This window comes from Marivita sp. (assembly GCF_020055675.1).
Lineage (GTDB): Bacteria > Pseudomonadota > Alphaproteobacteria > Rhodobacterales > Rhodobacteraceae > Marivita.
Map to the genome: position 1 here is coordinate 57672 of NZ_JAIPUS010000004.1, position 55470 is coordinate 113141.

At 61.8% G+C, this 55470-nt stretch carries 59 protein-coding genes (2 of these 59 running past the window's edge); 28 read left to right on the plus strand and 31 right to left on the minus strand.

Annotated features, from left to right (window positions below):
• From LCF59_RS04545 to LCF59_RS04555, 3 genes are all read left to right on the plus strand, one after another.
• Positions 1-48, plus strand: the final stretch of a protein-coding gene (locus LCF59_RS04545; protein WP_292286037.1) for an HdeD family acid-resistance protein. The gene continues 501 nt to the left of window position 1, outside the view; 48 of the gene's 549 nt are visible here — the last part of the coding sequence; its start codon lies off the left edge, out of view; its stop codon occupies positions 46-48.
• A 12-nt stretch (positions 49-60) separates the two neighbouring features.
• Positions 61-441: an STAS/SEC14 domain-containing protein gene (locus tag LCF59_RS04550; protein WP_292286039.1), complete on the plus strand. Its 381-nt coding sequence runs from the start codon at positions 61-63 to the stop codon at positions 439-441.
• Positions 442-566: 125 nt separating this feature from the next.
• Positions 567-1055, plus strand: a complete 489-nt coding sequence (locus LCF59_RS04555) for a hypothetical protein (protein WP_292286040.1) — start codon at positions 567-569, stop codon at positions 1053-1055.
• A 15-nt stretch (positions 1056-1070) separates the two neighbouring features.
• Here the strand turns inward: LCF59_RS04555 and LCF59_RS04560 are convergent, their stop codons facing one another.
• The 10 genes from LCF59_RS04560 to atpD are packed head-to-tail and all read right to left on the minus strand — an operon-like array spanning position 1071 to position 8857.
• On the minus strand, positions 1071-1955 hold the full coding sequence (locus LCF59_RS04560; RefSeq protein WP_292286042.1) for a F0F1 ATP synthase subunit gamma: 885 nt from the start codon (positions 1953-1955) through the stop codon (positions 1071-1073).
• The gene (locus tag LCF59_RS04565; RefSeq protein WP_292286044.1) at positions 1942-3474 is read right to left on the minus strand and encodes an alternate F1F0 ATPase, F1 subunit alpha; all 1533 of its coding nucleotides are present in this window, start codon (positions 3472-3474) and stop codon (positions 1942-1944) included. The genes LCF59_RS04560 and LCF59_RS04565 overlap by 14 nt, the downstream gene beginning before the upstream one ends.
• 18 nt (positions 3475-3492) lie before the next feature.
• Entirely contained in the window at positions 3493-4281 is a 789-nt protein-coding gene (locus LCF59_RS04570; protein WP_292286046.1) for a F0F1 ATP synthase subunit delta, read from the minus strand.
• Positions 4282-4284: 3 nt separating this feature from the next.
• Positions 4285-4563 (minus strand): F0F1 ATP synthase subunit C, encoded by a 279-nt coding sequence (locus LCF59_RS04575; RefSeq protein ID WP_292286048.1) that lies wholly within the window; start codon positions 4561-4563, stop codon positions 4285-4287.
• A gap of 2 nt (positions 4564-4565) precedes the next feature.
• On the minus strand, positions 4566-5288 hold the full coding sequence (locus LCF59_RS04580) for a F0F1 ATP synthase subunit A (RefSeq protein ID WP_292286050.1): 723 nt from the start codon (positions 5286-5288) through the stop codon (positions 4566-4568).
• Positions 5279-5563: an ATP synthase subunit I gene (locus tag LCF59_RS04585; RefSeq protein WP_292286052.1), complete on the minus strand. Its 285-nt coding sequence runs from the start codon at positions 5561-5563 to the stop codon at positions 5279-5281. The genes LCF59_RS04580 and LCF59_RS04585 overlap by 10 nt, the downstream gene beginning before the upstream one ends.
• A complete protein-coding gene (locus LCF59_RS04590) occupies positions 5560-6783 on the minus strand; it encodes a cation:proton antiporter (protein WP_292286054.1) in 1224 nt (407 codons plus the stop codon). The genes LCF59_RS04585 and LCF59_RS04590 overlap by 4 nt, the downstream gene beginning before the upstream one ends.
• Positions 6776-7063 carry an AtpZ/AtpI family protein gene (locus tag LCF59_RS04595; RefSeq protein WP_292286056.1) on the minus strand — a complete coding sequence of 96 codons (288 nt, stop codon included), beginning with the start codon at positions 7061-7063 and terminating at the stop codon, positions 6776-6778. Before LCF59_RS04595 ends, LCF59_RS04590 begins: the two co-directional genes overlap by 8 nt.
• The gene (locus tag LCF59_RS04600; protein ID WP_292286058.1) at positions 7060-7452 is read right to left on the minus strand and encodes a F0F1 ATP synthase subunit epsilon; all 393 of its coding nucleotides are present in this window, start codon (positions 7450-7452) and stop codon (positions 7060-7062) included. Before LCF59_RS04600 ends, LCF59_RS04595 begins: the two co-directional genes overlap by 4 nt.
• Positions 7442-8857 carry a F0F1 ATP synthase subunit beta gene (gene atpD / locus LCF59_RS04605; protein ID WP_292286060.1) on the minus strand — a complete coding sequence of 472 codons (1416 nt, stop codon included), beginning with the start codon at positions 8855-8857 and terminating at the stop codon, positions 7442-7444. The genes LCF59_RS04600 and atpD overlap by 11 nt, the downstream gene beginning before the upstream one ends.
• 764 nt (positions 8858-9621) lie before the next feature.
• On the opposite strand from atpD, the gene LCF59_RS04610 reads away from it, so the two are divergent.
• The 20 genes from LCF59_RS04610 (at position 9622) to LCF59_RS04705 (ending at position 29233) form a co-directional block, all read left to right on the plus strand.
• The gene (locus tag LCF59_RS04610; RefSeq protein WP_292286062.1) at positions 9622-11625 is read left to right on the plus strand and encodes a protein-L-isoaspartate(D-aspartate) O-methyltransferase; all 2004 of its coding nucleotides are present in this window, start codon (positions 9622-9624) and stop codon (positions 11623-11625) included.
• Between the two features lie 252 nt (positions 11626-11877).
• The gene (locus tag LCF59_RS04615) at positions 11878-12111 is read left to right on the plus strand and encodes a hypothetical protein (protein WP_292286064.1); all 234 of its coding nucleotides are present in this window, start codon (positions 11878-11880) and stop codon (positions 12109-12111) included.
• A gap of 149 nt (positions 12112-12260) precedes the next feature.
• Positions 12261-14258, plus strand: a complete 1998-nt coding sequence (gene ligA, locus LCF59_RS04620) for an NAD-dependent DNA ligase LigA (protein ID WP_292286066.1) — start codon at positions 12261-12263, stop codon at positions 14256-14258.
• An 11-nt stretch (positions 14259-14269) separates the two neighbouring features.
• On the plus strand, positions 14270-15991 hold the full coding sequence (gene polX / locus LCF59_RS04625) for a DNA polymerase/3'-5' exonuclease PolX (RefSeq protein ID WP_292286068.1): 1722 nt from the start codon (positions 14270-14272) through the stop codon (positions 15989-15991).
• A gap of 328 nt (positions 15992-16319) precedes the next feature.
• A complete protein-coding gene (gene phnF / locus LCF59_RS04630; protein ID WP_292286070.1) occupies positions 16320-17042 on the plus strand; it encodes a phosphonate metabolism transcriptional regulator PhnF in 723 nt (240 codons plus the stop codon).
• A complete protein-coding gene (locus LCF59_RS04635; RefSeq protein WP_292286072.1) occupies positions 17039-17482 on the plus strand; it encodes a phosphonate C-P lyase system protein PhnG in 444 nt (147 codons plus the stop codon). The genes phnF (LCF59_RS04630) and LCF59_RS04635 overlap by 4 nt, the downstream gene beginning before the upstream one ends.
• Positions 17482-18018: a phosphonate C-P lyase system protein PhnH gene (gene phnH / locus LCF59_RS04640; RefSeq protein WP_292286074.1), complete on the plus strand. Its 537-nt coding sequence runs from the start codon at positions 17482-17484 to the stop codon at positions 18016-18018. Before LCF59_RS04635 ends, phnH (LCF59_RS04640) begins: the two co-directional genes overlap by 1 nt.
• A complete protein-coding gene (locus LCF59_RS04645; RefSeq protein ID WP_292286076.1) occupies positions 18018-19109 on the plus strand; it encodes a carbon-phosphorus lyase complex subunit PhnI in 1092 nt (363 codons plus the stop codon). The genes phnH (LCF59_RS04640) and LCF59_RS04645 overlap by 1 nt, the downstream gene beginning before the upstream one ends.
• Complete coding sequence (locus tag LCF59_RS04650; RefSeq protein WP_292286078.1) at positions 19106-20020, plus strand: alpha-D-ribose 1-methylphosphonate 5-phosphate C-P-lyase PhnJ; 915 nt, start codon at positions 19106-19108, stop codon at positions 20018-20020. The genes LCF59_RS04645 and LCF59_RS04650 overlap by 4 nt, the downstream gene beginning before the upstream one ends.
• Entirely contained in the window at positions 20017-20814 is a 798-nt protein-coding gene (locus LCF59_RS04655) for an ATP-binding cassette domain-containing protein (RefSeq protein ID WP_292286080.1), read from the plus strand. Before LCF59_RS04650 ends, LCF59_RS04655 begins: the two co-directional genes overlap by 4 nt.
• A 73-nt stretch (positions 20815-20887) precedes the next feature.
• Positions 20888-21628 (plus strand): phosphonate C-P lyase system protein PhnL, encoded by a 741-nt coding sequence (locus tag LCF59_RS04660; RefSeq protein WP_292286082.1) that lies wholly within the window; start codon positions 20888-20890, stop codon positions 21626-21628.
• Positions 21615-22808, plus strand: a complete 1194-nt coding sequence (locus LCF59_RS04665) for an alpha-D-ribose 1-methylphosphonate 5-triphosphate diphosphatase (RefSeq protein WP_292286084.1) — start codon at positions 21615-21617, stop codon at positions 22806-22808. The genes LCF59_RS04660 and LCF59_RS04665 overlap by 14 nt, the downstream gene beginning before the upstream one ends.
• Before the next feature lie 77 nt (positions 22809-22885).
• Positions 22886-23701 (plus strand): phosphonate ABC transporter ATP-binding protein, encoded by an 816-nt coding sequence (gene phnC, locus LCF59_RS04670; RefSeq protein WP_292286086.1) that lies wholly within the window; start codon positions 22886-22888, stop codon positions 23699-23701.
• 68 nt (positions 23702-23769) lie between these two features.
• Positions 23770-24675, plus strand: a complete 906-nt coding sequence (phnD, locus tag LCF59_RS04675) for a phosphonate ABC transporter substrate-binding protein (RefSeq protein ID WP_292286087.1) — start codon at positions 23770-23772, stop codon at positions 24673-24675.
• Positions 24676-24741: 66 nt separating this feature from the next.
• Complete coding sequence (gene phnE, locus LCF59_RS04680) at positions 24742-25689, plus strand: phosphonate ABC transporter, permease protein PhnE (protein ID WP_292286089.1); 948 nt, start codon at positions 24742-24744, stop codon at positions 25687-25689.
• On the plus strand, positions 25686-26549 hold the full coding sequence (phnE, locus tag LCF59_RS04685; RefSeq protein WP_292286091.1) for a phosphonate ABC transporter, permease protein PhnE: 864 nt from the start codon (positions 25686-25688) through the stop codon (positions 26547-26549). Before phnE (LCF59_RS04680) ends, phnE (LCF59_RS04685) begins: the two co-directional genes overlap by 4 nt.
• Positions 26546-27382, plus strand: a complete 837-nt coding sequence (locus LCF59_RS04690; RefSeq protein ID WP_292286093.1) for a transglutaminase-like domain-containing protein — start codon at positions 26546-26548, stop codon at positions 27380-27382. The genes phnE (LCF59_RS04685) and LCF59_RS04690 overlap by 4 nt, the downstream gene beginning before the upstream one ends.
• Positions 27383-27589: 207 nt before the next feature.
• Positions 27590-28219, plus strand: a complete 630-nt coding sequence (locus LCF59_RS04695; protein WP_292286095.1) for a DapH/DapD/GlmU-related protein — start codon at positions 27590-27592, stop codon at positions 28217-28219.
• On the plus strand, positions 28191-28754 hold the full coding sequence (locus LCF59_RS04700) for a hypothetical protein (RefSeq protein WP_292286097.1): 564 nt from the start codon (positions 28191-28193) through the stop codon (positions 28752-28754). Before LCF59_RS04695 ends, LCF59_RS04700 begins: the two co-directional genes overlap by 29 nt.
• The gene (locus LCF59_RS04705; RefSeq protein ID WP_292286099.1) at positions 28751-29233 is read left to right on the plus strand and encodes a hypothetical protein; all 483 of its coding nucleotides are present in this window, start codon (positions 28751-28753) and stop codon (positions 29231-29233) included. The genes LCF59_RS04700 and LCF59_RS04705 overlap by 4 nt, the downstream gene beginning before the upstream one ends.
• Before the next feature lie 330 nt (positions 29234-29563).
• Here LCF59_RS04705 and LCF59_RS04710 read toward each other — a convergent pair whose 3' ends face one another.
• Positions 29564-30706: an alpha-D-ribose 1-methylphosphonate 5-triphosphate diphosphatase gene (locus tag LCF59_RS04710; protein WP_292286100.1), complete on the minus strand. Its 1143-nt coding sequence runs from the start codon at positions 30704-30706 to the stop codon at positions 29564-29566.
• Between the two features lie 49 nt (positions 30707-30755).
• On the opposite strand from LCF59_RS04710, the gene LCF59_RS04715 reads away from it, so the two are divergent.
• The gene (locus tag LCF59_RS04715) at positions 30756-31427 is read left to right on the plus strand and encodes a DUF1045 domain-containing protein (RefSeq protein ID WP_292286102.1); all 672 of its coding nucleotides are present in this window, start codon (positions 30756-30758) and stop codon (positions 31425-31427) included.
• Here LCF59_RS04715 and phnN read toward each other — a convergent pair.
• Together phnN and LCF59_RS04725 are read right to left on the minus strand one after the other, a co-directional pair.
• Positions 31409-31954, minus strand: a complete 546-nt coding sequence (gene phnN / locus LCF59_RS04720) for a phosphonate metabolism protein/1,5-bisphosphokinase (PRPP-forming) PhnN (protein ID WP_292286104.1) — start codon at positions 31952-31954, stop codon at positions 31409-31411. The genes LCF59_RS04715 and phnN overlap by 19 nt on opposite strands.
• Positions 31951-32541 (minus strand): alpha-D-ribose 1-methylphosphonate 5-phosphate C-P-lyase PhnJ, encoded by a 591-nt coding sequence (locus tag LCF59_RS04725; RefSeq protein WP_292286106.1) that lies wholly within the window; start codon positions 32539-32541, stop codon positions 31951-31953. The genes phnN and LCF59_RS04725 overlap by 4 nt, the downstream gene beginning before the upstream one ends.
• A 65-nt stretch (positions 32542-32606) precedes the next feature.
• Here LCF59_RS04725 and LCF59_RS04730 point away from each other — a divergent pair, with 65 nt between their 5' ends.
• Positions 32607-32810 carry a hypothetical protein gene (locus tag LCF59_RS04730; RefSeq protein ID WP_292286108.1) on the plus strand — a complete coding sequence of 68 codons (204 nt, stop codon included), beginning with the start codon at positions 32607-32609 and terminating at the stop codon, positions 32808-32810.
• 167 nt (positions 32811-32977) lie between these two features.
• Here the strand turns inward: LCF59_RS04730 and phnH (LCF59_RS04735) are convergent, their stop codons facing one another.
• Positions 32978-34327 carry a phosphonate C-P lyase system protein PhnH gene (gene phnH / locus LCF59_RS04735; RefSeq protein ID WP_292286110.1) on the minus strand — a complete coding sequence of 450 codons (1350 nt, stop codon included), beginning with the start codon at positions 34325-34327 and terminating at the stop codon, positions 32978-32980.
• Positions 34327-34782, minus strand: coding sequence for a phosphonate C-P lyase system protein PhnG (phnG, locus tag LCF59_RS04740; RefSeq protein ID WP_292286112.1), 456 nt, complete (start codon positions 34780-34782; stop codon positions 34327-34329). Before phnG ends, phnH (LCF59_RS04735) begins: the two co-directional genes overlap by 1 nt.
• 81 nt (positions 34783-34863) lie before the next feature.
• Here phnG and phnF (LCF59_RS04745) point away from each other — a divergent pair, with 81 nt between their 5' ends.
• Complete coding sequence (gene phnF, locus LCF59_RS04745) at positions 34864-35583, plus strand: phosphonate metabolism transcriptional regulator PhnF (protein ID WP_292286114.1); 720 nt, start codon at positions 34864-34866, stop codon at positions 35581-35583.
• Positions 35584-35682: 99 nt separating this feature from the next.
• Here phnF (LCF59_RS04745) and LCF59_RS04750 read toward each other — a convergent pair whose 3' ends face one another.
• The 3 genes from LCF59_RS04750 to LCF59_RS04760 all read right to left on the minus strand — a co-directional run bounded on the left by LCF59_RS04750 (position 35683) and on the right by LCF59_RS04760 (position 37853).
• Positions 35683-36465 (minus strand): EAL domain-containing protein, encoded by a 783-nt coding sequence (locus LCF59_RS04750; protein ID WP_292286116.1) that lies wholly within the window; start codon positions 36463-36465, stop codon positions 35683-35685.
• An 80-nt stretch (positions 36466-36545) separates the two neighbouring features.
• Entirely contained in the window at positions 36546-37523 is a 978-nt protein-coding gene (locus tag LCF59_RS04755) for a sensor domain-containing diguanylate cyclase (RefSeq protein WP_292286119.1), read from the minus strand.
• A 57-nt stretch (positions 37524-37580) separates the two neighbouring features.
• A complete protein-coding gene (locus tag LCF59_RS04760; RefSeq protein ID WP_292286121.1) occupies positions 37581-37853 on the minus strand; it encodes a hypothetical protein in 273 nt (90 codons plus the stop codon).
• A gap of 53 nt (positions 37854-37906) precedes the next feature.
• On the opposite strand from LCF59_RS04760, the gene LCF59_RS04765 reads away from it, so the two are divergent.
• The gene (locus LCF59_RS04765; RefSeq protein WP_292286123.1) at positions 37907-38287 is read left to right on the plus strand and encodes an Hpt domain-containing protein; all 381 of its coding nucleotides are present in this window, start codon (positions 37907-37909) and stop codon (positions 38285-38287) included.
• A 90-nt stretch (positions 38288-38377) separates the two neighbouring features.
• Here LCF59_RS04765 and LCF59_RS04770 read toward each other — a convergent pair whose 3' ends face one another.
• The 8 genes from LCF59_RS04770 to LCF59_RS04805 all read right to left on the minus strand — a co-directional run bounded on the left by LCF59_RS04770 (position 38378) and on the right by LCF59_RS04805 (position 48238).
• Entirely contained in the window at positions 38378-39355 is a 978-nt protein-coding gene (locus LCF59_RS04770; RefSeq protein ID WP_292286125.1) for a type II secretion system F family protein, read from the minus strand.
• Between the two features lie 12 nt (positions 39356-39367).
• Entirely contained in the window at positions 39368-40366 is a 999-nt protein-coding gene (locus LCF59_RS04775; protein WP_292286126.1) for a type II secretion system F family protein, read from the minus strand.
• 16 nt (positions 40367-40382) lie between these two features.
• The gene (locus LCF59_RS04780; protein ID WP_292286128.1) at positions 40383-41852 is read right to left on the minus strand and encodes a CpaF family protein; all 1470 of its coding nucleotides are present in this window, start codon (positions 41850-41852) and stop codon (positions 40383-40385) included.
• 44 nt (positions 41853-41896) lie between these two features.
• The gene (locus LCF59_RS04785) at positions 41897-43147 is read right to left on the minus strand and encodes an AAA family ATPase (protein ID WP_292286130.1); all 1251 of its coding nucleotides are present in this window, start codon (positions 43145-43147) and stop codon (positions 41897-41899) included.
• Positions 43148-43200: 53 nt separating this feature from the next.
• The gene (gene cpaB, locus LCF59_RS04790; protein WP_292286132.1) at positions 43201-43971 is read right to left on the minus strand and encodes a Flp pilus assembly protein CpaB; all 771 of its coding nucleotides are present in this window, start codon (positions 43969-43971) and stop codon (positions 43201-43203) included.
• A gap of 33 nt (positions 43972-44004) precedes the next feature.
• Positions 44005-44508, minus strand: a complete 504-nt coding sequence (locus LCF59_RS04795; RefSeq protein WP_292286134.1) for a prepilin peptidase — start codon at positions 44506-44508, stop codon at positions 44005-44007.
• Between the two features lie 90 nt (positions 44509-44598).
• A complete protein-coding gene (locus LCF59_RS04800) occupies positions 44599-44772 on the minus strand; it encodes a Flp family type IVb pilin (protein ID WP_292286136.1) in 174 nt (57 codons plus the stop codon).
• A 178-nt stretch (positions 44773-44950) separates the two neighbouring features.
• Positions 44951-48238 (minus strand): PAS domain S-box protein, encoded by a 3288-nt coding sequence (locus LCF59_RS04805; RefSeq protein ID WP_292286138.1) that lies wholly within the window; start codon positions 48236-48238, stop codon positions 44951-44953.
• Between the two features lie 610 nt (positions 48239-48848).
• Between LCF59_RS04805 and LCF59_RS04810 the strand changes: the two genes are divergently transcribed.
• Positions 48849-49526: a response regulator transcription factor gene (locus LCF59_RS04810; protein ID WP_292286140.1), complete on the plus strand. Its 678-nt coding sequence runs from the start codon at positions 48849-48851 to the stop codon at positions 49524-49526.
• A 22-nt stretch (positions 49527-49548) separates the two neighbouring features.
• Here LCF59_RS04810 and LCF59_RS04815 read toward each other — a convergent pair whose 3' ends face one another.
• The 5 genes from LCF59_RS04815 to LCF59_RS04835 form a co-directional block, all read right to left on the minus strand.
• A complete protein-coding gene (locus LCF59_RS04815; protein ID WP_292286142.1) occupies positions 49549-49890 on the minus strand; it encodes a response regulator in 342 nt (113 codons plus the stop codon).
• A gap of 202 nt (positions 49891-50092) precedes the next feature.
• Positions 50093-50512, minus strand: a complete 420-nt coding sequence (locus LCF59_RS04820) for a TadE/TadG family type IV pilus assembly protein (RefSeq protein ID WP_292286144.1) — start codon at positions 50510-50512, stop codon at positions 50093-50095.
• Between the two features lie 14 nt (positions 50513-50526).
• Complete coding sequence (locus tag LCF59_RS04825) at positions 50527-51087, minus strand: TadE/TadG family type IV pilus assembly protein (RefSeq protein WP_292286146.1); 561 nt, start codon at positions 51085-51087, stop codon at positions 50527-50529.
• Positions 51084-53048, minus strand: coding sequence for a Tad domain-containing protein (locus LCF59_RS04830; protein ID WP_292286148.1), 1965 nt, complete (start codon positions 53046-53048; stop codon positions 51084-51086). The genes LCF59_RS04825 and LCF59_RS04830 overlap by 4 nt, the downstream gene beginning before the upstream one ends.
• A gap of 257 nt (positions 53049-53305) precedes the next feature.
• Positions 53306-55470 carry the 3' portion of a DUF4214 domain-containing protein gene (locus LCF59_RS04835; protein WP_292286150.1) on the minus strand. Its footprint extends 1318 nt past the window's final position, so the window shows 2165 of its 3483 coding nt (coding positions 1319-3483); the start codon falls outside the window, past its right edge; it ends in the stop codon at positions 53306-53308.

Genomic DNA, 55470 nt, shown 5'->3' on the forward strand with positions numbered 1-55470 from the left:
CTCGGTGTTGCCGAGATCGCCATGGCCTCTGCCATCCAGCGAGATTGAGGAACAAAGCTGATGATCGAGATCGAGCATAGCCGGCAAGACGACAGCATCGTGATCCGCGTGACAGGAACGGTCAGCCGCCGGGACGTTGATTTGGCCGTTCCGGAAATCGAGCAGGCCCTGGAACTGGCCGACGACCCGCTGAAGGTAATGATCCGGCTCGAGGATTGCGAAGGTTGGGAAATTGGCGGTCTTTGGGAAGAAATGACTTTCAGCATGCAGCGGCAGGACGCGTTTGGCCGCATTGCCGTGATCGGCGAGAGCACGCTGGAAAAATGGGGCGCCATGCTGGCTGTCCCCTTCACCGGGGCCGAAATGCGGTTCTTTTTGCACGAGAACGAGGACGCGGCGAGGGAATGGCTCGGTATGGCGCCTGAAAAAGGACCCCTGTGACGGCATGACCTTGGAAGACCTGCAAGGCATCGCCGCGACCGCGTACAAGTAAAGGCCCGAGACAGTCGCGGGCGATGATCGCTCCGACCAAATTGACACCAGAGCCGAATAGGACCGCCGATCCCATGACAACGCTTGTCGCCAGTTATTCGCTTACCGGACACACGGCCACTGTCGCGACCTCTATCGCCGACCGCTTGGGGACCAAGGCTGAACCCATCGTGGAACAAGGCGCTCGCGGCGGTCTGCTTGGCACTGCCGCAGGCGCGGTGAGCGCGCTTTTGGGCAGCAAGAGCGCCATCGCCGCACCGCTGCATGACCCGTCGACGGTTGACCTGGTCATCCTTGGCACACCGGTCTGGGCCGGAGCCCCGGCACCTGCTGTGAATGCGTATATCGACAGGCATCGCGACGCCCTCGATCGCGTGGCGTTTTTTTGCACCCAGGGCAAGGTTGGAGCGGCCGGCGCCCTGTCACGGATGGAGCGCCGGCTGGGACATCCGCCGCTGGCCACGCTTGTGGTCAATGAAGACGAGATCGGAGACAGCGGCGCACTGGATGACAGGATCGAGGCGTTCCTGTCCAAGCTTCGGGATGCCGGGGATCACACCTGATCGCTCGGCACGGTCTTATTCCTCGACCGTGCTCACGGCTTCGAATCCCGAGACGACATCCATCAATTCGCGGGTGATCGTCTCTTGCCGCTTGACGCGGTAATCCTGCATCAGGTCCTCGCGTCGTTCCTCGATATTGCGCTCCGCCCCCTGCATCGCCGCCAGACGTGTTGCGTGTTCGCTGGCCAGTGCCTCGGCCAGGGCGCGGTAGAGCACGACAAAGAGCCGTTGTTGCACCAGCCATGACAAAAGCGCGGGCGGGGACATTCGGAAGAAGGGCAGCCCCGGTCCCGGCCACGGCGCATTTAGCAGCGATTCCAGATAAGCATCCGGCAGCGGCAACAACTGCCGATCGACCGGTTTTGACAGGATGCGCCCCTCGCGCCGGTTGTGCACGACCCGAATGCGGCCAATACCCTCCTCGCGCTGCCACTTGTCGCTCTGAACGATCACGGACTGCACCAGATCGGACAGGCCCGCCGCCGTGCCGGGGAGGGTAAAGAGAATGTCGACGTGATGGCCAGCCGATTCCAGCTGGGCAGCGGCGCGCAGGCCGATCACGGCCAGCAGGGTGTCGCGACCGTTGATCTGTTTCAGAGCATGGTTCGCGACGGTTTCGTTATAGCGCCCGCACAGACCCCGCTCGGAGCCGATGACGATAAGTGCCGTGCGAGAAGACCCCTCTGCGCCAGTGCGTGGCAAGGGCAGGCCGCGCGCGTGGCGATCCTGCAGCAGCGCCGTCAGGCCCAGATCAACCGTGCGCGCGTAATCGCCCAAGGCCTCCTCGGCCTGCTCGAATTGCCGGATACTGGCGGCTGACAGCGCCTTCATGGTGCGCACGATCGAGTGTATGTCCCCGGCCGTGTCCAGAGCATCGGAGAGGGATTCAAGCGTCTGCATCAGCGCCATCCTCTTCGGTGTCCTCCAATGCCGCGCGCATCGTTTCCAGCAGGGCTGCGCGGTAATCGTCGGTCAGCTTTTCACCCGCTTCGATCGCCTCGCAGATGTCGGGGCATTGGTCGCGCACGGCGTGTTGAACACGCTCTTCGGCGGCGGACACATTCTCTGGATCAATCTCGTCAAACAACCCCTCGGTCGCGGCCAGCAGTGCGGCGATCTGTTCGGGCACGGCAAGGTGATGCTGTTCGCGCTGTTTGAGCACTTCTCGCACCCGCAGACCGCGCGTCAGTTTGCGCCGCGTTTCGTCATCCATTTGCGTGCCGAAGCGCGCAAAGGTCTCCAGTTCTTCGAATTGCGAATACATCAGCCGCAGATTGCCTGCGACCGCCCGGAACGCCGGAAGCTGTACTTTGCCGCCAACGCGACTGACCGAAGACCCGACATCCACAGCTGGCAACTGGCCCTTCTCGAACAGATCCGGCGACAGGTAAATCTGGCCATCGGTGATCGAGATAAGGTTCGTCGGGATATAGGCCGAAATATTCTGTGCCTGCGTTTCGATCACCGGCAGCGCGGTCAGTGAGCCGCCGCCTTGTTCCTTGCGCAGGTGGGTGGCACGTTCCAGCAGCCGCGAATGGATATAGAAAATGTCGCCGGGATAGGCTTCGCGCCCCGGCGGACGGCGCAGCAGCAGCGACAGTTGCCGATAGGCCCGCGCGTGGCGCGTAAGATCGTCATATACGATCAGCACATCGCGCCCCTGTGCCATGAATTGCTCGGCCATGGTGGTGGCCGCATAGGGGGCCACGAATTGCAGCCCCGGCGCGTCCTGACTGCTGGCAACGACGACGATGGTGCGGTCCATTGCGCCGTGATCACGCAGGCTGCGCAGGACGCGCGCCACCGCCGAAGCGCGTTGCCCGATGGCGCAGTAGATCGAGATCACGTCGGTGTCCGTCTGGTTGAGAATGGCATCTACGGCGATGGCGGTCTTGCCGGTCTGGCGGTCCCCCAGGATCAGTTCACGCTGGCCGCGTCCGATGGGAATGGCGGCATCCACGGCCTTGATCCCTGTCTGCAACGGCACGTTCACGGGATCGCGGTGCATGATCGGCGGGGCGTTCCGCTCGACCGGCATCCGCACATCACTTTCGACGGACCCGGCATCGTCCAGTGAACGCCCCAGCGGGTCGAGCACCCGGCCCAGCAGCGCCTCACCCACCGGCACATCCACCACCCGTTCCGTGCGACGCAGCCGGTCGCCAGGGCGCAGATCACCTGTATCGCCCAGAACGATCACGCCGACACGGTCCTCGCGCAGGTTTGATGCGATGCCCATCAGCCCGCCCTCGAACTCTACCAGTTCGTTGGCATGAAGATCGGTAAAACCTGCCACCTGCGCCACGCCGTTCCCGACCGAAACGACATGCGCAACCTCGGTCACCTCCAGACGCGGCTTGATGTTTTCAAGCGCCGTGTCCAGTGGATTGAACAGATTTTCCCCCAGAGTTTTGAGCATTTTCACGCTACCTTACAGCTAATCTGTCGCCTCTTTGCGTTTGGCCGGGCCGGCAGACTCCAGAAGCGTGTCAAGTTCACGGTTCAGGCGCTTGAGGTGCCGGGCGGCGGACCATTCCACGGTCTGTTCGCCAATGCTCAGGCGCACCCCGAGCAGCATCTCTTCGTCTTCCCAATACTCCACCTCGATGTCGGTCTCGAACTCTTCGTGCAGCGTGCGGGTGATCTTCTGGCGGGCCGCGGTATCCAGCTTGGTCGCGCTTTCCACCAGTGCGGGGCTGTCGGCGTTGTTGGCGGCACGAGTCATCTTCTTGCACGTCTCTGGGTCCAGATCCGTTAGCTTTGCAACAAACCCGTCTGCAACTTGGTCATCAATCGCGCCAGAGGTGAATTCGGCCATCAGCCGACCCGCGATGTCCAGCACCTTGTGCCCGGCCTTGCGCTGCATGTTCTGCATGAAATCGGCGCGCTGATCCTCCAGCGTCTCTTGCCAGTTCTTGCGCTTTTGCTCGACCTCGTCGCGCACGTCCTGCTCTAGCTGCTGCTTGAGCTCATTGGCCTCTGTGCGGGCCTCCTCAAGCATGTCCTGTTCCGCCTCCTCAAGCTCCTCGCGTTTCTTGCGCAGCTTCTCGGCCTCCTCCTCGGCGTCTTTGCGCTGGGATTTGGCATCCGAAAGCCGCTCTTCGATGCGCGTCTCGCGCTGGGCCATGGCGTTGGTTATGGGACGGTAGAGAAACCGTTGCAGCAGCCAGATAAGAACAAGAAAGTTGACGATCTGGGCGGCAACGGTCAGCCAGTCAATCTGCATGGATCAGCCTCCACCGCCCAAGGCGGTCGCATCGACGAACGGGTTCGCAAAGAGCAGGATCATCGACACGACAAAGCAGTAGATCGCCGTGGATTCGATCATCGCAAGGCTGACGAACAGCGTGCGCGTGATGGTGTCCGAGGCGTCGGGTTGTTGCGCCACGGCCTGCAAAGCGCGCGAGGCCGCGCGCCCTTCGGCCAGCGCCGGCCCGATCGAGCCGATGGCGATGGTCAGACCGGCCGTGACGATCGAGATTGCGGCGATTATTGTTGCGGGGTCCATGGTCAATCTCCTTCTCGCGATGTGCGGGGGGTTTCGGTATCTGCCGCCGGATCGGTCTTGCGTTGGGCCCGGCTTGCCGAGGCGATATAGACCATCGCCAGAACGGCAAAGATATAGGCCTGGATCAGGCCGGTCAGCAGGCCAAGCAACTGCATCAGGATCGGGAAAAAGAACGGGGCCACGCTGATCAGGATGCCGACAATCACCGTGCCGCTCATGACGTTGCCATACAGCCTGACCGCCAGCGCAATGGTGCGCGACAGTTCGCTGATCAGATTGAACGGAAGCATGAACGGGCTGGGTTGAAGATAGGATTTCAGGTAGCCGCCCAAACCGCGCCGGGTGATCGAAAACAGCGGCACCGCGATCAACACGCAGATCGCCAGCGCCGCCGTGGTCGAGAGCGACCCGGTCGGCGGCTGGTATCCTGGCAGGATGGTCAGCAGGTTGGCGGTGGCGATGAACAGGAATAACGTGCCGATGAAGGGCAGGTAGCGTGCCGGGTCCGCCGCGCCGACCTCGTCAATCTGGTCACGGATTGTGGTGACGACGACCTCCAGCATGACCTGCCAACGCGACACGGTTTCGCCCTCGCTCAGCCGCGCGGTGATGATCCATGACACGAGCACCAGAAGCGCCATGACGCCCCACGTGAACACGATGGTCGCATTGAGCCTCAGCCCCTGCCATTCGTAGAGAACCCAGGCGTCGGGACTTATTTCCATGAGGCGCCCCCCGCCTGTGCAGGTTTGACAAACCGTGTGGCGAATAGCCGAACTGCGATGAAGCCCAGCGTACCAAAGGCAATATCAACCGCTGTTGCGCCGCTCCATATGGCCAGCCAAAGCGCGCTCACAAGCAGACCCGCCCGGAGAAGGCCCAGGGCTGCAAAGAGCCACACGCTCTGTCCCGATGTCAGAATGCGCACGGCGGCCCACAAAACCCCCATGTAAAGCAGGCCAAAGGCACCACCGATGCATATTGCGAAGCTTTCTGTCATGTTGCTTTCCCAGCTTTCGGGTGAAGCATCATCCCGACAATGACCGGGCCGATGATGCAGGTTGCGATGCTGGTCAGCACAGCGGCATTGTAGAGCGCCTGTGGCACGGCCCAAGCCCCGAGCGTCAACCCGAAGAGCATGACCAGCAGAAAAATCTCGGCGCGCGGCACCATGCTGAACCCGATCAGGGCGCCCGGCCGCCATCCAAGCATGACCGCGGCAGGAACGCCCGCGCCCAATAGCTTGCCAACCACGGCCATAAGGGCGAGTGCGGCAGAAAGCCCGATAGCGCCGTCCAGAGCGGTCATGTCGACCGAAAGACCTATGGCCACAAAAAAGAACGGTCCGAACACAGCCAGCAGAAAGCCAAATGCCTCATCGATATTCCGTTCTGCGGGATCGCGGCTGAAAGCCAGCCCCGCGAAAAGCGCGCCAATGGCCATTGAAAGCCCCATGAATTCGGCCGTGGACGCGATGATAAAGGCCGCGCCGGTCGCAAAGACAATCGGTCCGTATGTGGACGACAGCTTGGCGAAACCGTCCGAGAGCGGTTTTTCCAGCCAGCGCGAAAACAGGTAGCAGGCAATGCTGAACAGAGCCGTCAGCAAAAGCTGTATCGCCCCGGCTTTCAGCGCCGGCGCAAGGATCGCCGTCCCTTCGGGCTGTTTCAGCAGCGGCCCCACCGCGAACAACACGCTAAGCAATACCACGGCAGAGATATCGTCAAGTTCCGCGGTATCCAGCAGCAGGGCGCCCGTGTCGCTGTCAAGCGCGCCTGCATCCTCCCAGATCCCGGTAGAGACGCCGATGCTTGTTGCACTTGCGGCAACGCCCGTAAAAAGCGCCGGGATGAGCCCAAGCCCCGGCCAGAAGATCACCAGCACAAAGGCAGCGGCCGCGCCGAGCACCATGTTTGGCAGCCAGATCAGCGCTGCGGGTCCGAGCTGACGGCGCAACGTGTCCAGATCGCTTTCGAGCCCGATCCGAAACAACAGCACAACAATGCCGATCTTGGCGAGGAAAGGCACCTGTTCGTCGAGCGTGTCGCCCGCGAACCCGGTCATGGTGGATCCGATCGACAGGGTCACACCAAGCAGGATGAAGCCGATCATGCTGGGCATGGAAACGCGGGAAAACAACGCGCGCATTGGCACCGCCAGCAGGCTTACCAGACCCATGAGAAAGAGCATCGCGGCATATTGCTCGTCGGACTCAATCATCGCGCCCCTCCCGTTGCACCCAGAACCACGCGTTGAGTGCACCCAGAAAGGCGCCCGCCAAAAGCAGGGCCAGCGTCCAGGAGGTCTCTCCCGGCCAGCGTGCATCGATCCAGCGGCCCAGTGCGGTGCCAGCGATGATCGGCACGGCCACGGCCCAGCCGACAAGGCCGAACATGCCCAGCCCGCGCCAAGCGCTTTGCTTGCGGTGCTTTCGCGCCTCCTGCATGCGGGCGGCTTTGCGGGCAATGGTCTGAGAGTCGTCTTCGGAATCTCGGGTCACTGGTTCACTCCCTGCAATTCGCGGAACCGGCGGATCATATGCGCTTCGAGCCGCGCCAGTGCCGAGCGCGCCTCGCGCTCCTCGTCTGTGTGGCGGCGGAATTCGGCCTCGACCCGCTCTCGCAAATGTCCGAGGTCGTCACTTGCGATCACATCACGCACGGCGACCATCACCGTTGGCCCGGCTTTCACCAATGTTCCGGCATTCACCCCTACGAACTGTTCCTCGCCAGCCTCTGTCTCGAAGACCAGAACCCCGGCGGCCAGTTGCGTGACATGGTCCATGTGGCGCGGCAGAATGCCAAAGACACCGTTCGCGGCCTCTGCCACGATCCGGCAGACGTGATCATGCCGCGTGACCTGTTCCGGCGTGATGATCCTAAGCTCCATTCGACCCCCCTTTGTCCTCAAGGTCGTCGACTGTGCCGATCATGTAGAAATCGCCCTCGTCGCGGTCCCCGAATTCCCCATCGAGAATGCGCGCACAGCTTTTGACCGTGTCTTCCAGTGCGACAAGGGTGCCTTTCGTGCCGGTCATCGCCTCCGTGGTGAAGAAAGGCTGGGTCAGAAACCGCTCGAGCTGACGCGCTTGCCGCACGGTGGCGCGGTCCTTTTCCGACAGCTCCTCCAACCCGAGCATGGCAATGATGTCCTTCAGCTCTTCGTATTCCGCCAGCGTGTTGCGCACCTCGCGCGCCACCCGGTAATGTTCTGTGCTGACGGTGCTGGGGGTCAGCATCCGCGAAAAGGATTGCAGCGGGTCGATGGCGGGATAAAGCCCTTCGGATGCTTTCTTGCGCGACAGCACGATCGAGGCGGACAGATGCGAGAACGTATGCGTGGCGGCCGGATCGGTGAAATCGTCGGCGGGCACATAAACCGCCTGAATGGATGTCATGGCGGCACGATCGGTCGAGCAGATTCGCTCTTCAAGTTCGGCCAGTTCGGTGCCAAGTGTTGGCTGATATCCCACCCGGCTGGGCATCCGCCCCAAAAGCCCCGACACCTCGGATCCCGCCTGCACAAAGCGAAAGATGTTGTCGATCAGCACAAGAACATCGCGGCGCTGCTCGTCGCGGAAATGCTCGGCCATGGTCAGCGCGGCATGGCCAACGCGAAACCGGACGCCGGGGCTTTCGTTCATCTGACCGAACACCATAACCGTATTGTCCAGAACACCAGCTTCCCCCATCTCGCGGTAAAGCTCCTCGGCCTCGCGGGAGCGTTCGCCGATGCCACAAAACAGGCAGACGCCTTCATATGCTGCGACCATGTTGTGAATCATCTCGGTGATTAGAACGGTCTTGCCGACGCCCGCCCCGCCGAAAAGCCCCGCCTTGCCGCCGCGCTCAAGCGGGCTGAGCAGGTCAATCGCCTTGATCCCGGTCTCGAAGACATCGCCTTCGACCCGGCGCTGCGACAAGGGCACCGGGTCGCGCAGGATTGGCCAGCGGTCGACATCGTCCAACGGGTCGCCATCGTCGATGGTGTCGCCAAACAGATTGAACATCCGCCCCAGCACCGCCTCGCCGACCGGCACTTCGATGGGTTGGCCAGTGTTCTTCACTTCCAGCCCCAAGCGCAGATCGCCGCTCGGATTCATCACCAGGCCGCGAGCGATGTCATGCGCGGGCAGACTGGCTACCTCGATGGTGATTTCCGGATCGCTCAGCGTGACAAGCCGCGACGCAATCATCGGCAGGCCATGCGCAAAGCGGACATCCGCGATGCCCCCTTCGATGGCGATGATGTGGCCCACGTCCTTGTCCTGCGCTGGCTTGTCCTGCACTTGCATGTGCCGCCTCCGCTGCTTGCGCGTCGACGGTACTGCAAGGGGGCCGGCGTTGGCCTTGATCGAAGTTAAATCAACGCATGAATGAGCGACAGCCGAGGTATCCCGGTGTTGGCCGCGCCCCTGAGACACGGCACGCCCGAAATGCGGCGTGGTGAGGCTGTTCGAGACATCTGAACCGTCGGGATGGATCGACTTGTACTGCAACAGCGGCATGAGGCAGCGCGTCAGGTGGGGTGCCGGTCCCCCCGAACGGGCTCGCTCACCTTGTTGCGCGGCGGGACGTCCCCGCTGTGTGGCAGCCTTGATCGGAGTGTCGCTCTCGGATGACCTCGCAAGGATCGCAGGGCGAAGCGTTTAACCGTGATCAATGCGTGAGACCCTGCATTTGCTTCAGGGTTCCTGCGAATCTGACAAGGGAAAGCACTTTTCATGGCGATAAAATCCGAATCTCCTCGGCAAAACGGCGAAACACTTGGCTTTGAGGGGGAGCCCCCCGAGCCTGCGACGCCGGAACCTGCGCCACCGGAAGAGCCGGTCGCGCCCCCAAAAGAGAGGCCACCAAACCCGCCGGATGAATATCCCGAGCCGCCGGGGGAAATCCCGCCCGAAATGCCGCCAGACGTGCCACAGCCCCCCGGAGAAGTGCCGCCCGGTCCGCCACCGGAGGTTCCGACCCAGAGTCGAACCGGACAGACCGCAGCCCGAGGGTAGCCCCGGTCGGCTGCCATTCTGCACTCAAGGGTGACCCAGAAAGGAGATGTGACATGACGGATTATGAGGATCTTCGCACGGAGATGGTCGAACGCCAGATCCGCGCGCGCGGGGTAAGTGATCCGCTGGTTCTGGATGCGATGGGACGCGTGCCGCGCGAGCGTTTCGTGCCGGACCGCTTGAAAGGCGAGGCTTATTCCGACCGCCCTTTGCCCATCGACGCGGACCAGACCATCTCGCAACCCTACATCGTGGCCTACATGGTCGAGGGGCTGGGTCTCAAGGGCGGTGAAAAGGTGCTCGAGATCGGCGCCGGGTCGGGCTATGCCGCCGCCATTCTGGCCGAGATCGCTGGCGAGGTTTTTGCCATCGAACGGCACGGAACACTGGCCTCCAAAGCCTCGGCGGCGCTTCACGACGCCGGTTACACCAATGTCCATATCTTTCACGGGGACGGCACACGGGGCTGGCAGGACGAAGCGCCGTTCGATGCGATCCTCGTGTCAGCCGGGGCGCCGCGCCTGCCCGAAGCCCTCAAGTCCCAACTCGCCACCGGGGGGCGCATGGTCGTGCCGGTGGGCGCCGATCAGCGCGCGCAGGAACTGGTGCGCGTGACACGGGGCGACAAGGGGCAATTCGAACGCGAAGATCTGGCCGATGTGCGGTTCGTGCCCCTGATCGGGGACCAGGGCTGGGAAGGCGAGCTGGCGGATATGCAGACGGCCCCGCCCCGCCTGATCCAGCATCGTCCGCGCCAGGCAGAAGGTCTGCCGGGCATGATCCGTGAACATGCCGAGCCCTTCGAAGACGTGAAGAGCGCGCCGCTCGACATGATGATGGATCGCATTGGCGATGCCCGGGTCGTGCTGATCGGCGAGGCGAGCCACGGCACGTCAGAGTTCTACCGGATGCGTTCGCTCATCACGAAACGGTTGATCGAGGAAAAGGGCTTTACCATTGTTGCCGCCGAGGCCGATTGGCCCGACGCCGCCCGCATCGACCACTACGTGCGCCACCGCGAAACGCCACCGTCGGAGTGGGAGGCGTTTGCCCGTTTCCCCACCTGGACGTGGCGCAACAAAGAGGTCCGGGCCTTTGCCGATTGGCTGCATGACTGGAACGCGTCGCGCGCCCCGCAGACGCGGGCTGGGTTTTACGGCCTCGACCTTTATAGCCTCTTCAACTCGGCGCAGGCGACCATCGACTATCTGGAGGATGTGGACCCCGAACTCGCCCGGATCGCGCGTCACCGCTATGGCTGTCTCAGCCCTTGGGAAGCCGATCCGGCGGCGTATGGCCACGCGGCCCTGAGCGATAGTTTTCGCAACTGTGAGGAAGATGTGACCGCGATGCTGGTCGATCTGATGCAGAATCGCCAGGAATACGCGCTGAGCGACGGTGAGCGCTTTCTGGATGCGGCGCAAAACGCTGCGCTCGTGGCCAATGCGGAGAAGTATTACCGGATCATGTACTACGGCTCCCGCGCGTCGTGGAACCTCCGCGACGATCACATGTTCCAGACCCTCCAGAACGTGATGAATTTCCAAGGAGACGGTGCGCGCGCGGTGGTCTGGGCGCATAATTCGCATATCGGCGATGCCCGCGCGACAGAAATGTCACGCCGGGGGGAGCGCAACCTTGGCGAACTTTGCGCGCGCGGGTTCGGCAACGAAAGCTACCGCATCGGGATGGGCACCGATCATGGCACGGTCGCCGCGGCCAGTGACTGGAACGGGCCCATGGAGGTCAAGAAGGTCAGTCCCGCCCACGCGCAAAGCTATGAGCGGCAATTCCACCTCTCCGGTCTGCCGGGGCTCATCCTGCCGCTGCGAGCGGGACGCGAACTGGATGTCGCGACGGAATTGTCGAAGCCGAGGTTGGAGCGGGCAATCGGGGTGATCTACCGCCCCGAGACCGAGCTTGCCAGCCACTACTTCGAGGCCGAACTGCCGCGTCAGTTCAATGAATATATCTGGGTGGATGAAACAACGGCGGTTTCGCCGCTCGGAGCCGGTCGGGCAAAGGGGCTGCCCGAGACCTATCCCTTCGGGACCTGAGACAGAGCCGCGCACAGCCGGGCTGCCAGATACCCCGCCCCGAGAAAGCAAAGGAGATGTTCATGCCGATACCGACAAGTCCGGATTTCAATCCCGGCGAGACCAGCCCCGTCCGCTTCACCTGTGACGCCACAATGTCTCGCCGGCTTTTCGCTGCAAGACGCACTTCCAGCGCCGAAGGCAGGCGCAGGGACGGGACATCAGGCGTGCAGGTTTTCGCAACTCTAAACAATGAAATGACCGAGGTCTGACATGATCGATATTTTCTGGTTCTGGTTCTTTGTCTTCCTGCTGCTTGTCACCGTATTTGCTTGGCCCACCTGGCCCTATACGAGGGAGCGATGGGTCTATCGCCGGGGCGGTGGATGGCGCTACGCGCCCAGCGGCGTTGCAGCGGCGCTTGCCATTCTTCTTCTGGTGTTCTTCTGGCTGGGACTGCTGGCCATCGCCTGGCCGTGGTATGCGGTGCCGCCCGTGGCCGGTTGACGCCATTGTCGCGGCCAGGGGCGGACGGATCGTGCCATTACGGCGTCCGCCCCTGGTCGGGCAAAAGCGGGGTGTGTTGATGTGCATTCATGCGTCCCGCTCTCCAACCCTTTGATGCGCGACGGGCGCGCGCCAGGAATTGATTGCCTATGCCGGATATGTCTGATGCCGCCAAGCGGGCCCAGGAACTCCGCGAGCGGATCAATCGCCATGATCGGTTGTATTACGTCGAGAATGAGCCCGAGATTTCGGACCGGGAATACGACAGGCTCTTCGCCGAGCTGGAAGACCTTGAGGAAGATCATCCCGAAATCGTGACGCCGGACTCTCCGACGCAGCGTGTCGGCGCAGAGCCGGAATCCGAACTTGGCAAGGTCGAGCACGTGACCGCGATGCTCAGTTTGGATGCCGGGCGCGACAAGGATCAGATCGCAGATTTCATCGACCGGGTGTGCGAGACTGTGGGAGACAACGACGTCACTCTGCTGGCAGAGCCAAAGTTCGATGGCCTCTCCATCGAGGTGGTTTACGAGGAAGGGCGGTTCTGCCGTGCCTCGACCCGTGGTGACGGGCAGACGGGCGAGGATATTTCGCACACGCTTCGCACGGTGCATGCGCTTCCGCTGAGGCTGAAAGAGGCGGACGAGGTTCGTGCAGACCTGGCTGTGCGGGGCGAGGTGATCCTGCCCAAATCCAGCTTTCAGAAGGTCAACAAGGCCCGCGTGGAGCGCGGAGACGCGCCATTCGCCAATCCGCGCAATGCCGCTGCCGGTATCCTACGGCGGCTCGACCCGTCCGAGGCCGAAAGCATCCGGTTCGCTGTCACCTTCTACGATGCCACCGGGATCGATACGGAAAACGCCCCCGGCCAGCGGGAGCTGCTCGAGGCGCTGCGCGATCTCGGCTTTCCGGTTCTCGGAGACAGGGCGCGCTGTGAGACTCTCGAGGATGCAGAAGCGTTTCATGACGACATGCAGGATCGGCGCGAGGAACTCGATTACGAGATCGACGGAATCGTGCTGAAGCTTGACGCGCGCAAGGCACGTGAAAAACTGGGGCAGCGCAGCCGCAGCCCCAGATGGGCGATCGCCTGGAAATTCCCGCCCAGAACAGTGGAGACACGGATTGCGGATATCGTGGTCGGGGTCGGCCGCACCGGTGCCCTGACGCCGGTTGCGCTGCTTGACCCGGTGGATGTGGGCGGCGTGACGGTGGCGCGGGCGACCCTTCACAACATCAAGGAAGTCCACCGCAATGACCTGCGTGTCGGCGATACCGTCCGGATCGAACGCGCGGGCGACGTGATCCCCGAAGTGGCGGAACGTGTGCCGAAACCGGGCGTGGAGCGGTCCGACCCGTTCGAGATGCCAGACCGCTGCCCCTCTTGTGGCGCCAGGGTCGAGCGGCGTGGGCCACTGACGTATTGCCCTGCGGGCGTGGCCTGCCCCGCGCAGCTTGCCGCGAAACTGGTCCATTACGGTGCGCGGGGGGCCATGGATATCGAGGGCCTCGGGGAACAGACCGCCGAGCAGCTTGTCGAGCGGGATATGGTTAAGGATATCGCGGACCTCTACGAGCTTTCCGTGGAGGAGCTGACCGCGGTCGATGGTTTCGCGGAGGCCTCCGCCGAGGCGCTTCAAGACGCCATTCATGCGCGCGGCGAGGTGCCGCTGGACCGGTTCCTCCGCGCGCTCGGCATTCCTCATGTGGGCGCAGACGCAGCGCGTCGGCTGGCCATGGCCTTCGGAACCCTGGAGGCCGTGAAGGAGGCGAGCGCGTCTGACATCGAGGAGATCGGCGGCATCGGCGCGGAAACCGCGCAGAGCGTGGCCGCGTTTTTCGCTGAAGAACGCAACTGTGACGTGGTCGCGCGACTGCTGGACGCCGGTGTCGCGCCGCAGCCCGTCGAGCGGGCGGGTCGGTCGCTGGAAGGCCAGACATTCGTGCTGACCGGCACGCTGGAGGAATGGACGCGCGAGGAGGCGACCGAGGAGATCGAGCGCCGCGGTGGGCGTGTGACGTCAAGTGTGAGTGGCAATACCGACTACGTTGTCGTCGGCACCGACCCCGGCTCGAAACGCGAGGATGCGCGCGAAGAAGGTGTCGAGATGCTGGATGAGGACGCATTTGCAAAGATGCTGGGCTGAGGAGGTGGGGTATGCCGGTACATAACAGCGAGATCGCCACGATTTTCGACCATGTGGCGGATCTTCTGGAAATCGAGGACGCCAACAGGTTTCGTGTGCGGGCCTATCGCAACGCGGCCGACACCATCCGCGACCTTGGCCGGTCGTTGGAGGACATGCTGGAGGAAGGCGCAGACCTGTCGGACCTGCCCGATATAGGTGAAGACCTTGCCGACAAGATCGCCAAGATCGTGCGGACAGGGCAACTGCCGCTTCTGGAAGAGATTTCTGACGATGTGCCGGAAGCCATCGTCAAGGCCACGCGCATCCCCGGTATCGGGCCGAAACGCGCGCGGGCGCTGTTCAAGGCGCTGGACCTGTCATCGGTCGACGATCTGAGGGACGCGGCCGAGGAGGGTGACATCGCCGAAATCGAAGGGTTTGGCGAGAAGACCCAGACCCGTATCCGCAAGGAGTTGAAAGAGGGCGTGATCGAGGACGAGCGGCTGCGGCTGGACGTGGCCGAGGATTTCGCCGCGCCGCTTATGGAGTGGATCCGCAATATCGAGGGCGTTTCGAAAGCCGAGATCGCCGGTAGCTACCGCCGCCGCAAGGAGACGGTCGGCGATCTGGACATTCTCGTGCAAGGCGAGGATGGCAGCGCGATCATCGACTGCTTCACCGAGTATGACGAGGTCGAGGATATCGCGTCAAAGGGCAAGACCCGCTCGACTGTCACGCTGCGATCGGGCCTTCAGGTGGACCTGCGTGTCATCCCGGAACCAAGCTGGGGTGCCGCGCTCTATTACTTCACCGGCTCGAAGTCGCATAACATCGCCGGGCGCCGGCGCGCGCAGGACCGCGAACTGAAGCTCAATGAATACGGCCTCTTCGATGGCGAGACGCGAATTGCCGGTGCGACCGAGAAAGAGGTTTATGACGGGATCGACCTGCCTTGGATTCATCCGGTTCTGCGCGAGAGCCGTGGCGAGATCGAAGCCGCCGAAAACGGGGAGTTGCCGGAACTTGTCGAATCAGAGGACATCAAGGGCGATCTGCACGCCCACACAACCGCGTCTGACGGCAAGAACAGTCTGAAAGAAATGGCGCAGGTGGCGCAAGACAAGGGCTATGAATATCTCGCGATCACCGATCACTCGAAAAGCCAGACGCAGGCCGGGGGTCTGAGCGAGGACGCTTTCCATCGGCAGGTGGATGAAATCGCGGAACTGAATGACGAGTTTCACGGCTTCCGCCTTCTGGCATCCTGCGAAGTCGATATTCTGGAGGACGGACGCCTCGATTTTCCAGACAAGCTCCTGGAACGGCTCGACCTTGTTGTTGCGTCGGTCCATTCAAAACTCGACCTGTCCGAAGACAAGCAGACCGAGCGTCTAATCCGCACCATGGACAACCCGCTGGTGTCGATCATCGGACATCCAACCGGGCGGCAGATCGGGGAACGCAAGGCATTTGCCCTCGACATGGAACAGGTTCTGGCGGCCGCGAAGGACCGGGGTTGCGTGCTCGAACTCAATGCCAACCCGATCCGTCTTGATCTGAAGGATGTTCATTGCCGGCTGGCAGCAGAGACGGGGGTGGATATCGCGATTTCCACCGATGCGCATAGCACCGGTGGGCTGGACAACATGCGCTACGGCATCGACCAGGCCCGGCGCGGCTGGCTTGCGGCAGAGAATATCGTGAACACCCGCAGTTGGGGTAACCTGTCCAAGATGCTGCGGCGGACCTGAGGGCGAAGATGGCATGGGTTCGGTCAGCCGCGCGATGTCCGACAGCCCGTGATTTCGGGCCGCCGCGGCCTCCCTGCATCGCGCCTGGAAATGGACAGAACGTCCTCAAGGGCAAGCCGAAAATTTCCGGCCTCTTGACATGGACGGCCCCGACGACCTGACGAATGCAGTGTCCAGATTGGGTCGGGCGACTGTCAGTGACCGTGGCGCAATCGACGGGCGGGCCGATCGCCATTCTCATAATCGAGAATCAATGAAACTGTTTTGCAATTGACACATAGATGTAACATCCAAGGCCTATTGAAAATTCATTCGGATGAATAGAGCTATGATAAGAGACCGTTGGCGCAACATTCGCGCAGCCATTAAACAGGATATCGAGAGCGGCGTGCTGGAACCAGGTACTAAATTACCCACAGAGCCAGAGCTGGCGCAAGCCTATGGCGCGGGAAGACACTCGATACGGCGCGCTGTGATCGAGCTGGGCAAAGAGGGCCTGCTGAGCGTCGAACAGGGGCGCGGTACTTTCGTGCAGAGTCGGCCACGCCTGACGTACACCATCGGCCCACGCACCCGGATGCGGCGCAACATGACCGCACAAGGCGTGGATGTGACCGGCGAAAGACTCTGGGCCGAGACCTGCGCGGCGTCACCTCGGATCGCGAAAGCGCTGGCTTTGGACGAAGGCACGGAGGTGATCGCCACCCGCAGGCGTTCCTTTGCGAACGACGTCCCGGTGTCTTTCGGGACTATTTACCACGAGGCGGCCCGATTCGCGGAATTCTCGGACCGGCGCGAGATCATGGGATCGGTCAGTGCGGTCTATGCGTCTTACGGCATCGAGGACTACAAACGTGCCAGTACGCAGATCCATGCGCGGCCGGCCCGCGCCGATGAGGCGCAAATGCTGAACCAACACCCGGATATGCCGGTGATCGTCGTGCAGGCCATCGATGCGGATCTGGGCGGTGCGCCGATCGCCTATAGCGAGGTGATCTGGTCCGCAGCGCGGGTCACTTTTGACATTTCCAACATGGAGACCGACCCGTGACCACTTTGCCCGACACGCTGCCTGGATGGGGCCATGCTGCGCTTCTGACAACGCTGGCGCGCGCCGATGACGCCCGACTGAAAGCCTTCGCCGAAAACCTGATCCCAGCCTTGCCCGAGGTCGAAGTGTTGGACAACCGCACCGGCCTTGTGATGCTGCCCATGCGTGACACCGCGCAGGGTACCCATTTTCACCTTGGTGAAATCCTGATGAGTGAGGCGCGCATCACGGCGGGCGGCCAGGACGGCTACGGGATGCGCCGGGGCCGTGATCTCGAGGCTGCGATGGCCATGGCGCTGATCGATCTGGCGGTCGCGTTGGGTCTGGCCAAACCGGCCTGCGCCGCCTTTCTTGAAGCGGAATCCGCGGCGCAGGCCGAAACGGATCGCGAAACGCTGTGCCGGGTCGAGGCGACACGCGTGGATATGGAGACCTTCTGATGACAGCCCACCCCGCTCCGTCCGAGTTCGAGGCGCGCACCAACGCCACCTTCGAGGCGCTCATGTGGGCCCTGTCGCGCCCCGGTTTGACCCGTGATCTGCCCGCACCAGGGCAGGCGGGGATCGTCGAGGCGCTGCTGGACCGCGAATGTAATGTCCACTGCGCCGACCCTGATCTTGCCCGGATTGCGGCCGCCACCGGTGCCGCTTTGGTGACACAAGAGCAAGCCGATCACCTGTTTCTTGACATGCTGCCGGGCGCGGACGCTTTGAGGCAGATCGCCCTGGGATCCGATCTTTATCCGGAAACGGGCGCGACGCTGGTGTGCAACGCACGACTTGGACAGGGGGCGGCCCTGCGGATAAGCGGTCCGGGCTGCAACGGCGCGGTTGACGTGAAAGTGGCCGGGCTGCCGGATGGCTTCTGGCAAATGCGGGCGCGGTTGATGCGCTACCCGATGGGGTTCGAACTCTTCCTTGTGGCGGGTGCGCAGGTTCTGGGCGTACCGCGCTCGAGTCAAGTGGAGGTGATCTGATGGCCTATGTGGCAACCCGGGGCGGAGAGCGGGCGATAGAACAATCCGAGCGCCTGTTCCGGGCCGAGATGGGAGAGATCACGGCCGACCGGGTGGCCGAAATGCGCAAGGCGCTGCCCTACCTGGTGGACCGGGTGATGGGGGAGGCCTCGCTCTATGACGAGGACCTGGCGGCTTTGGCCCTGGCCCAAACAGGGGGTGAGCTCTATGAGGCTGTGTTGCTCTTGCGGGCATGGCGCACGACGCAACCCCGCCTGACCGTGGCCGAGCCGGTCACACAGGAAAACCTGTTCACCCATCGCCGCATCTCGGCGGCGTTCAAGGATATTCCAGGCGGGCAGGTGCTCGGACCGACGTTGGACTATGCGCACCGTATTCTGGCGACCGAGGTGTTGTCGGGTGAGAATTTCCTGCCGACCCCGGTCGAGCCGGCATCCCGACCTTCCCCTGCGCAGCAGCCGTCTGTCGCCGCATGGCAGGCCGAGAACGACTTGCTGACGGCGCCTGAGCCAGACACGGCCAGCGGCAACACCATCCCTGACATCACGCGAGAGCCGCTTCTCTTTCCGGCCAAGCGCGCCCATACGCTGCAAAGCCTTGCACGGGCCGAAACCGGCGGCGTTCTCGCCTTGGGATACGCCGCGCAGCGGGGCTACGGGCAGAACCATCCGACGGTCAATGAACTCCGTTTGGCCGAAGCCGATATCCGCGTCCGTCATCCGCGCGGCACCGAATTCAGCGCTGGCCGCGTCAAGGTGAGTCAGGCCGAAGTTGTCTCGAAAAGCGGTTCGGACCTTGGCTTGGGCTATGCCGCGACCCTTGGCTGGAACGAGGTCAAGGTGATCGCGGCTGCGACGCTGGATTTGAACGCCAAGGGTGCGCCAAAAGGGTCTGCCACCGAGGAGGAATTCTTCCTCTATCACACCGAAGGCGTCGAAAGCTCGGGCTTCTGCATCCACTTCAAGCTGCCGCACTACGTCACCTTCCAGTCCAGCCTCGATGCCATGCACGACGCCAGAGCCAAGAAGGCGGCACAGGCCAAACGCGCCCCCAAGACCGACATTTCCCCACAGGTGGAGTCCGCAGAATGAGCCTTGAAACGCTGACAAAGTCTTGGGAGCCGATGTCCTACGGATTCCTCGATGCCTCCGCCAAACGCGAGATCCGGCGCAAGACGCTCAAGGCCATCGCGGTGCCCGGATGCCAGATCCCCTATGCCAGCCGCGAGGTGCCCATGGCGCGCGGCTGGGGCACCGGCGGATTGCAGGTCTCCTGTACGCTCATCAACCCGGACATGCGCGTGAAGGTGATCGACCAGGGCGCCGATGACAGCGTCAACGCCGCCTCGATCCGCAAGTTTCTGGCGCGGGTGTCGGGCGCACCTGTCACCATGGACACGCTGGAGGCCGATCTCATCCAGTCGCGCCACCGCATCCCCGAGGAAAAGCTGCGCGAGGATCAGGTGCTTGTCCTGCAGGTGCCCAACCCCGAACCCCTGCGCCCGGTGCAGCCAAACATGTCCATCGCCCGGCAAATGCACGCGGATGCGGATTACGGGCGCATGTGGTTGCAGCTCTACGAACAGATCGTGCGCTCGGGCCGGGTGATGCAGGGGGCCAGCTATCCAAGCCTTGTCAACGGTCGCTTCGTCATGACGCCCTCTCCGATTCCGCGCTGGGACGTGCCCAAGATGGATATGGCGGCGCATCTCACGATCCTGTCAGCCGGCCGCGAAAAACGACTGCACGCGGTGCCGCCCTATACACGTGTGGAACCACTGGTCTTTGACGATGTGCCTTTCCGGGTGGAGGACCACGGCAGGCTGGTCTGCACCCGTTCGGGCGCGCGGGGGTTCTTCATGAATGAAATCCCGCAGGAGGATGGCACGTCGAGCTTTGAGGTCTCGGACAGCGAATTGGGTGTCAAGACGATCCACCGCCGCGACGGCGACGCGGCCCGGATCGGCGAGACCTGGTACACTGACGGGGAGATGGCCCAATGACGCTGACGCTAGATGCCCCCCGATTTGTCGAGACCAAACCTCTTCTCACGGCGCGCAACCTGTCGAAATCCTATGGCGATGTGCAGGCGCTGCGTGATGTCTCGGCCACGGTTTATCCCGGCGAAGTTCTGGGAATCGTGGGCGAAAGCGGGTCGGGAAAGTCCACCTTCCTGCGCTGCCTTAACCTTGAGGAAACCCCGGACGCAGGCAGTTATTCGCTGGACTTGCCGGATGTGCAGGGCAACCTGTTCGATCTGGACCGTTACGGGCGCCGGATGCTGTGCGCGACGCGGATCGGCATCGTCTATCAGAACCCGCATCTTGGCCTTTTGATGGGTCATTCCTCATCCGGCAATGTGGCGGAACGTCTTCTGGTTGCGGGCGAACGCCGTTTCGAGGTCTTGCGGGACAAGGCGCGCAATGCGCTCGACGCGTCCGAGTTTCCGCTCGACCGCATGGATGCCCCGCCCATCGAGCTGTCGGGCGGCATGCAGCAGCGGGTGCAGCTGGCCAAGGCCATCGCGCTCGAGCCCGCGCTTTTGCTGTTGGATGAACCCACCACGGGGCTGGACGTCAGCGTGCAGGCGCTGGTGCTGGACACGCTCAAACGGCTGCAACAGGAACGCCGGATTACCATGGTCATCGTCAGCCACGATCTTGGCGTGATCCGCACCCTGTCGGATCGCGTGATGGTCATGCGGCGCGGGGCGGTGGTTGAAGAAGGCCTGGCCGATCAGGTCTTCCAGGATCCGCAACACAGCTACACACAACAATTGGTGCACGCAAAGCTATGACACCTGAGCATTTTCAATCGAAGTGGGAACCGGTTCGATGGCTCGAACATGCGACCACTCAAGGAGCAGGCGAATGACCCCTCAATTCAATCGCGATGCGCCTGTTCTGGAGGTTCGCAGCCTATCCAAAGGCTTTACCATGCACCACCTGGGTGCGCAGATGGCCGCCTTTGACGATATTTCCTTCCAGCTTCGCGCGGGAGAGTTTCTGCTGCTCAAGGGACGCAACGGCGCAGGCAAGTCCACGCTCTTGCGCGCGCTTTACAGGTCGTACCTGCCCGGCGGAGGCGAGATCCTGTTTCATTCTTCCCACGGTGTCATTGATCTGGCCCGCGCGGCGGATGTGGATGTCAGCCTGCTGCGCAAGACGGAAATGGGCTTTGTCACCCAGTTCCTGACCGCGCGGCCCCGCGTCAGCGCCGAAGCGCTGGTGGCCGAACCCTTGCGCCTGTCGGGCGTGGCGCAGGAAGACGCGCTAGAGCAGGCGCGACACTGGCTTGATGCATTCGGCGTCAAACGGACGCTTTGGGCGGCCTATCCCACCACTTTCTCGGGAGGGGAACAGCAAAAAGTGAACCTCGCCCGCGCTCTGATCCTGCCACAACGGCTCTTGCTTCTGGATGAACCGACTGCTTCGCTGGATGCGTCCGCCCGCGCGGCGTTGATCGACCGGCTCTCAGAGTTGAAATCCAGGGGCACAGCGATGGTCGGCGTCTTCCACCATCCCGGCGACGTTGCGCAACTGATCGACAGCGAAATCGATCTGACCCCGGACGTGAAATCTTTGGAGGAACGCGAAAATGTGGTTGTCTGATGTTCGAATTGTCCTGCCGGACCGTGTCATCGAAAACGGGGCGCTTGGTATCAAGGATGGGCTCATCGCGGATATTGCAGAAGCTCCGGTAAAGGATGGCATCAGGGCACCTGGCCACACGCTGTATCCCGGGTTCATCGACATGCACGGGGACATGATCGAGCTGGAACTGGAGCCGCGTCCACGGGTCGATTTCCCGATGGATGTGGCGGTGGCGCATCTCGATGCACGGCTGGCCGCCTCGGGTGTGACAACCGCTTATGCTGGCGTCTCTTTCTCGCGCAGTGCCAAGGATGGCGACCGCCGGTCGTTCGAGCATACCAGCAATATCATCCGCGCCCTGAAGGACAGCCTGAACGGCTTGCGCGTGGATCATCGCATTCACGCACGGTTCGACATGACCTATACAGATGCCATTGACGCGCTGGAGGGCTTGCTGGACGCGGGTGCGGTCGATCTCGTCTCGGTGATGGATCATACACCTGGGCAGGGCCAGTACCGCAACCTCGAAAAGCTGGTGGCCTACCGCGCCCATGGACAAGGCGTTTCCGAAGCGCAGGCGCGCGCCGACATTCAGGCGCGCATGGACGCGGCGATCCCCCCCGAGCAGCTATTGGAGACCCTCAATGCCGTGTCCAGGCTGTGCCGCGCGCGCGGCATTGCCATGGCCAGCCACGACGATGACACGGTGGAAAAGACCAACCTGATGGCAGATATCGGCGCGGTCATCAGCGAGTTTCCAGTGACACTGGAAGCGGCCCGGACCGCCGTGGCACGCGGATTGATGATTGCGATGGGGGCGCCCAACGCCATGCGGGGGCAAAGCTATTCCGGCAACCTGTCCGCGCGCGCGGCACATGCCGCAGGGCTGCTGCACATACTGGCCGCCGATTACCACCCTGCCGCGATCCTGCCGGCGATCACGGCGCTGGCACAGCAGGACCCGGACGGGTTGCCGGGAGCGGTCCGTCTTGCATCGGCCAATCCTGCGAAAACGCTTGGCTTGGCCGATCGCGGCGAGATCTCGATCGGCAAGCTGGCGGACCTGGTCCTTGTCGATCCCAGGGGCTGCGTCGCCACGACTCTGCGCGCTGGGCGGACGATCTATTCAAATGGCATGATCGACCTCGCGACCGCCGTTGCCAGCGGGGCTTTTACCAAATTGTCACGGGCAGGTTAAGCACCTGTAACACACTGCCGCCAAGTTGCCCCCCATATTCATCCGGATGATTAAGACATCCGCGTTTGGGGGCACAAATGACCGACAACTTGATCTTATCCGGCGTGACCCGCCAATTCGGAGACACCACAGCAGTCGACAACGTCTCGCTCTCTGTCGAGCCGGGGCAATTCGTTGGCGTCATCGGGCGCTCTGGTGCCGGAAAGTCCACGTTGCTGCGATTGATCAACCGTCTTGTCGAGCCCAGTTCAGGGTCGGTTTCGTTTCAGGGTTCCGAGATTACCGCGCTGAAGGGCAAGGCCCTGCGGGACTGGCGCCGGGGCTGTGCGATGATCTTCCAGCAATTCAACTTGGTGGATCGGCTGGATGTGCTAACCAATGTGCTGATCGGACGGTTGGCAGAGCATGGATTCCTGTCGTCCATGGCCGCGCAATTCACCGACGAAGAGCGCGCATTGGCCATTCGGGCGCTTGACCGTCTCGATCTCGTGCCCCAGGCATTGCAACGCGCAGGAACGCTCTCGGGCGGCCAGCAGCAACGGGTGGCCATCGCCAAGGCCTTGGTACAGCAACCGAAAATCATGCTGGCGGATGAGCCGATCGCCTCGCTTGATCCGGCCAATGCGACGCTGGTCATGGATGGACTCAAGCAAATCAACGCCGAAGACGGGCTGACCGTCATGGTCAACCTTCACACGCTGGATACGGCGCGCGCCTACTGTGATCGCATCATCGCCATGCGTGCGGGACGCGTCTTTTTCGACGGGACCGCGCGGCAGCTGACCGACGATGTGGTGCGCGACATCTATGGGCTGCAAGGGCTGGCCGAGTTCAACGAATCCGTCACGTCGACCGCCGCCCGCCCGACCGGCCAGTTTGCTCAGCCTGCCTGAGCCCTCGTCGTATCATAACAACAGACACCGAAAAGGTGCTCCCCTGCTAACGCAAAGAGGACAATCACATGCGTTTCATCACTGCTACCGCTCTCGCGGCCCTTATTGCGGCCCCGGCGCTCGCCGACGGCTGGAAAGAAGATTACCAGGTTCTGAAGTTTGGCATCCTGTCGGGCGAGAACGAAAAAGACCGGATCGCGCGCTACACGCCGTTCGAGGAATATCTCAAGCGGGAACTCGGCGTCGAGGTCGAGATTTTCACAGCCGGCAACTATGATGGCGTGATCCAGGCGCTGGCCGCCGACCAGATCGAGTTCGCGTTTCTCGGCTCTGCCGCCTATGCTGCGGCTTACACCGCGACCGATGCCGGCGTGGAACCGCTGGTGTCCCGCGTCCAGAACGACGGATCGACCGGCTATTATTCCGTCATTGTCACCCGCTGCGACAGCGGTCTGGAGGACATCGCCGCGCTCGAAGGCAAGGTTCTGGCCTTTGCCGATCCCGACAGCACCTCCGGCTACGCGGTTCCATATTTCAACCTGTCCAAGGAAGTGGATCCGAAGACCTATTTCTCCGCGATCCCCTTCTCCGGCAGCCACGAGGCCGGCGTGCAGGGGGTGGTAAACGGAACCTTCGACGCGGCCGCCACCTACGAGACGAACGAAACAAACGGAATCGTTCAGCGCATGGTCACGAAGGGCATGATTGGCGATGGCGAAGCCTGCAATATCTGGGCGTCCCCCGAGATCACCTCCGGTCCGCTGACGGCGCGTGCGAACCTGCCGCAGGACCTCAAGGACGCGATGCAGACGGCCGTGATGGAAAGCCCCGAGAAGGACAAAACGGCGTTCATCGAGATGTCCGGCGGTGTGGACTCCACCCAGAAGGGATGGATCCGCGTTGACCACGACCGCTACCAGTGGATCGTCGACATGCGCGACTGGATCAAGAAAGAGCGCCGCTCCGGCTCGTGATCTGACGTCGCACGACAAAGTGGTGGGCGGTCAAGGCCCACCACGCGTTTCTCCGGGGAAAATAGTATGACTGCAACCGCAGACATTGCGAGTGGCTCACGGCCGCAGGGCACAGGCGCCATTGCCGATTTCGAAATCGCCTTCGCCGCCAGGCGCCGCCGCATGCGCACAAGCTGGGCGATTGGAGCGATCCTGTTCCTGATTGTCTTTGCGTTCACCAGCTGGATCGGGGATTTCTTCAAGGTCACGCAAGTCAGCATGCCCGATGGATCGCGCGAATGGCGCTGGATCATCCCGGCTGGGATTCCGCGCTTGGGCGAATTTATCGAGAAGACCATTCCGGCCCTGCGGTGGGACACCCTGGGTGTGGATATCGCTGAGTGGTTCTGGCGCTGGCAGATCTGGATGGGCTTGCTGTTCGAAACAATCCTGATCGCGTTCATGGCCACGGTTCTGGGCGTGATCGGCGGCTTTGTCCTTTCCTTTCCGGCTGCACGCAACCTGGCCCCCAACAGGTGGGTGCTCTTGATCACCCGCCGCTATCTCGAAATCGCGCGAACCGTGCCCGAGTTGGTCTGGGCGTTGATATTTGTCTTCTGCTTTTCAGTCGGCCCGATGGCCGGGGTGCTGGCCATCGGGCTGCACGCCACCGGGGCCCTGGGCAAGCTCTATTCCGAAGTGAACGAAAATATCGACATGCGCCCGCTCGAAGGCGTCAAGGCCGCAGGCGGGACATGGTTTGACCAGGTCCGCTATGGCGCGGTGCCGCAGGTACTTCCCAATATCATAAGCTACACGCTCTTGCGGTTCGAGATCAACGTCCGTGCCTCGTCGATCATTGGCTATGTCGGCGCCGGTGGGCTGGGGCAGGAATTCCGCGTCGCCATTAGCTTTCAGGAATACACCGACCTGTCAGCCCTTTTCGTCATCATTTTCGTGACCGTCATGGTCATCGACTACGGATCCGAAAAACTGCGCCATCGCGTTATCGGACTGGGGGAACGCACGTCATGAGCCTGACTCAATCAAAAATCGCCGCCGCGCGCCGCCGTGTGCCCCTGGCCTTCCAGGCGCCGCTGTCCGTCCGTATCCGCCGCTACGCGCTCTGGGCCTTTTTCATCGGTCTGTTTGGCTGGTGTCTTTACGATTTCAACTTTTCGCCTGCGCGTATCTGGGAAGGGCTGGGGCGCCTCGGGACCGTCATGTCCTTCATGTTCCCGCCCCATGTCTGGGACAATTGGTCTGATTTCTCGGAGGTCCTGAATGGTCTGGGCGAAACGCTGGCGATTGCCTTTCTCGGCACCCTGCTGGGTGCGATCTTTGCCTTGCCGTTGTCACTTCTTGGGGCCAAGAACATCATCAGGCAAAGCATCCTGCGCCTGACTGTGCGGCGGGGCTATGACATCATACGTGCCTTCGAAACCCTGGTCCTTGCGTTGATCTTCATCCGCGCGTTCGGTCTTGGGCCGCTGGCCGGCATCCTCGCGATTGCGGTCAGTGAGATCGGCACCTTTGCCAAGCTGTTTTCGGAAGCAATCGAGAACACCTCTGAGAAACCGGTGGAAGGGGTCAAGGCCTCGGGCGGGTCACGCCTGCAGCAGATCCGCTTTGGCATCACGCCCCAGGTGAACCCGGTGATCCTGTCCATCCTCCTCTACAATTTCGAGTCCAACGTGCGCTCGGGCACGATCCTCGGGATTGTCGGCGCGGGCGGGATCGGATTCCTGTTGTCGGACCGCATCGCCGCCTACAGGTGGGACGAGGCCTGGTCGATCATCTTCCTGATCATCGGCATGGTCTACCTGATCGATTGGTTGTCGGGGCTGATCCGGACGCGGTTGATCGGTGGACAGGAAGGGAGAGCATTGAAATGACAAGTCACGAGGTCATCTACACGGTCGACGTTCCGGACGGAACGGACGCGGTTCTGGTGCCCGGCGGCATCGCCACCCCGCATGGCACTATTGTCGAGATCGGCTGCGATGAGGCTTCGCTGGACCTTGTGGCGGAAGCCACAACTGGCCAATCCGTCGGGATCGTCCGGTCTCCGGCCGGGTCCGTTACCTTGCGGCTGCGCTGCGATGCGGGGCAGGTGGCACCCTATCCCGACAAGATGTTCGATCCGGCACCGTCCCGGTACACCTGCGCGGCGGACGATCTTGTCATCGAGGCGAAAGACGCGGCCCGTGACCTCAAGGGCCTTGCCCGGGCCCAAGCCATCGCGCGTCACACCGCAGACCGCTTTTCCTACGGCCACCCCGAAGCGCGGTTCAACGACGGCCATGATGTCGTGCCAGCGCTGGGGTGCGGCGTGACCGAAGGGTCCTGCGTCGACATCAACACCTATTTCCTCGCGGCCCTGCGTGCCTCGGGGATAGAGGCGGGTTATGTCACGGGGTTCTTCTTTCCACAGGAAAAGACGGATCATTGCACCGATGGCCATTGCTGGGTCGTGACCCGGATCGACGGCGTGACCCATGAATGGGACATTGCCCACCACCTCAAGCTGGGCACCCGCGACATCGCACCGGCGCTCAATCCAAAGCCGGGTCACCGCGTGGCGTGTTTCCATTCGATGGGGCTCGATATTCCCGAACGCGGGGGCTTGGCGCTGAAGGCCCTGATCGAGCCCATGGCTGTCCGCGATGGCCAGGTCCTTCGATTCAAGGAGCCTGCCATTCGTCTTGCCGTTCCCGCCCTGACGTGACGGGGTGCGACGAAGACCCGAAGATCAGGGCTCGGGTGCGCGTGCCCACAGATCGCGTGCCGCGTCTGCATCACTTACGTCCGCCCGGGGCCGCAATCCAGCCGCGATCAGCGTGCGCATGAGATCGGGGTCGCAGGGGATGTCATCATCATGCAGGCCGGGGTGTTGACGGCCCCGCACAACAGTTTTGCAAAACAGGAGAAACCCATGAGCGGCGCAGGCGCAAAGAACCACCTGAACGAAGAGCCGAATATCCACCCCGAGGCCAGCGTGGTCGACTGTGAGCTGGGCGCATGGACCGAAGTCGGCAAGGGCACGTCGATGCGGGCGTCCTCCATGGGGGACTGGTCCTATATCACCCAGCACTGTCACGTGGTCTGGACCAGTATCGGCAAGATGTGTTCCATCGCGAACGGCGCGCGGATCAATCCCGGCAACCATCCGACATGGCGGGCCGTGCAGCATCACAGCGTCTACCGGGCCGAAGCCTACGGACTGGGCGAGGACGATCACGACTTCTTCGAATGGCGCAAGGCCGACTGGGTCACCATCGGCCATGACGTCTGGATCGGGCACGGCGTGACCATCACCGCAGGCGTGACCATCGGCACCGGTGCCGTGATCGGTGCCGGTGCGGTTGTGACCCGGGATGTGCCCCCCTATACCGTTGTCGGTGGTGTGCCCGCACGGGTTCTCAAGCGCCGCTTTTCGGACCAGCAGGCAGAGGCGCTGATGGAGATCGCGGTCTGGGACTGGTCGCATGATGCCTACAAGCGCGCACTGCCCGACATAAGGAGGCTCGACATCGATGCTTTCATTGAGAAATATCGGGGCTGATCCACCGCCCTTGCGCAAACCCCGAAAGGTGGTGGATGGCAGTTTTCTGGTTCTGTTGGTCTTTACTTTGGCCGGGGGAGTGGCCGTTGCCTGGACCTCGGGGCTGGACCGAACCGGCGTGATCGTGGCTGAAGCATTCCGCTTTATCGCGGTGCTGGCGCCAAAGATCGCGGCGGGGATATTCATCGCCGCGACGCTGCCGATGCTTCTGCCCCGCGACAAGGTGGGACGGTTGATCGGACGGGAAAGCGGGCTGCGTGGACTGGTCGTGGCCGCTGCCTGTGGTGCCGCTTTGCCGGGTGGGCCGATGATGACCTTTCCGTTGGCGGCGGGGCTGACGGCGGCGGGGGCCGACCTTGGGGCCACCATCGCCTTCGTTTCCGGCTGGAGCCTTCTGGGGCTGAACCGGACGCTGATCTGGGAATTCTCGTTCCTGCCCTCCGATCTTGTCTGGACGCGCTACATGCTCAGTCTGCCGGCGCCGGTTCTTCTGGGACTGGCCGCGCGGGCGGTGATGCAAAGACGCGTCGCATGAACATCCTGATCGGAACGGTGCTGATCGGGGGCGCAGCGCTCTGGTTGTGGTCATATCTGCCCAATTCCGACTGGCGGCGCGCCTCCTACGAGGCGTCGCTGGACACCTTCCTGTTCACCGCGCCGCGGGTCCTCGTGGCCCTGCTCGGGGCCGGGTTCTTTGCCGAATTGCTGCCGGAGGACCAGGTGCGCGGCCTGTTGGGATCTGAGGCCGGACTGACCGCCGTGGTCCTGGCGATTGCCCTGGGGCCGCTGACGCCGGGCGGGGCCTTTGTCAGTTTCGCCATCGGTGCGGCGGCGCTCAAGGCCGGAGCCGCTCCGGTGGCCGCGATTGCCTATGTCACCTCCTGGTCGCTGTTTTCGACGACGAAAATCTTCGCCTACGAATTGTCCTTCATGGGGCGACAGGCAACGCTGATGCGTATTCTTGTCAGCCTGCCGGTTCCCTTTGCAATCGCAGGGCTTGCTCATTTCCTCTGAGGCCTTGTGAAATGACACAGGCCCCCGTCGAACCAGATCATGCGAGCCTGGTCTTGCCACGCGGAGCATCTGGCAACCTGTGTGGCCTGTTCACCAGGGATCGGAGCTTGGTCCTCGGCGCGCCCTGTGTTCCCCCGGTCAAGGTTTTGAAAAGCTCTGCGCGATGTCGGGGCGTTGCATCCGGACGGCACGCAGCCCATGACATGTCTTGGACGGTCCGGGATGGTGCGCCCGAGGGTCCTTGTCCGGATGACTGAAGACGATGCGCATCCCGACCGGTAGGGTTTCTTGACACCGTTGCAACAGATGAAATGACGAAACTTTGGACGATCAACTGACCTTGTTGCCCCGGCTCCAGACGCCGCGAAGAAGGGGCGTCTGCCCGGCGATGTGCACGCGCAGGACATCGCCCCGCAATCCCGGCAGCAGCGCGCCGCGGTCGGCCAGCCGCGCGGCGCGCGCGGGGGTGCGGGTGACCGTCGCGATTGCGCGTGGCAGGTCATCCCAGAGGCGGGCGAGGTGGAAGGCTGATAAAAGCAGCGCCGACGGAACGTAATCCGACGAAACGATGTCCAGCAGACCGGCCTTCGCCAGGTCTTCGGCGGCAACATTTCCAGAATGCGAGCGGCCCCGGATCAGATTGGGTGCGCCCATCATCACCGCAATGCCCCGAGTGCGGCAGGCTCGGGCTGCTTCAATCGTTGTCGGGAATTCGGCGAAGCCGACACCACTTTCACAGGAATTCGCGACATGCTCGGCCGTGGTGTCGTCGTGGCTTGCGAGCACAGCGCCAAGGCGGCCCGCTTCGGCGACGGCGCCGACCTCGTGGCTTGCGCCAAAGCGCTCTTGCAAAGCCAACAGCGTCTCGACATGGGTTGCGAATTCCGCATCATTCATGCCGCGCTTTTTGGACACATAGGTCTTCAGCGCGGTCAGATCGCGGAATTGGCGTTGGCCCGGGGTGTGGTCCATCAGGCTGACGATGCCGATCCGATCCTCCGGACCGAAGGCGGCAAGGTCGTCCAGCAGCGTCTCGGAACAGATTTCGGCCCGTAGATGCAGGAAGTGGCTGATTTTGAACAGCCCATCGGCGCGCGCAGCCAGCAGTTCGTCGGCCAGTTTGCGCGCGTGACCGATATAGCGCGCCTTGCCGGTATGCACGAACCCCACGCGCAACGCATCGAACACGGTGGTGATTCCCGTCGAGGCAAGCTCTGCATCATGGGCGATCAAGGCGGGAAGATGGGGCCAGTCCACCTCGGGGCGCGGCTCGATGTGGCGCTCGACATTGTCGGTGTGAAGCTCAACCAACCCGGGCAGAACCAGATCGCCCGCACAATCCACCGCACCTGTCGGCACGTTTTCTCCCTCCGCGATGTCCGAGATCATGCCCCTCTCGATCGTGACCGAGCCGCGTACCACCCGATCCGGCAGCACCACTTGCGCATTGGCAAGGCAGACGTCACCTGACATGTCGCTGTCATATGCCTTCGTCAAAGAGGAGGCCGGGAAAGGAGAATTCATGTCATATACTCGATTTGCTATTTTCTATGTGCCGCCCGAAGGGCCATTGGCGGAATTTGGTGCGTCCTGGTTGGGCTGGGATATCGTAAACGGTGCCGAGGCGCGTCAACCCGAGCTGCCCGGTTTGCATGATATCACCATGACGCCGCGCAAATACGGGTTTCATGGGACGCTGAAACCCCCGTTTCGGCTGAAGCAGGGGCATGACGTGCAAGACCTGGCAACGGCCATTTCGGAGATGGCTGAAACGCTTGCGCCAGCCTGTTGCGACGGGCTGGACCTGACGCCGCTGGGGCGCTTCTTGGCGTTGACACCCCGCGGAGACATGGCCCCCTTGCGGCGGGTGGCGCAGGCCTGCGTCCGTGATCTTGATGGGTTTCGCAGCCCGGCATCGGAGGAGGAGCTCGCACGCCGCAGACAGGCGGGGCTCAGCCCCCGGCAAGAGGCGCTGTTGATGAAATGGGGCTATCCGTATGTCATGGAAGAGTTTCGATTTCACCTGACCCTGTCGGGACGACTGCCGCGCGAAGCCATTCCGAAATGGAGGGATATCTTGTACGACAGGCTGCCGGATTTGCCTGCACCCTTCGTGATGGACAGCATCGCACTCTGCGGCGAACGGGGCGACGGGCGTTTCGAGCTGATCCATCGCTACAACCTCGTGGGCTGAAGCAAGGCCACGGCGCGGGCGACAGTTTGAGCCAGCGGTCCGTCATTCGAGACATGGATCACGTCGAGGCCGGCGGGCAGGGGCGTTTCGGCCCGCGCAAGGCGGGCTGATATTTCGTCTTCAGTCTCGCGCCCGCGCCCGGAAAGACGCTGTGCCAGTGTCTCGGATTGCGCCGTGATGTTCAGGACCACGAAGCGCGGAAAGACCACGGCCGCTTCCCCGAGGGTCTTTCGAGAGAAGTTCACAAGGCAATCGGTGCCCTTGTTCAGCTGGTATTTCACCGTGACAGGGATGCCATAACAAAGCCCGTGGGCACCCCAATGCACCGCAAAGGCGCCATCCCGGTGCAAAGCGGCGAACTGCTCGTCAGAGACCGCGTCATACTCTTCGCCACCCAGGTCCGGTGCCCGCGTAATCACCCGCCGCACCAAGTGAAGGCGCGGCATTGCCTCGTGAATACCGGCCATCACGCTGTCCTTGCCAACACCCGATGGTCCAACAACCGCTATGAGGCGTCCTTGTGTCATGCGGCAACTCCGGGGGTATAACGGCTGACATCGATCTCGCGGTCACATACACGGGCGCGTGCGGCCTCGTCATGGAAGATGCCGATGATCGCGGCGCCCCGTGTCTTGGCGCTTTCGATCAAGGCAAGAACCACCTCGCGGTTTTCCGCGTCGAGGCTGGCGGTCGGTTCATCCAGAAGCATTGCCGGATAGGCGTGGGCAAAGCCACGTGCGATATTCACGCGCTGTTCCCGGCCTGCGCCGAAGAGCTGGATCGCGGGGCAATCGCCCAGCTTGGGGTTGTCGAATTTCGGGATCGGCGACGCGTCCATCACGTAGCGCCCTTCGACCTTTACCGGATACGCGTAAGATGTCGCGATGTTTCCGTGGCGGCTGATGTCCTCGTAAAGTTTCACATGCATCAGGCCGTATTCCTCAAGGCTGTCCATCTTGCGGGTCTCGCTTTCGCGCGGTTCGAGAAACCGAAGCGGTTCCGGGATCGGCACCTGGTAGCCAGGGATCGCCAGACCCTTGAGGATGGTCCGGCGGATCATGCGTTTCGTCTGCTCGTCCAGATAGACGAAATTGTATTCGGAAGAGGGTGTCACAAGACTGTCTCACTGCTGTGGTTAATGCAACGCATCGAGTGGCTGTCCGCTACCCCGGGGGTTTTATGATTGCGTTGATGATTACTTTTCTGTGGTGGGCGGCGATCGCCCTTCTGGTGTGGCTGGCCATGGAACCCGTGCTGTTCCGTCTGCTGCCGCGGCTTGAAAGGCTGGTGCCCAGCGACCTGATCGGGCCGGATGGCTGGTTGGCGGACACCTCCAACAAGAGCGGCATCTTTGATCTGCCCCTGAAGCGCCGACGCGGCTAAGGTCACGGCACCGCCCTTTCCGTCAGGGCGGTTTCCAGCGCTTCGCGCGCGGACCCTGATGCGGGCGGCACAGGCATGCGCCGCCAATGCCGGTCCAGCGCGGCCTTGCCGTGCACGATGCGGCTGCCAGTCGATCAGCGCCCTGCGGATGTCGATGTGCTTATAGGTCATTCCGCCGCGTCCCTTCGTTGCTGTGGCGCCTCGATGTCGCGGCGCAGTTTGCGCACAAGCTCCAGCTCGGACTGGAAATCCACGTAATGTGGCAGCTTGATATGTTCGAGAAAGCCCGTCGCCTGAATATTGTCCGCGTGATACACTACGAATTCCGTGTCCTGCGCGGGCGCACCCTCATAATCCTCGCCCAGCTCTTCCCAGCGCAGCGCGCGATCGACCAGCGCCATTGATATGGCCCCGCGCTCGGTCTGACCAAAGACCAGCCCATACCCGCGGGTGAATTGCGGCGATTCGGTCTTGGAGCCTTTGAACTGGTTGACGGTTTCGCATTCGGTCAGGGTCACGTGGCCAATCTCGATGGCGAAACCCAATTCCGGGATGTCCATTTCGACCGGAACGGTGCCGATTCGCAGCTCACGCACAAAGGCATGGTTGCGCCCGTAGCCACGCCGTGTCGAATAGGCGAGGCCAAGGCTGAACCCTTCGTCGGCGCGAGCAGCGGGCATTTCCAACGGTTCGTGCGTGAGATCCGGCGGCGGGGTGTCGTCCTGTGGCGCGTCTTCGATCAAGCCTTCGCGATCAAGAAACTCGGTCACATGCGGCACCGGGCCTTGATCAGCCTCTCGCGTGGGAGCGTCGGACACTTCGCCCTCGGCTGCGAGTTTGAAATCCAGCAGCCGGTGCGTGTAATCAAATGTCGGTCCCAGAACCTGCCCGCCCGGCAGATCCTTGAACATGGCCGAAATACGCCGATCACAAGCCATGTCGCCCGTGTTCAACGGGACAGACGCGCCGAAGCGGGGCAGCCCCGCGATGCGGTCGCCGCTGGTGAAGACAAAATCCAATCCCAGCGGGACAAGGGCCGCGTTATCATGAAACGCCTGTATTTCCGGCAGAGACAGGCTGGCACTATCGCGGATGCCGGGGCCGGTCAGGGATGCGCCGTCGGCAGCAAGGGCTGCGCATTCGACGATCAGTGTCGCCGACCGATCCGGGTATTCGGACGTCCTGATAGGATAGGCTGTCTGGGGCGCCAGAGCATCCCAAGTGCCCAAGGCAAACATGCATTGCGACGGGCCAGTGATCGGTGCGCCTGTGTGAAACGCCACCCACGCGCGCGCAGATTCGCAGTCAGCCTCGCCCGCCAGATAGAGCGGTGTTTCCGTATCGCAGAGTGTCAGTAGCGCGACGCCCGCAGCGGCGGACAAAGGCGCGGGAGGCGTGGCGCCAGCCAATATCTGGATCGTGCCGGGACGGGCCATCGCCTCCATCACGCCGCGAAAGGCGTGGGCGGCATCGGTGGCCGGGTGCGCAAAGCCGCCTTCAAGTGTCTGGGCTTGCATCAGTCTTCCCCTCGCACCATCGTGAAAAAATCGACTTTGGTGGCTGCGGCTTTTTCGGCGCGGGTGGTACGACGTGCCACCTGTTCCTGCTCCAGCGGCCCAAGAACCTTCGTGCGCATGACAGTGGCTGCACCGGTCTGCATGAGCGCATCCACCAAGGCGGCCGCTTCTGCATCCGCTTTGTTGCGCCCCTGAATATAGGCGTGTCCAACCTCACCGCCGGTCAGCTTGAGCGCACAGCGGGTGATCGTCATTTCGCCAAGGTTGAACGGCGCACCTGTGCCGCCTGCGCGGCCGCGCACGATGACGCTGCCGATTTCCGGTGCACGCAGCCATGTATGGGCCGGTTGGGGCAGAGCGGCCTCAAGCAGAACCGTAACGCGCCCCTGTGGCGCATTGGCCATCAGGCCCATCCACGCCTTGCGATCCGGTGTCTGGTCGATCGTGTCTTTCATCTCGACAACTTTGCTGATCTATATACAACTAGACATATCCTACCAGATCCCCTGATCCAAGACAGTGGAGTTTTGTGAAATTTGCGTAACACCCGGTCTTCTACCCCCGTCTGGCAGGCCATCGCGGCGGCGCTGCGGGCGGATATTTCCGAACGGCGCTACCAGCCCGGAGACAAGCTGCCGACCGAGGCGCAGCTTGCTGCGCGGTTCGGGGTGAACCGGCATACGGTGCGCCATGCGCTGTCGCGGCTGGTGGACGAAGGACTGGTGCGCACCCGGCGCGGAGCCGGAGCCTTTGTCGCGTCCACGCCGACCGATTACCCGATTGGCGAACGCGTGCGGTTCCACGAAAATCTGCTGGTCGCCGGGCGCAGGCCGGACAAGCGTGTGCTTGACGTTGGGTGTCGCGCGGCCACGTCGGGCGAGGCCCGCGCGCTGGAGATCAACGAAGGCGCGCCGGTTTGTGCCTGTCACGGGCTTTCGCTGGCAGACACTGCGCCGATTGCGCTGTTCGAGAGCATGTTTCCGCTGGAGCGGCTGGCCGGGATCGACCGTCACCTGACCGAGACCAGCAGCGTGACCGAGGCCCTGGCCCGCGCAGGCGTGGGTGACTACACCCGTGCCAGTACCCGGCTGACAGCGGTTCTGGCCGATGTCACGCAGGCGTTGCACCTGCATCTGCGCGAGGGTGATCCGCTGTTGCGTTTGACCGGTGTCAATGTCAACGCGGCGGGTCAGCCGGTGGAATACGGGCGCACGTGGTTTGCCGGGGATCGGGTTACTCTGACGTTGGAGCTTTAGTCCCCGAACCCGGCCTCGCTCAAGTCCGACAGGAGGTGCCGAACACGACAGGCCCGAGGCGATCGCAAATCATGACGAGTCCGCCTGTACGGGTCGTGGTCAGGCGCCACGCTGATGATGTCGTCTGGCAGCCGGGCGTCCATAGAGAAACCCCTGGATTATTTGACATCCGTTTGTCCGCAACCACGACGCCTGTGAGGCCCGTTCGACACCCTCTGCCACAACCCGCAAGCCCAGTTCAGAGGCGAGCTTGATGGTGGCGCTCACGATTGCGGCGTCCCTGGCCTGATGGGGAAGATCCGTGATGAAGCTGCGGTCCAACTTGACCTCTTGAACGGGCAGGCACTTCAGATGAAACAGCGAGGAATAGCCAGTGCCGAAGTCATCGAGTGTCAGGGAAACACCCATTTCGCGAAGATCGAGAATGTTTCTCATCGTCAGGTCGCCTTTCGCAAGCACAGCTCTCTCCGTTATCTCCAATGTGAGGCATCCCGGATCGACCCCGGTCTTTTCCAGGATGTCAGCGACGGATTGTGCGAATTGCGCTTCGCCGAAGTGTTGCGCGCTGACATTGGCGGACATGTTGAGGCGGCCGGAGGCACCTTTCGTCCTTGCGTGGGCCATTTCCTTGCAGACCGTCTCGATGACCCAGATGTCGAGCGCCGTCACTATCCCGCTTGCTTCGGCAACCGGAATGAACCGATCCGGCGAGATGAAATTGCCATCGCTGAGCGGCCAGCGGGCAAGCGCTTCATAGCCGACGATCTTTGGCCAGCGGTGCGAAACATCCACCTGCGGCTGGTAATGCAGCATCAGGTCGCCTTTTTCGAACGCTCTGGTCAGTTCCACGGCCTCGACGGGCCTCGCGGTCGTCCCGCTCATCGCGTGTGTTCCTCCATCGCGAGTCGGAGACGTCGCGTTCCATGGGTCAATTCCGGGAAAAGGGCGGGTTCCGTCCATGGTCAAGCCGCGACCACGCGGTTCCGGCCTTGCCGCTTGGCGCTGAAGAGCGCGTCATCTGCGAGTTTCTCGATCGCGTCGGACCCTCTTTGCGCCCCGTCAAGTGCTGCCAAGCCAACGCTCACTGTCACGCTGACCTCGTTGGTGTCGTCAAACCGGGTCTCTTCGACCTGCCGGCGCATCCGATTGGCCCAGACCTGTGCGGCCTCGATATCCGTATCGGGCAGCAAAACGGCGAATTCTTCGCCGCCGAGGCGCGCTACAAAATCGCTTCCACGGCAGTTTTGCAGGACGACGGCAGCGAATTGTCGCAAGACATTGTCCCCGGTCGGGTGACCAAACGTGTCGTTCACCCGTTTGAAATGATCCAGGTCGAGAAACGCAATGGTCGCAATTCCCTTGGTTCGGCGCTGCCGCATCAGCTCTTTTCTCAGGGCAGCTTCAAAGCTGCGCCGGTTGTGAACGCCTGTCAGAGAATCCTGGTTGGCTTGGCTGCGAAGCTCCAGCTTGGTCACGACCAATTTTGCGAATCCGCTGACAATCTCGGCCTCCTGCGCAGTGAACCGCCTTGGAGTGGTGTCGAATGCGCAGATCGTCCCAAGGTTATACCCCTCGGCCGTCGTCAAAGGTGCGCCGATGTAGCTGCGCAGGAAGGGCTCCCTTGTGACAAAGGGATTATCGCGGACACGTGGGTCCTCAAGCGTGTCCTCGATGATCAATGGCTCGTATTTGCGAATGGCAATGTTGCAGAAGGCAGCATCGCGCGCGCTTTCCTTGAGATCGAGCCCTTGGCGTGCCTTCAGAAATTGCTTGTCCTCAGTGATAAGACTGACTGTGACCATCCGCATCCCGAGGATGAGTTGAAGCAAGGTTGTTATTTGATCGAAGCTGGCCTCGGACAGGTAGGTTTGTGCATCGAGGCGACCAAGTGCCTTGATCCGGCCCGCTTCGTCGTGGAGATTGTCAAGTTCAAAGGCCATGTTTCGCACTAGGCTTCTGTAGATGAAAGAAAACTGCACCAGGGACAGGTGATCGGGTCACCAGTCGTTGGCCTTCAGGTAGTCGAGATTCAACTCTGGCAGGACGTCTGCCATTTCCGAAATTTCCGTCATGTCCAGAAGGTCGATCTGCACCAGCTTGGACTTGTTCAGCAGGATTGTCCTGTCGCGAAGTTTGAACGGAATGAAGGATCGCTCGTCGCAGAGAACGTCCAGAATCCGCTGGTTCTGGCTGACATGGACTCCCCCAAAATACTGGCTGCCGTTATCGAGGATTGCTTTGACCGGAACGCAGAATTTTGGATATTTCATGACGCTTCCTTTCATTTTGTGAAGCAGGCATCGGGTACAATCGGAGAGTGGCGATGGCGGGACGGGGTCCGACGAATGAGGTGTCGAAGGGCGTGCAGGACAGGGAGGCTTTCAAAGAGGCCTGTGATCTGTTCGGACACGAGGGCGCGTTGATGCGATTGCGCACGTTCTGTGCCGAACTCGGTGAATGCGTGCAGCGGATCGAGCAGTCACGCCCTGACCACGACACGTTGCGCGAAATGGCGCACAAAACCGTGTTCCGGGCCGGGATACTCGGGTTTTCCGACCTCGCCGAGGCCTCCATGGATCTTGAAGACGCAATTCGCCGAAAATCCGGAGAGGCAAACGCAATTGAGCAGTGGACCCGACACGCGCGCCTTGCCGCCGCGGTCTCGCAAGACGGCATCGACCCCCCGGCCCCCGATGCGACGTGACCCAAACGCCCGTCGCGCTGTTGTGCTGGATGTTGACGGGCCGGGCGCGCAAGAGGCGGTCATCATGAGACTGGTGCAAACATGCCATGCTCAGGTCGCTCCGATTGCCTGAAGGACCGCCGGCGTCGCGATCACAGCGAACAGGACCGGCAGAAAGAACACGATCATCGGAACGGTCAGTTTGGGCGGGAGAGCGGCGGCCTTCTTTTCGGCGGCCGCCATGCGGAGATCGCGGCTTTCCTTGGCCAGAACCCGGAGCATCTGGCCCAGCGACGTGCCGTATTTTTCGGATTGAATCAGGCCGATGACGGTTGCCTTGATACTGTCCAGCCCGGTGCGTGTGCCAAGGTTCTCGTAGGCTTGTCGACGATCCGACAGGTAGGCGAGTTCGGCAGTGGTGAGCGACATTTCCTCGGCCAGTTCCTTGGATTGTGAGCCGATTTCTTCGGCCACCTTGCGAAAGGCGGCTTCGCTGCTCATCCCGGATTCGACACAGATCAGCAGCAGGTCAAGGGCATCGGGCCAACTGCGCCGCAAGCTGGTGTGCCGCTTTGCGATCAGGTTGTGGACATAGAGCCTGGGCAGCCAGAATCCGACAATCGCCCCAGCAGAGGCCATGGCGGCTACGGCTGGCAATGGCAGGTCCGGTCTCACCACGAAGGCAATATATACGAATGCGATCATCGGCAGCACCACGGCTGCGATCAACCGTGACGCCAGAAATGCGACCAGGGGCGCGCGCCCCCGCAGCCCGGCCATCCGCAAAAGCAGGACTGTGCCGCTTTCGTTTGTCAACCGCGCCAGGCTCAACCGCTCCACGATCCCGGCGAAGACCCGGTTCGGCTGCTTGGCAAAAAGCTGTGAGCGCCCGTCGACATTTGCCGCCTTTCGCGGCTGGCCACGGCGACGTAGAACACTTCGCTCATTTTTTACAAATCGAACGCGTTCTGCCAACTGGTCGCGGGCAATCCACGGCCAGGCAACCGTCAGGACGAGCCCCATGACGCACAGCGCTGAAAGCACCATGATCATTTGCTCAAACTGTGATGTCGTCAGTTCGATGGGCATGACCTGTCTCCTTCACATGTCAAAATTGATCATCTGGCGCATGATGAACACACCGATGGACATCCAGAGCGCACAGGCGACGACCACCGTGATGCCCGCAGTCGTCTGGTAGAGAACGGCGAGATATTCGGGACTCGTCACCTGAACGAGAAGCGCGACGACCACGGGAAGCGAGCCGATGATCCCGGCCGAGGTCTTGGCCTCCGCGCTCATCGCCTTCACCTTGGCATGGAGTTGCCGGCGACCCCGCAATACTGTGGACAGATTGCCCAGGGCCTCGGTCAGGTTGCCGCCTGCGCGGTTCTGGATCGCGACAACGATCGCGAGAAACCCGACCTCTTGCAGCGGGACGCGCTGTGCCAGCTTGTCGACCGCCTCGTGGATGGGCAGTCCGACGGATTGGTCCTCGACGACTTGCCTGAATTCGCTGCGGATCGGCTCTGCGCTGTCGGCCGCGACAACTGCCAGACAATCCGCCAGCGGACGCCCGGCACGGACGCCACGGACGATCAGGTCGATCACGTCCGGAAACCCATTCGCAAAGACGGTCAGCCGCCGATGGCGAAGAAACTTGACGTAAAGATGCGGAACGGCAAGCCCGGTGAACAGCGCGATGCCGCTTGCGTAAAGCAACCCAAGTGATGACGTGGCTGCGAAGGCACCAATGGCGATCGCCGCGCAGAAAAGCCAGTAGCCGGACGGTTTCCAACCCAGGCCCGCCTCCCGGAGGCGCTGCTCGAGCCCCGGCTTGCGCCGCTGGTTGCGTTGCTCCGATTGGCGGTCTTCGATCTCTTTAAGGGTTTTTTCAATTGCCTTTCGATGGGTCGAGGCCTTGCTGTCGGAAGGGGTCGCAGCGCTGACATTGCCACTGCCGCCAAGGGCCAAGGCCATCCGCCGCTTCCAAAGCGCCTGCGCATCGAGATATGGCATGGCAAACAACAGCACGAGACCCACTGCGGCCAGCGCGGCAAGCGGCACAATCAAGAGAGTGAAGTCGAATTGCTGCATCATTGTACCAGCTCTGGTTTCAGGTGGGGGCGGTCGACGCTTCGAGCGCGCGCGACAGCCGGTTTTCTTCGCCGAAATAGCGGGCGCGATCCCAGAACGCCGGGCGGCCGATGCCCGTCGACTGGTGCTGGCCGATGATCCGACCGCTTTCGTCCTCGCCCTGCATCTTGTAGACAAAGATGTCCTGCAGGATGGGCACGTCACCTTCCATGCCCAGCACCTCGGTGATGTGGGTGATGCGGCGCGAGCCATCCCGCAGGCGCGCTGCCTGAACGATGACGTCGATGGAGGACACGGCCATCTCCTGGATCGTCTGTGACGGCAGGTCGAAGCCGCCCATCGTGATCATCGCGCCCAGGCGCGACAGAGCCTCGCGCGGGGTATTGGCGTGCAGCGTTCCCATCGACCCGTCGTGACCGGTATTCATCGCCTGCAGAAGATCGAAGGCTTCGGGGCCACGCACCTCGCCGACGATGATCCGCTCAGGGCGCATCCGCAGGCAGTTCTTGACCAGATCTCGCATCGTCACCTGGCCGGTGCCCTCGACGTTGGCGGGGCGAGTTTCCAGACGGACGACATGCGGTTGCTGCAATTGCAATTCAGCGGAGTCCTCGCAGGTGACGATCCGCTCGTCCGAGTCGACATATTTCGTCAGGCAATTGAGCAGTGTCGTCTTGCCGGACCCGGTTCCGCCCGAAATCAGGACATTGCACCGGACCCGACCGATGATTTTGAGGATTTCCGACCCTTCGGGCGTGATAGATCCGAAACTGACAAGTTCGTTCAGCGTCAGCTTGTCCTTCTTGAAGCGCCGGATGGTCAGGCTGGGACCGTCGATGGCCAAGGGCGGTGCGATCACGTTCACGCGGCTTCCGTCCGGCAATCGCGCATCGCAGATCGGGCTCGATTCGTCGAGGCGGCGCCCGACTTGGCTGACGATGCGCTGGCAGATATTCAGCAGCTGTTCGTTATCCCGGAAGCGGATATTCGTCTGCTGAACTTTGCCTTTCACCTCGATGTAGATCAGGTTGGTCCCGTTCACCATGATATCCGAGATATCGTCGCGTGCGAGCAATGGCTCCAACGGGCCGTAGCCAAGAACGTCGTTGCAGATTTCCTCGGTAAGCTCGGCTTGTTCGCTGCTGGACAGGACCGCGCGCTTGACGGAAAGAATCTCGCTGACCACGCCGCCGACCTCGCGTCGTGCGGCCTGAAGGTCCAGCAGGCCGAGTTCGCTGATATTGATCGACTCGATCAAGGCGCCGAAGATCTCTTTTTTCAGTTCGATGTAGTCGGCAGCGTTCTGTGGCGCCTCTGTCGCCGCAACCCGCGCTTGCCGTGACGGCGCGTCTTGTGCCCGCGTCATGTGCACCGGTTGATTGACCGAGGGCCGAGTGGCCGCGTCCGATGATTCCGCCTTTTCGGAGCCGGACGGCGTAACCTTTTGCGCGTTTTTCAATGCCGTTCGTTTTCCGAAGGACTGGGACATGAGGGTCTATTCCAATTGAGGTGAAGTGCGGGGCGGTTTTGCGGTCAGCCAAGGCCGAGATGTTTGCGAAGCCAGCTTCGCGGCCGTTTGTTGGTCTTGCCCGCGAGGTTGTGGACGATGCGCCTGATTGATTTCTGCGCTTTGCCGCGGGGCGATTGTTCGCGTATCGTCTGCCCCTTGACCGACGCAGCGCCGAATGTCGCCGGATCGAAAACGATGGTCGAACAGGTTTCGATGCCAAGGCTCGTGGCAAATTTACCGGCTGCGATTTCTTTGCGTTTGGGCATCCTGCACGCGTTGAGAATGACCATTGGCGGCGCATCATTGGGACGCAGAGCGCGCAATCGTTCAGTCAGAGCGAGCGAATTTCGCAGATTCGACAAATCAGGCGCAGTCACCAAGATGACATGGTCGGCCGATGTCAGGGTGTCGCGGCTGGCTGCGGACCAATCATGGGGCAGGTCCACGACGACATGCGGGAAAGACGCTCTGGCAATTTCGATCAGGCGCTCGATTGCGTCCGGTGCAGGGTCGATGTCGCACAAAACGTCATCGAAACCCGGCAATACGCTCAGGTAGTTCCCACGTTGAACGGTGAGCCGATCCAGGAGGGCCGCATCGAGCTTTTCGGGGTCGCTCACATATTTCTCAAGCCCTGTCATCGGCTTCAGATCGAGGTTTATGGCTGCTGAACCAAACCTGAAATCCAGATCGAGAAGCACTGTCGGACTCGATTGCTCTTCGGCGATCGTCCAAGCCACATTCTGCGCAAGGGTCGATGCGCCGACGCCGCCCTTGGCGCCGACGAAGGCGTACACCTTGCCAAGCTTTGTTTCGGAGTCCTGTCCGAACAGCCTCTGGATCATCGCGACATAGGTCAGTGGCGTGATCGCGCCGACGAGGTATTCCGATATGCCGCGCTCCATAAGTGTGCGGTACAGTTGGATGTCGTTTTCCACGCCGACGATGACAACCTTGGTTTTCGGGTCGCAGACCTCGGCAAGCGAGTCGAGCTGCTCCAGCAGCGTGTCGCCAGAGACGGCAATCTCGACGATGAGCAAAGACGGCGTCTGTTCGGTCTCGAACATCCGTCGTGCCTCTTCGACGCTGCCTTTTTTGATCTGCATCTTGACCCGGGTCAGACGACGGTCGCCGCTGGCACGCGTGATCGCGCCGTTGGTCGTGGCCGTCAGGCAGAACGCTGTCACAGTCAGGTGCGGTACACGGACGCTCGGCAACGTCTGATCCGGGGTCGCCTCGGCGCCGTCTTGCAGCGTGATGGGAGCATGTTTCATCTTTTTTCCTTCGCCCGAACGGTGCGACAGCTTCTTGATGCGGCGACACGACGTCAGTTGACGACAGTGTCCTCGACGACGTTTCCGCGGCGGACACGGATCGTCGTTGTCGGTTCCTCGGCCACCATCATCGCTTTTCCCGGTGACTTTTCCATCGGCCGGAGCGACAGCGACAGCGTGCCGGTCGATGCGGCTGCGGTCACGGCTTCGACCTGCGCTTCGGACAGTTCCAGCGTGGCCGTCTTGCCAAGCACTGTTCCGGCATCGACGTCGTCGCTGGTCTGGTCGATGGCCAGAACCCGGACACCGCGCAGAATGGTGCGGCTGCGGGTAACGTCGCCTGGTTGGTTTCGCGACGCCTGCACAGTGTGGAGCACATCGACCCGGTCATTCGGCAGGATGAACCCGCCTGCCGTGCTTTGCGCATCCACGTTGATCGCCACCGCACGTTGTCCCGGCGCGAGCGATGCCGCCATGAACCTGTTCGGAAGGTCTGAAAGCGTCCATTCCGTGATTGGCTCGCCCATGGAGAGCGGGCGATTTGCATAGCGGCCGACGAGATCTTCCAGCGCATCGGGGCGGACCGTACGATCGATCATGGCGGAAGGTACGGTGTCGGCGGGCCATTGCTGCCACTTGAGGGCAGGCTTGGTCACCTGGCTCCCGCGTGGCACGTCTTGTGCCGCGACAAGAACCCCGGTCATTTCGACCGCATCCGGTACCGACACCACTTCGCGGGGGGGCGGAGCGGTTTCCTGTGACGCGATCCAAGCGGCGCCGCCCCCGGCCGCCAGCGTGATCAGCAGAACAATTGGTCGTAGCATATCGGCCCTCCAGGCAGCAGCAGGTGACGGCGGTCAGCGCGTCAAGAGAGCGTCTGGCCGCAGTAGCACGACGGCGATGGCCGCCGCCGCAATGGCAATCCCGTAGGGCAGACGACCCACCGGGTCTTGGAATGCGGCGAACTTGCCGCCCGCACGGCGGTGGGCGCCGAATGCATGGCAAGCAAGGAGCGCCAGTGTCAGCACCCCGCCGGCCAGCGCCGTCAGGATCAATAGCGCCGGTGTTGCAGCAGGACCGAGCCAAAGTCCGGTCACTGCGAGCAGCTTTACATCGCCGCCGCCCATCCAGCCGCGCGCGAACAGGAGCAGGCCAACGGCGAGGATCGCGCCACCGACAGCAAGGCTGGCGGCAAGATCCCCCCAGCCCGGTTGCGACACTGTCAGGGACAGCGCAAACCCCGCCAGCAGATACAGGACGAGCATATTGGGTATGCGCATCGTCATCGCGTCGCTGGCGGCGGCGAACAATTGGCCACCGATGAACCAGAGAGCCGGGAAGAAAAAGACGGTGTCCAGCATGTCTTGTGTCACATCAGGTAAGTGCCGCACCGCAATTATTGCCGATGGGGCGTAGCATCGCGGTGCGGAGTAGAAGTCGCCGATGAACGATTAGGTGCCATCATTGAGTTCTGTGGAGACATCGCCAAAGATACCACTGAGATCAGTGCCAAGAGTTGTCAGCGCACCAATCAGAGCCACGGCGACAAGAGCGGCAATCAGGCCGTACTCGATGGCGGTTGCGCCGGACTCGTTACGTTTGAAGTTGTTTATAAGTTTTAGCATGAGATGCAGTCCTTCTTCCCGAATTTTCCCGGTTGTGCCGGCAGGGCGGCTTGGTGTTCCAATGCCTTGGGTGCCCTGGACGAAGGGTCGTCTGGGATAGAAGATGAGATCAAAATCACCTGTTAACTAGCTGGCGTCGTGGCCTAGCCATCTGGTCAGGACGATGGTGCAGCCGGTCTCAGTCTGCAGATCCTCCGTTCGCCAGGGCATCGACCACCTTGGCCATCAGCTCGTCGGAGCGGAAGGGTTTGGACAGTATCGGGATATCAGCCGGCACATGCCGGTCCTCGCCCATGGCATCGCTGGTATAGCCCGAGGTGAAGAGCATCTTCACATCCGGATGCAGCGTTTTTGCCTTCTGGGCCAGCAGAACGCCGCTGACGCCGCCCGGCATGACGATGTCCGTGAAGATCAGGTCGAATTTGCCGTCGGTTTCCAGGATGTTCAGAGCGGTTGCTCCGTTATGGGCCTCGACGACCACATATCCCAAGCGGGTCAGCACGGTACATACGAAGGTCCGAAGCTCGGCGTCGTCTTCCACCACAAGTATGCGGTGTTCCCCACCGAAGCGGGGTTCCTCGGCTATCGCGTCGGTCTCGGTGGGCTCCTCCTGTTCCGGTTCGTCCGCAACCGGGAGAAAAAGCGTGACGATGGTGCCCTTTCCCGGTTCCGAGGAGATTGTGGCATGTCCCCCCGACTGCTTGACGAGACCATAGACCGAACTGAGTCCCAACCCGGTTCCGCCCTGCAAATCCTTGGTCGTGAAGAAGGGGTCGAACGCATGTGCCACGACATTCGGCGACATTCCCGATCCATCGTCCTCGACGTCGATCTCGATATATGCGCCCGGCTGGCAATTGTGGTCGAGGTCGCTGACCATTATACTTTCTTCGCGCGTTCTGATGGTGATGGTGCCGCGATGCGGAATCGCGGCCCTTGAGTTGATCACAAGATTGAGCAACGCCGCCTGCATCTTGTCGGGATCAACATTTGCCACGGTGTCCGCGTCGCTCAGGTCGTACCTGATCTCGACGCTGGCATCGACCGCACGTTCGACAAGGTTGGCGGATTGCCGGATCAGTTTGTTGATATCGGTCGGTCTGAGCTCGAGCGGTTGCCGGCGCGAAAAGGCCAAGAGGTCACGCGACACCCGGCCACCCCGCTCAGCCGCGTCCTCGATCGACTGAAGCAAGGGGCGCAGGGGCGAGTCGTTGCCGATATCGTTCAGCAGAATGTCGCAGTTGCCAAGAATGATCGTAAGAAGATTGTTGAAGTCATGCGCGATGCCTCCGGTCAATTGCCCAACGGTTTCAAGCTTTTGTGCCTGGTGCAACTGCGCATCGAGCAACCTCAGATCGGTCACGTCCGACATTGCTCCGACCATGCGCCGGGGTGTCCCGGCATCGTCCCGAACGATGAATGCCTTGTCGGCCATGTCACGCCATGTGCCGTCCTTGGTCTTGATGCGATAGTCGCAGCGCCAAATCTGCGCGTCACCCGACAGCGCGGCGTCGAGGCTTTCTGTGATGCCGAGGCGGTCGTCAGGATGAATCCGTTCAAGCGCATGTTCAATGCAGCTTCCAGGGGCGTCGTACGCCTTCCAGTCCAGAAATGGCCCGAAGACCGTTTCAGAATTGTTGCTGTTCCAGATGGTGCCGGTGCACAGATCCCAGTCCCAGATGATATCCTGGCTGGCCAGGCTGGCGAGACGGAACTGCTCTTCGCGGGCACGCAGGCATTCTTCGTCTGCGCGCCGCTTGGTCGTGTCGCGCTGGATGGACACGTAGTGGGTACAGTTCCCCTCGTCATCGAAGACGGGATTGATGTTGATCTCGGTCGTAAACTTGGTGCCGTCTTTTCTGTAGTTCGTGAGTTCGGTGCGAATCGGCTTGTTGTTCTCAATCGCCATGCGGATATCTTCGAGACGCGCCCTTTCCGTATCCGGCCCCTGCAGAATGCGCGGCGTCGCGCCCAGGATGTCTGCTGGCGCAAAGCCTGTTATCCGTTCGAATGCGTCGTTGACATAGACGACCTTCGGGCCCGGAGGATCGACTGTCTCGGCTTCCGTGATCAGCACAACGTCGCCCACATGCGTCATTGCAGCATCGAGCAGGCGCAGGCGGGCGCGGGAGTCATGCTCCTCGGTGAGGTCGGTCAGATGGATGGCGACGCCAGCGGGCGTTGGATACACCGCGACGCTGACCCACCGTTCGGGGCCCGCGATTGCGCCCTCGAAGCTCTGGCGCGTTCCGGTTTCGAGCGCATCGGTAATCATCCGCTTGAAGAGCGGATCATGCGCAAAGGGGATGTCGTTCCAGATATTGCCGCCCACGAGGTTGGTGTCCGGCACCCCGAGGATGCTGTGTGCCATGCGGTTCATGTACTGGATGTTGCCGGCACAATCGTGAATGACAAAACCATCGTCAAGAGCGTTCACAATGGTCTGAAGGAGCGCCTGGGTCTCTTTTTTCACCCGCCTTGTTCCGACCAGCTCACTGACATCCTGCAAGGCGCCGTAGACCGAGACGATCTTGCCCGACGAATCGCGCTCCGCTTCGCCGACCATGCGCAGCCAGGTTTCCTCGCCATCGAACCGCTGGAACTGTGCGATTTCGTCGTGCCGGCTGCCGGTGCCAACGCAGGTCCAGAAACTGCGTTCGATGCGTTGGCGCTCTTCGTCATTTGTGAACCGGTTCGTCAAATCCTCGACCGAGGGGGTCAGCCCGTGCTCAAGCCCGAGAAGCTGGGCTGCTTCGGGTGTTCCGTCGAACTTCCGCGTTGCCGTGTCATAGCGCCAACCGCCGATCTGCGCCGTTTCGCACGCCAGGCGTTCAAGGTTTTGCGACCGCACCAGCGCGGTTTCCGTTTGCCTGAGCTCGGTGATGTCCTGAATGGTGCCTATGGTCGCGCCTTCCGTGTCCATCGGGACAGCGCCGCCGGGCCCGGTACTGGCCCAGAACACGCGGACCTGCCCATCCCCGTCATATGCGCGGAATTCGACATCGGTCATCACGCGCTCTTTCACGGCGCGTTCCAGCGCGGCATCAAAGCCGGGCCGGTCTTCCGGGAGGATGGTTTCCCGGAAGCCGTCGAGGCTGACGACATCTTCATCCTCGGGAAAACCGAAAACCTTGCGGATCTGCAAGGATGCGCGCACCGACCTCAGGTTCGGAAGAAGCGCCCATGTGCCGAAGCCCGACAGGTCGCCGGCCTGATCCAACGTTGCCCTCTGCGCCGCAAGGCGTTTGGACATGCCACCGAATGCCTGTTCGATGCGGATCAGATCTCCCCGGATGCCGCGCTGCTGTGACGGGTCCGGCGACGCGCCTGAAGGATAGGTGTCCAGAATGCGCCGTGTCGTGTCGCGTACCCGACGATGTAGCCGCTGCAAGGCGACGAGCGCTGCAATCAAGCCACATAAGACCGTGGCAATCGTGATGGCGGCGAGTATCTCGGTTTGCGTCATGACATCATCCTTTATTGGTGTGTCGTCCAGCCATTCGCTGCCGTCACCGCAAGACCACGGGACGTTTCATTGGCACAAATAGGCGCAGCCCTTGCGACCCCGTTCGGGGTGCGCTTGGAAAGATCGGCTTGCCGGTCCCGGCGCTGGGCCGTCAGAGCCGTTGCCAAAGGAGGCCGTTTCATTTGCGGGATCATTGAACGCGCCGGCAAAATGAGCCTAACACACGCGTCGTCGCATGACGTGACCAATCCTTCCTTGCAGCGGTTTTTCCATCGTGATGCCAACCGGTGCAGGATTTCGATGCTTGATGTCGCCTCCGACACCCGCAGGTGGTGACAGGCAGAACGCCGCAGGACGACCAGCGTGTCGCCGCACCCGGAAGGTCGGTGGTGAAGTCGCCGCGAAAGGTCGTGTTGACCTGTGTCGAGGCATTGCTTATCATTTATTTTTACGCGCAATGATAGTATGCCCAGTGACGTCTGTATTTCGGCGATTGAAGACTTAGCCTGGTACATTGCTCTGGTGTCGGGCCTGTTTCCCATTCCAATCGTCTAACTGACAAGGTCGCTGTCTGGCATGTTGGTGGAGCGGTACGCACAGTGATGATTTCATGTCGTCGCAAATAGAGCTTTCAACGCTCTCACCTGTTTTCATCGTCGATGACGATGAATTCTTCCGCATGGCCATATATTCCGTGCTGCGTGACAGGTTCGGTGTGGAAACCGTCATAGCCTGCGCGACATCGCAAGAGGCCATCGAACACCTGTCCGGTGACGTTTCCTTCGGCTTGGGACTCATCGATCTGAACATGCCGGGGATTGATAATCGCGATCTGCTGGACAGTATCAAAGCAAGGCAGCCCCAGATTCGCCTCGTGGTCTTGTCGGCGTCGAGGTCGCGCAAGGACATTCTAATGGCCCTTTCTGCAGGGGCGCAGGGTTTCATCAACAAGGGCCTGGGCATCGGTGAAACCGAAGCCGCACTCCAGCAGATCGCTGACGGTGGAGTCTACGTACCGCCGTTCACTCCGCAATCCGATGAGCCCGAGGACGCCGTGGTACCCGAGGCCGCGAAATCCGGTGTTTCGCTCGAGGCGTTGACGCCCCGCCAATTGGAAGTCCTGCGTCTTCTTGTTGCGGGACAGCCCAACAAGGGGATCGCGCGGGCGCTCGACATCAATCATAGCACGGTCAAATTTCATCTTTCCTACATTTTCCGTATCTTGGGGGCGTCGAACCGCGTCGAAGCTGCGATCCTTGGCGCAAAGCTGCTGGCTGATATCGAATAGGACAAATCAACACGGCTGATCTTCATATCAGGTGTGACAGATGCGCTGCCAAGTCACGCAAGCGGTAGGGTTTCGGCAGGACCCTGACGCCATGTGGCAAATGCTGCCTTGCGACCTTCAGTGCCCCGTGATCACCGGAGGTGAGAAGAACACCCAGTTCGGGTCGGATCCCAAGCGCCTGCTGCGCCATGTGCATGCCGCTTTGTCCTGTTCCGAGACGCATGTCGATGATCACCGCGCGGATGCTTGGATCTGCATCCAGCACCCGCAGCGCTTCGTCGGTATCCTGCGAGACAAGACAGGCGTATCCAAGCGAAGTCAAAGCACGCACGGCGAAGTCGAGCATCATTTGATCGTCATCCACGACCAGAATGCTGACGCACTCACTCATACGGGAAAGCTGATTGCGATGGTCTGGAAAATTCGGCGCAGATTCGCGGTCATGGGGACTTTCACTTTCCAGATAGGGTGTAAGTTGTTTTTGCGGTAGGGCTGGTCCCGCGCGCAGTTTTGATGGACGTGTGTCGTTGCAGAGATGAAATAGATGGCGTCACGCTCCAGAGGTTTCAATCCGGCGGGGCCACGGGAAAACAGGCTTCCACCTCGACCCAAGTGTCAGGCAAGACGATCAGGATGCTGGTCAGACGATGTCGTATTCCGATCCTGGCAAAATCGGGGGTGTTTTCACACCCAGAAGTTGCATCCGGTGTCACCGATTGGTCGGAGATGTCGATTGCCCATTCGCTGGCTTGCTGCTGCACGAAATGCACCGTGCCGCCAGTGTCCATCTTTCCATCAGTGGCACAGGGGGCAAGGCGCAAACCAAGACAGCGCGCCCCGGTCGACGCGGAATCCTGTAGCGCGACACGGGTCCATATGAAACGGCTGACCTCGATCGATCCGCCCAGCAGCAGCATGAGCGGCAGCGCGATGGCCGCGAATTCGATGGCCACGGCCCCGCCACGGTTCGAGAGGAAACCTTTCATTTCGGATCTGACTGTCACTTCAAGCGCAACACGGTGCGTGTTCCGACCATGTCTCCTTCGATAAAGGCATATCCCGGAAAAATCGTGACATGGTGGGCCTCGGCGGAAATTTGCACGAATTGCCCGGCGGTCCCCCCCGAGGCGCACGGCGCTTCGCAAGATGTCTGCCGGCCCCAGATTACCCTGTCTGCCGACAAGGTCGGGCAGTAGCAATTCGCGATATCTCCCGGCCCGGATTGCGAGGTTATGGCGGAACCGGTCCACGCGGCAGTTGCGGCATTGTTCACGACAGCCTGGCCGGTTTCCGAGGCATCCCCCTGCAACATGCCGGCGAGCGTTTCGGCAAGTTCCGTTGCGCCTGCCTGATCCTCCGGCGCGGATTGGAGAAGCGCATATTCGGCCATTGCCGTTACGCGCGCATCAAGCGAAAGCCGTGTGTAGGTGGCGCCGCCAATTTCGATCACCCCTGCGAGGATGAACAAGAGCACGGGGGCCAAAAAGGCGAACTCGACCGCGATGCTGCCGTGTTGCTCTTGTCGCAACCGTCGCATCAGGTGGGCTGAAAATCGGATCATCTCAGAAGCACCACGTCGCCGATGCCGCCCGATTGCGGCAGGTCGCATTCGGACGCGACGGAGGTCCCGCCCGACAGGGTGATTTCCGACCCGATCAACTGCAGGCACCCGCCATCGGCGCTGGCGCTCGCACCGCCGGATGTGGTGATCGGTCCGTTCGGAAAGTAGACCGCGCCCGACACCACGTTGCCGCTGGCTCCGGCCGCAAAAAGCGCGCCCTCATTGCGCGATGCATCCAGCGGCCCGATCACGGCCAGATCGGCGTAGTGGCCGGATTGCGGTGCCGTGAAACGGACGTTGCTATACCCCGCGGACACGCAGAACGCTTGTCCGCCACATTCCCAACCACTCGGTTCGGTGCCGTTTGCAGCGATCAGGAAGGTGGTGTTTTTCGCGTGGATGCTGATCGTTTCACCCTCGCAATCGGCGCTGCCGCCCCCGTCGCCGCCAAGATGCATGTATCCATCGACCGCATAAAGCCCTGCACCGAAGCGAATGGCGCCCGACGCCAGAAGTGACCCGCGGATCTCGTGCAGGTCGGCCGCCGGGATCACGAGGCAACTGCCACCGCCGCCCCCGTCGATATGTCCGGCAACTTCGAACAGACCGCCGTCGGCATCTCCCATGAAGGTCTGCGAGCCACCGCCAAGAGAGATCGCGTCACCACCGGAGGACGGGCCGAACCGGAAGCTGTTTCCGTTTCCCGTGCCCAGCGTCAGCGTGGACCCGCCTGTGTTCATCGCCCCACCGGGAAGACTGAACGCGCTCGGGCCCTCGAATGACAGCAGACTGGTGTTGCAGATGCTGTACCGGTCGGACCCCCAGTTGCAGCCCTGGTCCGAGCGACCGATGTTGTAGGTTCCCGCGCCGAATTCGGTGACCGAACCGCCACCGGTGCTGATGCCTTTGGCGATATTGTAGGTGCCGCCCGCGAACGTCATGCGCGTTCCGGTATTTTGTATTCCGCCGGAGATGTTGTAGACGATTGATTGCGCCCCGCCGGGGTTGAACCGCAGCGTGATCCCGCCCCCGATCGTTATGTTGCCAAGGTTGACCGTCGACTGTCCCGGACAGGCAAAGGTCCATGTGTTGTCGCTGCTTGCAAAGGTGGCCGAGCAGCCGACAGCCGCCGCCTGCGCCGTCGTGGTGCTTGGCGTCCACCCGAATTCGATGTCGGGGCCGTTCGCCACGACCACGTCGTCCGGAGCTGTCAGCGCCGCAGTGCTGGCCATTTGGCTTTGCGCAAGCAGGATGGGGTCGCTCCCTGCCAGCGCATCGGTTGTCGGGCGCCGCGCAATATCCGACGTTTCACCCTCTGGCGTGACGATGGTGTTGCAGCCGCCGGTCGCTGGGGCTGAATTGGAGTCATAGCTCAGGGAGTCGGTGACGATGCTGGTGCCACAGGGCGCGGCAACTTCTGCATTCGAGGCAATGCTGCAATCACTCGACGCCAACGACGTGCCACCGGACAAGGTTATACCGCTGCCGTCAGGGTCGAGCGCCTGCACACAGGCTGGGGCGCCGCCAAGTGCCCCGGCTACTGCGGTCGTCACAACATCGACGGACGCGTCGCCGCCCACGAGGGGCGGCAGGTAGAGCGCTTTGGGTGTCGTGATTGTCGCACGCACCGCGGACCCGTTGGCGGTCGGAACTGAGGGGTCGAGCATGACGGCAATCTCGGCGTTTTCAAAACCGTTCAGCCGCGCGACGCTTCTTGCGACGTTCACCATCGCCTCTCCATCACCCGTGCGCGAATACGTGACGGCTCCGGCGTGGGACGCGAAATCTGCTGTTCGTTGCGCGTCAGCCCTTACGCCCAGGACCTGGCCGTATTCCAGCGCCAGTCCCGCAAACCCCAAAAGCACGGGGATCGCCATCCCCGCAATGACGGCAACCGCGCCATCGTCCTGCGTGGAAAACGAGGCAAGAGATCGACTGGACCCTATGTCTGTTGATGGCATCGCTCTAGTCGCGACCCGTTTTTTGCGCGAGGGTGGGTTTTTCCGCGTGTCCTCGAAGTCCGTGTTCATTTTGTGTCCTGTCCTGATTGTCGGATCGCGGAAAAAACCTGCGGTTTAGAAAGCAGCAGCAGTCTACCCAAGACCGAGGCCGCGCAGTAGCTGGCCATGTGGCCCGGCCTTTCGGCCGGCCCGACCCTGCATCATGACAATGAACGGAGGTGGATCGGGCCAGCAAACCGATTGCGTGGTTTTGACGGCTACATACCGAAAAGATCGTCCGCGATCCCGACAAGCTGCATCAGCAACCCATCCGTTGTCCCGTCAAGGATATCGGAATGGATCGCGTCGCTCTGGGTCAGCCCGGCTTGCAGGCTGTCATCGGACCCGTCGAACCCCTGCATGACGACATTCGCCATCTCGATATCCGACATGCCCCGCGTCACCGCGAAATGCCCGCCCAGAAGCACCTTGTTGGCAAGATAGGCCGCGTCCGCGTGTCCACCCGTATCTGCCTTGGCACCGTCGAGGATCGCCTGGATGAAAGACGCCGGCGTCACGTCATTTTCCCGGTCGAGCTGGTCAAGCCAATAGGCCATGCCCGGCTGGTCCGGAGCGCGGCCAAGCACGTTCTCATAGACCGTCGTCACGAAAGCCGGCAGGTCACCCAGGTTACCGTAAAGCGCACGGGTTTCCGGCTGGTCGAAAAACTGCGTCGCGATTTCGTCAAGGCGCATCCCGTTTGCCATCTGGTCGCCCCAGAAATACAGCCCAACGGCATCCGGTGCGCGGTTGAAATAGGCGATGTACAGCTCGGTCAGGGACGCCATCGACGCACCGTCCAGGTCTGCCATTCCATCGAACATATCGACGGAAAGACTGCCATGCCCGAATGGGGCGATGTCGGTGTCGAACTCGATCCATTCGATATTCCGCGCCGTCAGCGGGATGGAATCACCAAGGCGGTTCTCGATCTGGACCCCGTCGCCCGAAAAGCGCAGCGAGTAGGTGCCGTGGTTCCCGCCAACCACCAGACTGTCGGTCCCGGCGCCGCCATTGAACAGCGTGCCATTGCCGTCCGCGATTATCCGGTCGTCGCCATCGGTGCCATCGCGGTCCAGGGCTGACGGCGTCAGGTCAGGCTCGGTTTGATCGGTGAACGGGCTTACGATCGGAGCGGGCAGCCCGTCGTTCGAATTGTCTGCCAACCATTCTGCAATGGCCGCGAAGTTCTGCACCACGGCCGGGTGAATGCTGAGGGGCAACTCCATGTCGTCCGGCAGTGCTGATCCGAACACGGTTGTGTAGTGGACCATCGACGCCAGCAGATAGAGCGTCGGCGTGCCCTGTGGACCGTCATCGACATAAAGGTCTGCGGGACGCAGCGCGCCGAGGCCAAGGTCAGGGTCGGCAAGCATGGCGGATATGTCCGGCCCGGCGCTGACCAGGCGGACATCCAGATCGGGGCGTGCATCGCGGATGCTGTCGGTCAGCGATACCCACCAGTCGTGCCAATCGCCGTTCATGTAGGATTGCCAGGCCGCGAATTCGGCATCCGAGGGCGGAAAGGACGAAATGAAACTCTCCATGTGCGGCCAGGTTTCGTAGATATTGATCGCCGCCCCCGGAGCACGGGCGTCTGCCCATTCGATGATCCGAAGCGCCGAGGCGGTGGGCGATGTGCTTGGATCGATCCCGTAGGCGCTGTCGGGTGACTTGTTCTGGATGAAATTCAACGGCGAGATCGTGATCTGGTTGAAACCGGCATCCGCAAAGCTCTCGCCACTATCGGCGTTCCAGGCTTCGGGAACCGTGGGCAGGCTGATATGCGGATTTGGCGGAAGATCGTCATGCAGTGTCAGCATCCCGGTTTGCATGGCCACCGCGTAGGATTGCCCGTTCTGCTCGGCGAACTGGTTCATCCAATGTGCGACCGACAGTTCCGGATTCCCCACCGCCCAGACATAAAGGGTGTTGCCGAAGACATATTCGCGCATGTCCTCCGTCGGAGCCGTCGGGTTGATGTCCCGGCCCTGCTCCGGTTCGGGTTCGGGGTCTGGAGCCGGCTCCGGGCTGGGATCGGTCGGTGTGGAGGGCGTCTGCACCGGATCGAGCTCCCACGGAGTCGAAGCCCAGACTCCATCCTTCATATGCGCGGGCGCAGGGTGGCTTTCCATGAAGTCGACCACCGCGTCATGGCGCGCGGTCGAATCCTCGAGATGCCGCATCGCGCCCCAGCTGCCCCATTTGCTCGGTTCCGAGACATCGACGAAGGCGTTGAACAGGGTGCCGCCTGCCGCCTCCCATCCTTCCAGAAGCTCCGTGTAAAGCTGACCCATCCCGTCGGAATAATTCAGATGGGTGAAAAACTCGGTCAGTGTTTCATTGTTGACCCAGTGACCTATCCCGACGACATGCGTGCCGC

Coding starts and splice junctions, on each gene's coding strand:
- LCF59_RS04805 (WP_292286138.1), bottom strand. CDS start 48,238: ATGACGCAAACCGAGATACTCGCCGCCATCACGATTGCCACGGTCTTA.
- LCF59_RS04590 (WP_292286054.1), bottom strand. CDS start 6,783: ATGATTGAGTCCGACGAGCAATATGCCGCGATGCTCTTTCTCATGGGT.
- LCF59_RS04765 (WP_292286123.1), top strand. CDS start 37,907: ATGGCGGGACGGGGTCCGACGAATGAGGTGTCGAAGGGCGTGCAGGAC.
- LCF59_RS04560 (WP_292286042.1), bottom strand. CDS start 1,955: ATGCAGACGCTTGAATCCCTCTCCGATGCTCTGGACACGGCCGGGGAC.
- LCF59_RS04645 (WP_292286076.1), top strand. CDS start 18,018: ATGGCCTATGTGGCAACCCGGGGCGGAGAGCGGGCGATAGAACAATCC.
- LCF59_RS04665 (WP_292286084.1), top strand. CDS start 21,615: ATGTGGTTGTCTGATGTTCGAATTGTCCTGCCGGACCGTGTCATCGAA.
- phnC (WP_292286086.1), top strand. CDS start 22,886: ATGACCGACAACTTGATCTTATCCGGCGTGACCCGCCAATTCGGAGAC.
- LCF59_RS04730 (WP_292286108.1), top strand. CDS start 32,607: ATGATTGCGTTGATGATTACTTTTCTGTGGTGGGCGGCGATCGCCCTT.
- LCF59_RS04775 (WP_292286126.1), bottom strand. CDS start 40,366: ATGATGCAGCAATTCGACTTCACTCTCTTGATTGTGCCGCTTGCCGCG.
- LCF59_RS04655 (WP_292286080.1), top strand. CDS start 20,017: ATGACGCTGACGCTAGATGCCCCCCGATTTGTCGAGACCAAACCTCTT.
- LCF59_RS04555 (WP_292286040.1), top strand. CDS start 567: ATGACAACGCTTGTCGCCAGTTATTCGCTTACCGGACACACGGCCACT.
- LCF59_RS04825 (WP_292286146.1), bottom strand. CDS start 51,087: ATGATCCGATTTTCAGCCCACCTGATGCGACGGTTGCGACAAGAGCAA.
- LCF59_RS04715 (WP_292286102.1), top strand. CDS start 30,756: ATGTCATATACTCGATTTGCTATTTTCTATGTGCCGCCCGAAGGGCCA.
- phnD (WP_292286087.1), top strand. CDS start 23,770: ATGCGTTTCATCACTGCTACCGCTCTCGCGGCCCTTATTGCGGCCCCG.
- LCF59_RS04570 (WP_292286046.1), bottom strand. CDS start 4,281: ATGCAGATTGACTGGCTGACCGTTGCCGCCCAGATCGTCAACTTTCTT.
- LCF59_RS04785 (WP_292286130.1), bottom strand. CDS start 43,147: ATGAAACATGCTCCCATCACGCTGCAAGACGGCGCCGAGGCGACCCCG.
- LCF59_RS04585 (WP_292286052.1), bottom strand. CDS start 5,563: ATGACAGAAAGCTTCGCAATATGCATCGGTGGTGCCTTTGGCCTGCTT.
- LCF59_RS04760 (WP_292286121.1), bottom strand. CDS start 37,853: ATGAAATATCCAAAATTCTGCGTTCCGGTCAAAGCAATCCTCGATAAC.
- LCF59_RS04565 (WP_292286044.1), bottom strand. CDS start 3,474: ATGCTCAAAACTCTGGGGGAAAATCTGTTCAATCCACTGGACACGGCG.
- LCF59_RS04795 (WP_292286134.1), bottom strand. CDS start 44,508: ATGCTGGACACCGTCTTTTTCTTCCCGGCTCTCTGGTTCATCGGTGGC.
- phnH (WP_292286074.1), top strand. CDS start 17,482: ATGACAGCCCACCCCGCTCCGTCCGAGTTCGAGGCGCGCACCAACGCC.
- LCF59_RS04700 (WP_292286097.1), top strand. CDS start 28,191: ATGCTTTCATTGAGAAATATCGGGGCTGATCCACCGCCCTTGCGCAAA.
- LCF59_RS04820 (WP_292286144.1), bottom strand. CDS start 50,512: ATGAAAGGTTTCCTCTCGAACCGTGGCGGGGCCGTGGCCATCGAATTC.
- LCF59_RS04810 (WP_292286140.1), top strand. CDS start 48,849: ATGTCGTCGCAAATAGAGCTTTCAACGCTCTCACCTGTTTTCATCGTC.
- LCF59_RS04705 (WP_292286099.1), top strand. CDS start 28,751: ATGAACATCCTGATCGGAACGGTGCTGATCGGGGGCGCAGCGCTCTGG.
- phnH (WP_292286110.1), bottom strand. CDS start 34,327: ATGCAAGCCCAGACACTTGAAGGCGGCTTTGCGCACCCGGCCACCGAT.
- LCF59_RS04650 (WP_292286078.1), top strand. CDS start 19,106: ATGAGCCTTGAAACGCTGACAAAGTCTTGGGAGCCGATGTCCTACGGA.
- LCF59_RS04830 (WP_292286148.1), bottom strand. CDS start 53,048: ATGCCATCAACAGACATAGGGTCCAGTCGATCTCTTGCCTCGTTTTCC.
- LCF59_RS04550 (WP_292286039.1), top strand. CDS start 61: ATGATCGAGATCGAGCATAGCCGGCAAGACGACAGCATCGTGATCCGC.
- LCF59_RS04780 (WP_292286128.1), bottom strand. CDS start 41,852: ATGTCCCAGTCCTTCGGAAAACGAACGGCATTGAAAAACGCGCAAAAG.
- atpD (WP_292286060.1), bottom strand. CDS start 8,857: ATGCAAGTGCAGGACAAGCCAGCGCAGGACAAGGACGTGGGCCACATC.
- phnE (WP_292286091.1), top strand. CDS start 25,686: ATGAGCCTGACTCAATCAAAAATCGCCGCCGCGCGCCGCCGTGTGCCC.
- LCF59_RS04690 (WP_292286093.1), top strand. CDS start 26,546: ATGACAAGTCACGAGGTCATCTACACGGTCGACGTTCCGGACGGAACG.
- phnF (WP_292286070.1), top strand. CDS start 16,320: ATGATAAGAGACCGTTGGCGCAACATTCGCGCAGCCATTAAACAGGAT.
- LCF59_RS04750 (WP_292286116.1), bottom strand. CDS start 36,465: ATGAGCGGGACGACCGCGAGGCCCGTCGAGGCCGTGGAACTGACCAGA.
- phnN (WP_292286104.1), bottom strand. CDS start 31,954: ATGACACAAGGACGCCTCATAGCGGTTGTTGGACCATCGGGTGTTGGC.
- cpaB (WP_292286132.1), bottom strand. CDS start 43,971: ATGCTACGACCAATTGTTCTGCTGATCACGCTGGCGGCCGGGGGCGGC.
- LCF59_RS04660 (WP_292286082.1), top strand. CDS start 20,888: ATGACCCCTCAATTCAATCGCGATGCGCCTGTTCTGGAGGTTCGCAGC.
- phnE (WP_292286089.1), top strand. CDS start 24,742: ATGACTGCAACCGCAGACATTGCGAGTGGCTCACGGCCGCAGGGCACA.
- LCF59_RS04695 (WP_292286095.1), top strand. CDS start 27,590: ATGAGCGGCGCAGGCGCAAAGAACCACCTGAACGAAGAGCCGAATATC.
- phnG (WP_292286112.1), bottom strand. CDS start 34,782: ATGAAAGACACGATCGACCAGACACCGGATCGCAAGGCGTGGATGGGC.
- LCF59_RS04610 (WP_292286062.1), top strand. CDS start 9,622: ATGACGGATTATGAGGATCTTCGCACGGAGATGGTCGAACGCCAGATC.
- LCF59_RS04770 (WP_292286125.1), bottom strand. CDS start 39,355: ATGCCCATCGAACTGACGACATCACAGTTTGAGCAAATGATCATGGTG.
- LCF59_RS04575 (WP_292286048.1), bottom strand. CDS start 4,563: ATGGACCCCGCAACAATAATCGCCGCAATCTCGATCGTCACGGCCGGT.
- LCF59_RS04755 (WP_292286119.1), bottom strand. CDS start 37,523: ATGGCCTTTGAACTTGACAATCTCCACGACGAAGCGGGCCGGATCAAG.
- LCF59_RS04580 (WP_292286050.1), bottom strand. CDS start 5,288: ATGGAAATAAGTCCCGACGCCTGGGTTCTCTACGAATGGCAGGGGCTG.
- LCF59_RS04800 (WP_292286136.1), bottom strand. CDS start 44,772: ATGCTAAAACTTATAAACAACTTCAAACGTAACGAGTCCGGCGCAACC.
- LCF59_RS04615 (WP_292286064.1), top strand. CDS start 11,878: ATGATCGATATTTTCTGGTTCTGGTTCTTTGTCTTCCTGCTGCTTGTC.
- ligA (WP_292286066.1), top strand. CDS start 12,261: ATGCCGGATATGTCTGATGCCGCCAAGCGGGCCCAGGAACTCCGCGAG.
- LCF59_RS04600 (WP_292286058.1), bottom strand. CDS start 7,452: ATGGAGCTTAGGATCATCACGCCGGAACAGGTCACGCGGCATGATCAC.
- polX (WP_292286068.1), top strand. CDS start 14,270: ATGCCGGTACATAACAGCGAGATCGCCACGATTTTCGACCATGTGGCG.
- LCF59_RS04710 (WP_292286100.1), bottom strand. CDS start 30,706: ATGTCAGGTGACGTCTGCCTTGCCAATGCGCAAGTGGTGCTGCCGGAT.